This is a genomic window from Alteromonas sp. HB246098 (assembly GCF_054890645.1).
This window is the reverse complement of the sequence record NZ_JBTZUG010000007.1, coordinates 115,344-173,014: the sequence shown is the minus strand read 5'-3', so window position 1 is coordinate 173,014 and position 57,671 is coordinate 115,344. Positions and strand designations below refer to the sequence as shown.

Below are 57,671 nucleotides of genomic sequence, written 5' to 3'. Positions count from 1 at the left end.
CTAATTACTTGAAGCCACTTATGATCACTTAAAAGCATTTAAAGCTGCCTTTAGCCACCTACCGTCACTACTAATGGCAACCTAGCAAAGCAAAAGATTCGCGGCTTTTAATTTAATACCAGTGCGCATAGATAATAACCCATGAAGATATAAAAAAAGGTCGATATTTCATCGACCTTTTCAATTAACGCATGCATTCGAGCACTGGCTTTAACTGGCACCAAGCTCGGCAGCGATGGCATCAGCCTGACGCTTTTCACCCTGCACGAACTGCTTCCACTGCTGTGCCATAGCACGGCTTTTCTGATGCTTTTCAGCTTCAGCTAATTGGTTAAGTGCAAGGGCATATTGCTTTTTATTGTAAAGTGCCATGCCTTTTATCAAGTAGACCAAACCGGGGTTTCTTAACTCACCTTTTTCAACCGCGCGGTCTGCCGCTGCAATTGCATCGTCGAAACGCTCTTCATTAAGAAGAATTTGCGCTAACTGTGCATCTAACTCACCGTCTTCAGACAGTTCAGCCGCTTGCATCATAACGGGAATGGCTTTGTCTTGCTCTTTAGCAAGTGACCAGCTTTGACCTAAGAACTTAAGGTTGCGCAAGTTTTTCTCAAGCACACCGTCGTTCATTGCCTGCTCCATCAACTTAGCACCTTTATAAGGTACACGGTGATAGTAATAAAGCTGTGCCATGTTAAACACGTCAGCTGACGTATTAACAAACCCGCGTTGATAAGCGGTTTCCATGATGGCTAACTGCTTGCGCTCTTCGCCTAGCTCACCGTACATACCGGCTAGCTGGATCCAATATTTAGGCTCGTCAAACAACTTCACCATTTTAATAAGAACGTCTTTAACCTTCTGAGGCTGCTTGAGTTCGTAAAAAATAGCACGTTGAAGAATTAACCAGCCTTCATCAGGAATCATTCCTTCAGCTTCGTGGTCAGCCACCGCTTCAGAAATCCACATTGAGGCTTGCTCGTACTGTTTATTTTGGTAGTACGCCTGGGCCTTTATCACTTTATTTTTAACCGGTACTGGCCCCGTATTCAGACTTTCCCAACGTTCCAAATAAGTGATGGTATCGTCGTAATTACCCTGCATAAGGTTAAGCTGGGCCAAACTGAAAAGTGTAGTCATTTCGAACTTTTCAGGAATAGGCTGTTGCTCTACCACTTTCGCGAACGATTCCAACGCCTTAGCATAGTCTTCGTTGTTGTAATAAATGAAGCCGAAAAAGTTATACATCATGGCTTTTTCGTAGGCGTTCATGGAGTCAGCCTTATCTTCTACTTCTTTCAAAATAGAAATGGCCTCTTCTACATCGCCAGCTTCATCTGCTGCCGTTTGCGCGCGGGCTAGCTGCTCGTAGACTTTGCCGCGCAGCGTAGGCACACGGCGAGTTTTCTTCTCGCTCGCTTTTTGCTCTTGCGCAACAGCCTCACCAGCAACCAACATAGTAGGTACAGATACCGTGGCCGATGCAAATGCAAACGCCAGTGCACTAAGCAAGGTATTCGTTTGTTTTCTCATCATGTTCTGTTACCCGTCAATTTGGAACGAAATACGGTTTTGTACACCAGACACTTCTGTTGCTTCACCGTTAACCACACGAGGCTTATATTTGAATTTCATGGCTGCATCAATAGCCGCTTGTTCAAAAATACCTGAAGGATTCGCTTCAACAACAATTGGGTCGCGTACTGCGCCTTGTTTGGTTACCGTAAATTCAACAATAACGAAACCTTCAATACCCCGCTGAAGAGCACGTCGTGGATAAACTGGCGCTACTTTAACGATAGGCAGATATTCACCGTCACCAGATTCAAGAGCCAAACCGCCTTCTAGCGAGATGTCGTCCCCGACTTCAGCACCGAAGTCCATCGATGTACCTTCTGCATCTGGAGAAGGTGAGTCCATTTGAGGTTGCTCCATTTGCGGTGGCGGCTCTTCAGGCTTAGGTGGCTTTTTCGGCTTACGATCTTTTTTCTCAACCTGTTCATCCTGCTTAACCCTTACGAAGTCAAGCACGCTTCCCTTTGGCGGCTCTGTTAGGGCACTGCCACCCATCTTGATAAGCGATTGCATCAAGAAGAACAGGCCTAACGTGATCGCAAGGGAAATAACAAATGCGATTAAATATCGTGGCATGATTTATTGCTCTTGGGCTGCAATCGAAACATCGTAAACGCCAGCGGCTCGCGACGCGTCCATAACCTTAATCAAGGTTTCTGTTGTAGCCTTCTTGTCGGCCTGAATCACAACAGTACCCTGAGGGTTTTCAGCGTGTAAGCGCTCGATGTTCGCCTGAACTGCGCGAACGTCGATACGACGTTTGTTAATCCAAATTTCGCCTTTATCTGAAATAGCGATAAGGATATTAGCGCGGTCCTTTTTCACAGCAGTGGCTGCTTCAGGACGGTTAACATCGATACCGGCTTCTTTCACAAATGACGCAGTCACGATAAAGAAGATCAACATGATAAATACAACGTCCAGCATGGGCGTCATGTCGATGTTTGCTTCTTCCTCATCGACTAGGTTTTGAAAGTGCTGCTTCATAATAAATACCTTACCTTAACGCTTAGCTAGCATTAACGTTGAATAATCAATGCATCCTCAAGATGCGTGCGTTCTGATTTCACCATACGAGTTAACCAGGTAGCGGCGAATACGCCTGAAAGTGCGCCAACCATGCCCGCCATTGTCGGGATAGTAGCTTTCGATACACCTGATGCCATTGAACGAGCATTACCTGAACCCGCAATCGCCATTACATCGAACACTTCAATCATACCGGTAACCGTTCCCATCAAGCCTAGCAGCGGACAAAGCGCAACCAGTGACTGGATAATTGGGATGCTGCCGTTAAGGCGCATGGTTAACTGTGAAATTGTTTTCTGACGAACCTGCTCTGCGAACCAAGAAGAGCGATCGGAACGTGCTGTCCACATTGCTATCGCTTCTTTCTTGGCTTGCTTGTGCCAAACCATCAGATACATCGCACGCTCGAGGATCAAAAGCCACATAACGAATATCAGCAGACCGATGACCAGGAGAACCTGGCCACCTGTTTCTGTGAAATCGCGAATTGCTTCTAGAAACTCGATCATGATTAGCCTCGCTCAGCGCGCTCTGCAATTACGCCAGACGCCTGTTCTTGTAGGATGTACACAATATTCTTAGAACGTGTGTTTAGCATTGCGTAAAGCAGTGTCATTGGAATCGCTACAACAAGACCTAGTACTGTTGTTACAAGTGCAGTTGAAATACCACCTGCCATTAGTTTCGGGTCACCTGTACCAAACAAGGTAATTGCCTGGAAGGTGTTGATCATACCGGTTACCGTACCTAGTAGACCCATAAGCGGAGCTACAACAGAGATAATCTTAATGATGGTTAGGTTTCGACCTAACTTAGGCACTTCGCCCAAAATCGCTTCAGTAAGGTGAAGCTCAAGCGCTTCTACGTCTGCGTTTGGATATTCATCACGAACTTTAAGTACGCGGCCAAGCGGGTTGTTAGTGTTAACTTCTTTGCTCTTAAGCTGCTTGTTCACTTTCATGCGCGTTAGCGTAAGCGTTACCAAGCGCTCAAGTGCAAGTAGTAGACCGAATGCACCAACGATAAGAATGATATAACCTACAACACCACCCTGCTCTACACGCTCTTTAAGGTTGGGCGCTTGAACAAGAAGCCCAAGAATTGAACCACCTGTTGGGTCGATACCAAACTGAACAAGTTCACCATTTGATGCTTGAAGTTCTGCGGCAGAGTCCATGTAACGATCAGCAGGCTGACGTACTAACTCAGATACTGTACCTGTTACGCCGTTGTAGTCTAAGTATTTGCCATCGGCAACGAGTGCAAATGGACCAACGCGTACTACCGACTTATTCACTTTTTCACCGCCTGCTTCTACAACGTCGGTTGTGAAGGTGGTGACCTTGCCGGCTTCTGTCATTTCGCGCTGCATTTCAAACCAAACGCGCTCAATTTCTTCAATTGATGCAAGCTTAGAGCTTGAACCCATGTCTTGCGCCATTTGATCAAGGAAGTCAGCACGACCTGGAATTTGCGCAGAAATAACTGAGTTATAGAATTTATTTTTGGTGTCGCCAGCGATTTGCTGAAGTACGCCGAATAGCTCTTTTAGTGAACCAAGACGTGTGTCTAGTGCACCGTTTAAGTCAGCCAGTTTAAATTCGTTTTCTTCAAACTGTGTTTCAAGCTGCTCAGATTGTGCAAGCATTTGGTCGCGCTTTTCACGGGTTTCGCGAAGAATGCGATCTTGCTCTGCACGTTGTGATTGGAAGTCACGCTCGCGCTGTTTGTTTTGCTGAGACTGTGCGAACTGACCTTCTTCTAATTGCTTAAGAAGTGCGTCTAAGTCCATAGCACGGTCGCTTTGTGCGAAAGCACCAACGCTGATGCTAAGGGCTGCTAGACCAACAGCGATACGTTTTACTGTGTTAAACATTCTCATCAACCTCTTAGTCTGTAATTGCCACTGGCAGCATTAGCAAGTCTGGTGCAAGTTGCTTCTTCGCCATGCGCAGACCTTTTGTAATTTGTGTACGGTAGCTGCTATCAAGCTCTTCCCACTGACGAGTTTGCTTGTTCCAAACACCCTGCATGCTTGCATCACGTGTTTGATAAATTAGCGCTGTACGACCAAGGCGTAGGAATTCAACGTCACGCTCTTGACCGTTAATTGAATGAATACCGCTGTACGCTTCCATAGTGCGGCCGTAGTCCATTTCTACTTGGTACGCTTCCATTACACGACGGAATTTTTCAGACGCTGCAACGTCAGCTCGGTCCATCATGGCGCGAAGGTCAGCAACGCGATTTGCGCGCTCTTCAGGAAGGAAAGGTACGTCTAAAGCAACAAACTGTTCTAGGCCGTCAATCATGCGCATCATTAGTGGCGTGATTTGACGCTCAACAACAGACACTTCATCGATAGCAGCGTTCAGGTCTGCCATTTCTTGTTCTTGGTTATTGATTTGCTTACGAAGCTGAGTGTTATAAACCTCAAGGCCTTCGATTTCTTTCATCAATGTTTTGAATTGTTGAAGTTTGCTGTCGATTTGGTCGGTAATACCGTTAATCTTTTCTTGCGATTTCGCCGCTGACTCGTTTATTTTCGCTGCCTCATCGACAACGGGTTTTAAGACTTCATCGTCTTGTGCAAGTACGGGTGTCGCTGCTAGCGCACCTGCTACAAGCAAGGCATTGATAAGCTTCATACATTCAAACCTTTAAAGTTAAAAGAAATCGGTTGTATCCGACTATAAATTTCTGCGCGTAGGATAGGATTTTTCTGTGACAGTTTTATTACGGAACTGTCATAAATAGACCAAAAGTGTCATCTTCGTCGCATAAAAAAGGCCGCTGATTAGCGGCCTTTTAAATAAGTAAGGTTTAGAAGTCGTATTTGAATGACAACCTTATACCTGTACCCCTTGTCTCTGACCTAAGCAGCGTATCGTTAAACTCAATTTCACGATCTTCGCCTAGGATATTCTGAACACGTAATGTGACAGTGCTATTAAAGTCTGGGTAGTACTTGTACACCATATCAAGAGAATGGAACGGTTGTTCGAAGTTATCGTCAAAACCGTCGATACCCGGAATTAGAATACGCTCACCAAATACGTTATAGACTAGTGACGCAGAGTGCTCGCCGTTGTCTGAGTCGTAACCCAACTGCATGTTAAGTACATACTGAGAGTGACCCGTCATACGTCGCTCAACATTAGTGATTGCCGCAGAAACACCGGTTTGCTCAACTATATTCTGACGATCTAAAACGATTTCAGAATCACTGATTGTAATGTTACCCGTGGTAAACAAGTTGTCCCAAATACCGTCGCCAATAAACGCTAGGTCTTGTAGGAATTCCACTTCAACCCCGTAAACTTCACCAGACTCAGCGTTAGCAATACGAATAAGCGGAGGGCCATCCTGAGCAGGAGACTGTACTGATTCGATTGGCGCTTCCATGTCTTTGTAGAATAAGCCTACCGATACGTTGTTGCCTGCTTCTCGATACCATTCCCAACGTAAATCATAGTTAATGATATCCGTTGTACTAACACCTGGCGTACCCGCAATTGGGAAGTTAGTTAGTGGGTCTAGGTAAGTCGCTGACGATACTTCACGAAGATCTGGGCGAACTACCGTTTGACCAATACTTGCGCGTAGCTGCATATCGTCTTCTAGGAAGTAAGTCACAGCAAGCGCTGGATAAAAGCCATCTTCTTGGAATGCCAGTTGAGAGCGGTCAGCCTCGTCGCTCAAATCGAACTGATTAGTACGCGGATCTAATGGCGCCACTACCTGACGGAAGTCTTCATAACGTGCACCACCAGTGAAACGCCATTTGTTGTCATAGAAGAAATCAGCTTCTAGATAATACGCATCAATTTTCTGACCCGCTACATAGTCATCACCAGCAATAGTCGTATCACGAATGATAGGTCGGCTAGACAAAGACAGGGTGTCTAAAACGCTGTCGCTGAAGATTTCGCTAAAGTCGTTACCATCTAATATTGAACGGTCTTCAACACCTAACGTATTGATATCGAAACGACGGTTTTCTGCAGTACGAGTTTTGGTTACAAAGCTTGCACCTACTTTGTACTCGGTTTCCCACTTACCCATAGTCATTGGATAAGTTACGTTATAGCCAAAGTTCTCCAAGCGGTCGTGAAGATTTTGGAAAGTATAACGAGCAGCAGTTTGTGCATCAGATAAGAAGATTTCGTTTTCATCGTCAAAAATACCATCTTCATTCACATCTTCCATAACGAAGCGTGCATTGAAGTTACCTGGCGCATAACGTACCGAACGGCCTAATGAGTATGTCCAGTCAATACCCATGAAGTTTAGCTCTGGGATTGTATGCTGGCCTTTAAGCTGATTGGTATATAGCGAGCGTTCTTCGTACTGAACATCAATATCTCTAATACGCAAGCCTTCTGCTTGGTTTAGGTTTTCAGTATTACCGAACATCTCGCGGATTTCGTCGCGTGTATCGTTTAGCACGATAAGGCTGTAATCAATACGATGTTGACGGTTATAATCTACACCTAGTGTTAATAGTGAAGACCAAGTCACCGTTTGCTCAGTACCTTGGATATCATCAAAGAAGCGCACATTGATAATGTCATCGCCGACTAAGTCAGGGTCTTGTAGCTCATATTCTTCAGAAGAGCGGGTTTGGGCTGAATAACGTGAAGTTACCAAAAAGCCAAAGCGCCAGTCTTCATCGTAATCATAGCTGTCACCATAAGTGACATTAACGCGCATGTCAGGATCGGCAGACTCTCTTTCTAGCCCGTATTCTCTATTAACACCTTTGAACAGTTCTAATGCTTCTTCTGGCTCAAGATCGTCTAAGAAGTTTTTTGAATCCCAACGTTCTTGTATCGCGGTAGAAACTGCACGTGTGCCATCGTCTTCCCCCGTCCAGTCACGTCCACCACCTGCATAATCTAATACGTCACCTGAATTTTCTGTGTCAATACCAACGGCGGCCGACACGTTGAAAACGCGCTGTGTAGGTATAGATTTCAATCGGATGTTTACGTTACCACCGCCGAATGCCGCAGGCATAGATGGTGAATACGATTTTTGAACCGCAAGGCTTTCAATAATACTCGACGGAAACAAGTCGAGCGGGATTACGTTACGTGTAGGATCCGGGCTTGGTACGATAGCGCCATTTAACTGTGTTGATGAGTAACGCTCACCAAGACCACGAACGTAGATAAAACGACCATCTACAAGTGTTAGACCAGTTACACGACGAAGTGCTCCCGCAGCATCACTGTCACCGGTACGAGCTATCTGCTCAGCACCCATGATGTCAGCCACGAAAGCTTGATTTTTACGTTCTTCCATTACTGCCGTTGCCGTGCCCTTTAAGCGCGTACCGGTAGCGACAACTTCCTCAATCACTTCGTCTTCGTTTGATTGAGCGAAAGCTATAGACGTTGGGAGCATAATGCTCGCTGCGACGGCTAAGCTGATGGGTTTTAGAAGAAACCTGTTAGCAGGTCTGTTCATGATGAACCTCTTTAGAAAGGAATACTTTCACGAAAATATTTCGTGTCTTACAAACTTAAAAGCAAGTGCGCCACTTTTGCAACGCACTTGCTTGTTTTTAGCTATGCGAACTGGGCCTTATTCAAGACCAACAGTCCAACCCGCAGTCCAGTCGTTATCAGCGTCTTTAACAGCACCGATAAAGTCTACTGAAGAGAAAAAGCTGTCTAGCGTCGACACGTCAGTAGCAGTAGTAGTATCAACTGTGTAGATACCGTTAAGTACTGTCGCAGTGTTGTCTAGTAGCGTGTTACCAGATTGTGCAGTGAACCACGCTTCTTGGTCGAAATCACCAGAGTTGTTGATGTTTTCAGCACACGCTAAAACAGACGTTTCGAAAGTAAGCTGAGGCGTGTTTGTGCCATCCATGTTAGCAAGTAGCGTAGTGTCGCCATCGCTTAGGTCAGCTTCGAAACACTCACCCATTCCCGCAGGACCGGTTACAACAAAGTTGTATAGCTGTGCGTTAGTTTGGTCGCGAAGTAGAACACCTTCAGAGTCAGCGTCAGCGGTATCGAACTCGTTACCAATGATAGTCATGTTAGCAACCATTGGATTTGAGAATGCAGTACCGTCACCGCCGTCACCATCGCCTTCAATAGCTCGGTTAGCGTCTGAGTTGTCGTCAGCATGCTTAACCAATACGAACTGTAGCTTACCTACGTAGCCGTTATCCCAGTCTACAGAGTCATCTTGGATGCTTGTTAGCGTTAGGTACTTAACGTTTACTGCACCACCGAAGAACTCAACACCGTCATCCGCGTTTTTGTGTACTTGTACATATTCAACAGTAGTACCAGAGCCAACACCACCAAAGGTGATACCGTTAAGCTCGTTGTCAGGCGCGATTTCGAAACCACCGTGCATTACGCGAACGTAGCGAAGTGTACCAGAGCTATCTGTATTATCTGTACCGCCGAATACTGCACCTTCTTGTGCACCTTCTACTTGAAGTGAACATGAAGTGCCATCTTGTGGACACTTAGTTGATTCGCCGTTACCTAGGACGATCATGCCGCCCCATTGACCAGCTTCACCTGCTTCAAGACCACCAACAACGTGGTCACGTGAAGTGAATGTAATTGGGTTTTCGGCAGTACCGTTTGCGTTAATCTCTGAGTCACGGCTAATTACTAGGTAATCATTGCCAGATGCGCCGTAAACGGTTACGCCAGGCTCAACAGTAAGGGTTGCGCTGTTTTCCTTGTCGCCACCTACGAATACTGCACCAGAAAGGGCATATAGATTGCCTTCTGTAAGCGTTAGGTCAGATGTGATGGTACCTGACACCTCACACGTAGTAGTTGAACCGTCTACTGGGGTGATTGAAGTAGTACCTGATGGGCAGCCAGAAGCAGATTGTACTAGTTCGATGTTACCACCACCGAAACCGAATGCCCAACCTTGACGCCAGTCATCTTCACCTACAGCACCAATGAAGGTGTTCGCTTCGAAGAAAGTATCAAGCAAGGTTGACGCGTCGCCGCCAGCAGTAAGCAGTTCACTTTCTGCTGTCAATGTACCGTCTTGGTTAAGACCAAGGTTTGCACGGTCTTCAAATGCGATTAGCTGGTTGCCATCTTGGCCAGTGAACCATGCTTCTAGGTCAACCGCACCTTCTGGCGTATTGAACGGCTCAGAACATGCAATCGCTGAGTAAGTCATGGTTAGGTCACCATCAGAAAGGTTAGCTTGAACCGTTTCGTCAGTATCCATCTCCAAGCACTCGCCCATACCTTCTGGACCAGTGATAAGGAAGTTCATTAGGTTAGCGCCAGTTTGGTCGCGAAGTAATAAACCTTCTGAATCCGCGTCAGCTGTGTCGAAGCTATTACCGATCACAGTCATGTTAGCGATCATTGGCTGAGAGAATTCTAGGCCGTCACCACCGTCACCGTCACCTTCGATACCGCGGTTCGCGTCAGAGTTATCAGCTGCGTGTTCCACATATACGTATTGAAGCTTACCTGTGTAACCATTGTCCCAGTCTACTGAGTCATCTTGGTTAGCAGTAAGTACAAGGTGTTTTGCGTTTACCGCACCACCGAAGAATTCAACACCGTCATCAGCGTTGCTGTGAACCTGTACGTAATCAACTTCTGTACCTGAACCAACACCACCAAAAGTAATACCGTTAAGTTCATTGTCTGGTGCAATTTCAAAGCCCGCATACTTAACAACAACGTACTTAAGGATACCAGAGTTGTCTGTATCGTCAGTACCACCGAATACCGCACCTTCTTCTGCACCTTCTACTTGAAGCGCACAGTCAGAACCATCTTGTGGACACTTAGTTGACGTACCGTTACCAAGAATAACCACACCACCCCATTGGCCTGCGCCAACTTCATCACCAACAACATCGTTAAATGATGTCATGATGATAGGAGCAGATGCAGTACCTTCGGCTTCAATTTTTGAGTCACGGCTTACAACCAGATAATCTGCACCAGTACGACCGAAGATGATTGTACCTTCTTCAATAGCAAGCGTTACGCTGTCTGCTTTGTCGTTACCGATAAATACTGGACCTTCAAGTGCCCATACTGTGTCGTTAGTTAGTGTGATTACGCCTTGGTCGTCTGCGTCATCTGCAGTTAAACGACCGGTAAGTACACGAACTTCAACGTCTTGACCGAATGCGTCGCTTACTTCGCCGCTAAGGAAAGTACTTGATTCACCTGGAGCTGTATCATCTGAACCTGTATCGCCACCAGTATCACCACCAGTGTCGCCACCGTTGTTATTAGTTACGCTGTTATCAATATCACCTTCGCTGATATTAATATCGCCACCACAGCCTGCTAGCACAAGCGCTGTAGCAATAGCTGAAGCCTTGAAAAGTTGCTTAAGTTCCATGTGTTTCTCCAAGTACGGTATAATTATGGATTTTGAAAACGCGGAAACTTTAACTGAGGTAGATGACACATTTGTTACATTAAGGCGCTGTAACAAAAGTTTCACAGAAAAAGTTCAATTTTGAGCTAAAAAAAGTTCAATAGATGCAATCAGCCAACAAAAAATTCGCTTTTTTTCTTATTTTACCTCAACTTAATACGCACTCGCTGTTACAAGCTGCTGAAATGCATGTGCTATCAGGGTGTGGGCGGTATGCCTTTCAATTGCAAATAATCAATCGCTCATGGATATTTGACGATCTATTGTGACGTAATTATGACAACCAGCGGGGATGTTCAACCTCAAATAACATAGGGGGTAGCTGCGATTTGAGTAGTATTGATGTGTTTAGCAGTCGCTCAAATTTGGCGTTTATTATTCATTTAGTAATCGGCGCTGGCGTACCAGTACGTCTTCACGAATGGGAAAATATCCGTCTCTTAACACCTGCTGCTGCCCTTCCTGTGACAAGATATAGCGCAAAAACTCTCTTTCCAGAGTAGGTAAAGGCTCACCGGGCTTTTTATTTATAACTAAATAAAGAAATCGGGCAAACGGATACGTTTCGTTGCGTACCGTATCAATTGAAAGAGGGATTAAGCTGTCTAGCGACTCACCTAAAGGTAGAGCGCGAACTCCTGCGGTTTTATAGCCGTAAGCGGCATAGCCAATTGCACCTGTACCGCTGGCCACAGACAATACTACAGAAGCAGAGCCAGGTTGTTCGTTTACTGTGTTTTTGAAATCACCATCACACAGCGCCATCACTTTGAACAAACCATAAGTACCTGATACAGAATTTCGGCCGTACAGCCTGATAGGAGAACGATAGCCTATATCGTCAACACCGAGTTGAGACCAATTGGTAATGGCCTTATTGCTGCCACAAAACTGGGTTTCAGAAAATACAGCATCAACTTGCTCAAGGGTCATCCCCGGCAGCGGATTGCGTCTATCTACAAAAATGGCGATGGCATCCATTGCCACTTTTAATACCGTTGGAGGGTAACCGTGGGTTCGCGTGAAGTCCCGTATTTCACTGGGTTTTAATTCCCGGCTCATAGGGCCAATGGTAGCGGTACCTTCAATAAGTGCGGGCGGAGCGGTGGATGAACCAGACGCCTGTATTTGAAAGCCGACCTGGGGATAAAGGGTTTTGAATTCCTGTGACCAAAAGGTCATTAAGTTTGCCAGTGTGTCTGAGCCCACTGAGGAGATTTTTCCTGCCACACCGGGGTTGCGTTCGTAGGCCGGTACTTGGTAAGTGCTTGAAGAAGAGGAAGCGCTTGGGGCTGTCTGAGGCGTCGCGAATATTTTAAGTGGAAACAACAGGCCTATTGCCAACAGTAAACTTATAACACCGCGGTATAACCCATTCACTATGTTATGACATTTGCTCGCCAAGGTTTACTGCCTCTTAAGGTTACAGCTGCTCTGCAATTAATTCGTTATCCAATACGAAGGAGAAGTTACTGCCCTCGCCCAACGTACTAGTTATTTCTAAACGGGAATTATGATGACTTAGCACGTGTTTTACAATGGATAACCCCAAGCCTGAACCGCCGGTTTTACGTGAACGTGCTTTATCCACACGGTAAAAGCGTTCTGTTAAGCGATTAAGGTGGTTCTGCTCAATGCCATCACCGTTGTCTACTACAGAAAACTGGGCGCCGCTCGTACCGCGACGCCAATATACGTTTATCTCACCACCAGCGGGGGTGTAATGAACGGCATTAAACACCAAATTAGAACAGGCACTTCGCAGTTCGGTTTCGACACCAAAGACATACAGCTCTTCATCAATATGGAACTTGATAGCGTGGTTCTTTTCTTTATTGAGGGCCAGCGCTTCCCTTTCAACTTGAGCAAGCACAGCAGGAATATTCACCACGTTTTCATAAATACGTTCTGAGCTTGCTTCAATACGCGATAGTACTAATAAATCTTCTATCAGGTTTTGCATGCGATGAGTTTGCGATGTCATTTCTTTCATCGCTTTGTGCATAAACGGGTCTGACGCTTCATCAACAGGAAGAATTTCTAAGTATCCATTAATAACCGTAAGCGGCGTACGAAGTTCATGAGATACGTTCGCCACAAAGTCTTTACGCATTTCTTCAAGCTGAGATACTCGCGTTATATCACGAGCAATCAGTAGAAGGTGCTCGTCGCCATAAGGCATTATTCGATATTCGAAGGTTTTATTGGGGTTCGTCGGCGACGGTACTTCAATAGGGTATTTGTAATTACCCGCATGAAAGTACTGAATAAATTCAGGGTGACGCAATAAGTTGTCTATACGCCGGCCTGAGTCTTGAGGCCATTTCAAACCAAGATCTAAACGGGCAAGACGATTACACCAGATAATACATGCCTTTGAGTCAACCACTACCGCTGCATCTGGTAAGGCTTCAGAACCCTCTCTAAAGCGTTTAACTAACTCGCCAAGCTCTTTACGCTTGTTACGGTTTCGACGCTGAAGGTAATAAATACCTTCATAAATATGCTCCCACACGCCTCGTACAGTAGGGGGAGACATTTTGCGACTGTGCCACAGCCAGCGGTTCAGCTTATAAAGGTGCCAATAGTTAAACAGCAGCAACAAAGTCGCACCTATGGCGACAGCGAATAACATATCATCCAGATACCACCCTACTAGCGCAAAAACCACAAGGAATAGCACTAAGCGCAAAGTACTTCTCAACCAAGAGAACGGGTAATACATGAAATAGCTCGCGTTGTTGAAAGTGGAAATAGGCGCACGTTAAGGTGGCGCATAGACGTAAAGGGAATGGCGTCATACCACTCCCTAAACACTGCATCTTATTAAAGCTTAGTAGAAAAACGATAACCCGCACCGCGTACGGTTTGGATCATAGCATCATGTCCGTGGCGAGATATAGCTTTGCGCAAGCGTCGGATATGTACATCTACCGTTCTGTCTTCAACGTAAACATTAGTGCCCCACACATTATCAAGAAGAAGTTCTCGGCTGTATACTCGCTCTGGATGAGTCATGAAAAAGTGCAATAGCTTGAACTCTGTCGGCCCCATATCCAACGGCTCTTCATTAGCCATAACACGATGGGATACAGGCTCAAGTTTAAGTCCGTTAAACTCAATTGGCTCTTCGTTTGACGTAGGCGTGACTCTGCGCATTACCGCTTTAATTCTTGCCACTAGTTCCTTCGGCGAGAAGGGCTTAGTCACATAATCATCAGCACCAGCATCCAGGCCTCGAATTTTATCTTCTTCTTCGCCACGGGCCGTTAGCATGATAACGGGAATGTCACGAGTAAACTCGTGTTGCTTTAAACTTTTAGCCAGCTGTACACCGCTTCCACCCGGTAGCATCCAATCCAGTAGAATTAAATCTGGGTAAGGCTCGCAAATTTTTTCCTGCGCGATGTCGAAATCTTCGGCTTCAATAATGTTAAAACCAGATTGCTCAAGTACAAACTTAAGCATCTCACGGATAGGCGCTTCGTCCTCAACCACCAACACTGTACGAGACATCGTATTATTCCTGCTCATTTATAAACGCCGTTATTATTAATGTGGTCTGTGACAGTTTTATTAAAACGATTACATTAATGTGTCAAGTTTAATACGGTTATAAAACACGCTTCGCCCAAAGTTTATACATACAATCTTGTTTATTCATACAATTGCGCATATTCTTGAATTGTCAAAAATATCTACACGTATGTGATTCTAAATAGTGCTTTCGCCACAAATGGGAGTCTCATAAAAAGTCTGAAGTAACAGGGGTGTGTTTTTCTATGGCTGCGGTCAAGACAGGGTTATCAAGGAAGCTCTTAGCAAGGGTATTATCGGTATACTTTGCGCTTACACTTCTTGTGACAATAGGACAAATTTTTACAGAATACCTCAGCACCAAAAATCACGTTGAAAGCGAGCTTCAAACATTAAAAAACACCTTTTCTTCTAGTCTTACTCGCGCGCTGTGGGAGCTTAACAATGACCAAGTCCGAGCTATCGCAGAAGGGTTAATGTCACTGCCTATCGTAGAAGGCCTGCAAGTTCGTGGGGAAAATGGCAATTACATTGCAGAGTACGGTATTAGGGTCCAGCGCTCACCCGCGCCTGTCGACCAAGAGCTGATAGAGGATCATCCTGGAGGCGTTTTTAGCTATAGCTTTCCACTCGTTTTCAAATTCTCTGGCCGTGAGTCTACCGTTGGCGATGTTACTTTATACTCAAGCTTCGACACTATATTTAGCCGTATTGAAGTAGGTGTTTTCTTTCTTATCGGCAACGCGATAGTGAAGACAACCTTTCTTGTATTCTTATTTATGACAGCCTTTCGCACAATGCTCTCAGAACCCTTACAGTCCATCACTGAGCAAATGGGCAATTTCGACCCTCAGCATCCCGAAGAGAGTAAGTTCAACATCAAATTGGATGATGATAACGAGCTATTGCAACTTAAAGAGTCGTACAACAACGTTATTGATGACCTTATCGTTTCAAATAGCAAGTTGAATAATGCGCAAAGCGAGCTAACGCTAGCCAATAAAAAGTTGGATGATCAAAACCTTATTTTGGAACAGGAAGTGGCAAAAAAGACCGCGTCTTTGTCACAAATTATGCTTGATCTAGAGCAGCAAAAAGACGAGCTTATCGCCCACCAGCGAGAGCTTCGCCAGGAAAACGAAAATCGCCAGTATATAGAAGCAGAGCTTCGCAAACGTAACCAAGAACTTGCAAGCTCAATGGATACCCTTCACCAAGCACAAGAGCAGCTAGTAGAGTCAGAGCGCATGGCGTCGCTTGGCGGCCTTGTTGCTGGTATTGCACACGACGTGAATACGCCGTTAGGCGTAAGCGTTACCGCAGCCAGTTTTCTGCAAGAGCGACTAAACAACCTGAAGACTGATTTTGAAGATAAAAGCCTGACCAGTAAAAATATGGCAAGCTTTATTGACGAAGCTGAGCAAACTGCGCTTTTACTTTTAAGTAACTTAGAGCGCGCATCAGACCTTATCGCCAGCTTTAAGCAAGTAGCTGTTGATCAAACCAGTGAAACCGAACGCGAGTTTGTATTAGGTGACTACATTAACGAGATCATCCAGTCCCTAAAGCCGAGTTTCAAGCAAACCGACCATCAAATTAACGTAACCTGCCCTGACAATTTAGTAGTAACCTGTGCCCCTGGCGCTATTGCACAGATTGTTACAAATATGGTCGTTAACTCGCTTATGCACGGCTTTGAAGGCAAAACCGCTGGCACGGTAACCCTCGATGTAAAAGAAGAAGGTGATAATGTTGTTCTTTACTATAAGGATGACGGCAGGGGCTTAAGTGAAGGAGAACTAAGCCAATTGTTTGATGCTTTCTTTACCACTAAACGAGGGCAAGGTGGCAGCGGTCTGGGCACACATATTATGTATAACCTAGTTACGCAGTCACTGCATGGCCATATTGAAGCTGACAGTACACTCGGCAACGGCTTACAGTACACCATTCGTTTTCCCAAAAAGAGTGTGTAACCCTTTTTACTATTTTCAATTTGGGGCGCGCACTGCAAGCGCCCTTTTATGTGTCTAATAACCCTTTATTGAATTGCACCGCAAGTCTTACGTTGGTACGCTTGCGCCCTATTTTTATTAAGAGAATGCTTACACTATGTGGTTTAAAAATGTAAAAGCCTATCAAATTACTCAGCCGCTATCGCTAGACGAGGGTGATTTAGAGCGAGTCTTAAACGAACATGCTTTTCGCCCGTGCGGCAGCCAAGATTTGGCAACCATGGGGTTTGCCTCTCCGTTTTCTCAGGCTGGTAAGCAAGGCACCATGTTTCATGTTGTTCAACAGCGTTTTTGGATAACCCTAAAGAAACAAGAAAAGATTTTGCCCGGTGCTGTGGTCAATGCCGAGCTTGACGAAATGGTGGCTAAAATTGAAATGGAAACAGGTTCGCCAGTTGGCAAAAAAGCCAAGGCAGATCTTAAGCAAGAAATTCAGACACGCTTGCTGCCACAGGCCTTTACCAAAAACACCTATACCCACGGTTTTATCTCTCTTGCCGACAACTTAGTAGTGGTTGATGCGTCGTCTGACGGTAAAGCCGAAGCCTTCTTGGCCATGGTAAGAAAGGCCATAGGTTCACTTCCAGTGGTGCCGTTTACGCGCAGAAGCCTTCAAAGTGAACTTACGCATTGGGTTACTGAGTCAACACCAGAAGGTGTAGGGCTACTTGAAGAAGCCGAACTTAAATCTACCGACGACACAGGCAGTGTTATTCGCTGTAAGAACCAGCCGCTTGATAGCGAAGAAATCAGTATTCACCTTGATGCCGGTAAGCTGGTTCAAAAAGTCGCGTTTGAATATGCAGAAACCCTAACGGCTATTATGTGTGAAGATGGCGCCATTAAGCGTATTAAGTTCACCGACCGCATTAAAGAAGAAACTGACGACGTACCAAAAGATCAGGTAGAAGCACGCCTTGATGCGGAGTTTGCGCTAATGTCAGCAGAGATTTGTACGCTGCTGAACTTCCTTCGCGGTGCGCTTAACCTTAACGACGATAGTTTGTAAGCGAGCGGCCAGCACAGCACAACCTATTCTCTAATTTCAATTGAACGTTTAATTCAAAGCCTAATCGCTATTATAGTCATTAGGCTTTTCACAAATATCCCCAGAGTCCCCCTTCTAATTAGCTTACTTTTGTAAAAGCGTTTTATATAAAAGCTCGCAAACCGCTAAAAGGAAGTTACTTAATTCCTCTAAACAGGATAGTGAATTACCACAACAAAGCGCGTTTCTCCTGCTTCGTCTCGATAGCCGTGGGGTTGGTCTGCGCGCAATATACATTGCTCTTGCGCCTGATAGCTTTTCCACTGTCCATCTTGCAAAACCCCTAACTTTCCTTGTAGTACGTGAATATGCTCGGTGACGCCAATTTGGTGAGCTGAAGAATGCTGCTCATGCAAGTCTGTTAAGCATAGTTCGAACATTTCAAACTGGGTAGCTGAGTTAAACGGAAATAGCGTTTTTATGGTTACGTTTGGGTCGTTAGCGAACTTGTTATCGGCGTGTTGAGACGAAGGGGCTGTTTCATCACCAGATAAGAAAGAAGAAAATGAACACGCAAGACCTGTGGCTATTTTCCATAAGGTAGCGATGGTTGGGCTAGACTCACCTCGTTCTATTTGCCCAAGCATAGCTTTCGATACTCCCGTCAACTTAGCTGTTTTATCAAGAGAAAGCCCCCTAGCTTTGCGAACAGTCTGCAGGTGCTGTGCAATACTTCTTGAAATAGCAGAAGGCTGCCCATTTGCTTTTGTCATGTAATGAAGGCCTTTTATTTTGTCGCCGATGTTAATAAAGCATTTGTGCGTTATAACGCACAAATGTTATGTTACTTATTGTACGTTATAGCGCACAAATAGGTAGAGTAGCACATTCGATAGACACTAAAAGCGTACTTTTATCGCTCAGTCATTTTTAAAATCGAAATTCCATCACGAGGGTTTTCATGAGTAAATGGAAGTTAAGTCATATCAGCGCAGGGCTTACCGCCGTTACGGTAGGTTACAGTAGTTCTGTAGTTATTATCATTGATGTAGCGCGCAAAGCCGGCGCTAGCGATGACATGGTAATAAGCTGGTTATTCGCGCTTGGTCTAGGTATGGGTATTACCTGTATTCTGTTTTCGTGGCTATCCAAACTGCCCGTTGTTACCGCTTGGTCTACCCCTGGTGCGGCTTTTTTATTAACCAGTATAGGCGATTATAGTTTAAGCGAAGCCATTGGTGCATTTGTAATATGCGCAATGCTTTCACTTGTAACAGCGCAAAGCCGGACTTTACTTAAACAAATTAGTCGCATTCCTCCAGCCATTTCATCTGCACTTTTAGCCGGTATTCTCTTACCTATATGCCTAGCTGTATTTACCGATGTTAACGAAGCGCCGCACCTAGTCGCGTTATTTATTTCCGCTTACCTAATAGGAAGCCGCCTATTTCCCCGCTATCTGATGCTGTTGTTGCTAGTTATGTCGGTGGGTATTAGTTTGTTTATGGGTAGTGCCAGCAGTGTTGTTGCTCTACCAAGTACCTCACAAGGGCTGTCATCAATATTTACCCTGCCCGAGCCAATTTGGGTAACGCCTACTTTTTCTTTCAGCGCCGCCATTGGCTTAGCCTTTCCTCTTTTTCTAATCACCACGCTTTCCCAAAACTTGCCCGGCATAGCTATTCATCACGCACATGGCTTTGCGCCCGACCATAAGCCTATCTTGTCAGGCATTGCCGTTATACAAGGTCTATTAGCACCTTTTGGTGGCTTTACCTTTAACCTAGCTGCTATCACAGCAGCACTGTGCATGGGTGAGCAAGCGGATAGTGAAAAGTCACAGCGCTATAGAGCCGCCATAGCGGCCGGCGTGGCGTATTTATTTATGGGACTTTTAGCGTCTGTGGTCGTTGCGTTATTTGTCAGCATGCCCAGTATCATTATTCACCTACTTGCAGGGCTTGCATTGTTAGCTACGCTGCAAGGGTCGATGGTCCGCGCTATGGAAGTAGAACATCATAGAGCCCCAGCGCTGCTCACCATGCTGTGTACGGCGTCAGGCTTTAGCTTATTTTCTATGACTTCAGCAGTGTGGGGATTGGGGCTAGGTTTACTATTGCTGTATGTTCAAAAGAAACCTGCTAACGCATAGTGTTGCTTATTAAGCGCTATACCTGTAGCTAACTTACATAACAAAAAGGCCGATACGTTTTGAAGATGCACTTCTGTATCGGCCTAACACTACTGTGTAGATCTGGGGGTAGCTTAAAAGCTTAATTGCTTATAAGAAAATTTGCTTCGCGGCGCTTGTTAGCTCTTCGAACTCATCTGAGTGAAGCTCGCCCATATCTTCAACCACACCACGTTGTATAGCTAAGTTCAAAATAGCGTCTTTCTGGCTACCTGCCGCTCCCGAGACTGCCGCACCTACGCGAACAAAGTCAATATAGCTTAGCTCATCAGGAAGATAGCTTAAGTCTTTCCAGTTTTTCGCGACATTAACGAAGCTTTCACCAAAGCCCCATTCTCTCATTATACTTGCACCAATGCGGCCCGCTAATTTATCGATTGCCACTTCAAGGAAAGAAGGATTAGCAAAAACCTCAGGGTGACGTTCAGCTTCCGTCAAAATAGGCAGTACGCCAATATTATGTACCAATGCAGCTAGGGTCATAGTATCCATGCTCATTTCCCGCTTTTTGGTGCGGGCTATATAAAGCTGTAATACCGCCATTGCACTGGCAACTATGTTTACCGTATTCGCCCACTCCTGTTGCAAATAACGAGCAACTACATCGTTTTTAGATACGAACAGCTGCTCCATTGCCAGTGCGGTAGAAATATTCTTAATTTGTCGCAGACCAATACGCGTTACCGCCTGACTAATGGAGGTAACTTTAACACTGCGCCCCATATAAGCACTGTTTGCAATTTTAATCATTCTTGCACTAAGTGATGGGTCTTGCCCGATTACCTCACCCATAGCATTAAGATTGATGTCAGGGTCATCTGCTGCTTTACGGACTTTTAATGCGATAGCAGGAAGTGTTGGAAGGACCAGTGTGTCATTGTTTATTTTTTCAACCAAAATAGTTGAAAGCGCGTTCTGTGTAGACATATTTCTACCCTTAGAAAGTTCCAAATTGCCTTGATAAGGCGATAGTTTGCGTTACCCGTTATCTACTCAGCCAACATCAATTCTGATGCGCCAAATAAATCGAGTATTTGTGCGTTGCATTCCCTGCGCTTATTCACATAGGCCTCTATGATTCACGCTAAAATACAAACCGTTTATTGTTTTATTATGGTATTTCTATCACCATACTATAGTAGCTCTCTAGTTTCGACCAACTAAAAAAGACAGGCTTAAAGCGAATGTTTAGCAACCGCAGTAGCACAAGAGCTCAATCAAAGTATAGACAACAAGCAGCAAACCACTATTGATATTAAGCAAATAATTTTCATACTTTTGTATAAAATCAAAAGCATAGCTATAGTGAGTTACGCAAACACCTCCCCACATACTTAAATCAATACGGGAAAACGACACGGTAAACCTTATGATTAAAAAAACGACTTCAACTTATTCGCCTATTGCTGCTGCAGTAGCAGGGCTATTTATGCTGACCGCCTGCAGCAAAAGCGCCGATACAACGCAAACTCAAACGGCAAAGCCTGAAACCGATACAGCGCAAACCTTACTTGTAGACGAGTCTCGCTTGTCTATTTATCACGGTGTAGATCTTACCAGCGATTTATCACACCTTAGTGACAACCAGCATAAAATGCTTTCGCTTTTGATAGATGCGTCGAAAATTATGGACGACCTGTTTTGGAAGCAGGCATTTTTTGAAGATAAAGATGCTTTTCTTTCCTCGATAAGCGACGAAAAGGTACGCCATTTTGCCGCCATAAACTATGGCCCATGGGATCGACTTAACGGCGACACGCCATTTATCAGCGGCTATGAAGACAAAGCCTTAGGCGCTGAGTTTTATCCTCATGATATGGGAAAGGAAGAGTTTGCTACGGCAGATTTTAACGACAAGCAAGGCTTGTATTCTATGGTGAAGCGCGATGAAGCCGGTAACCTTTATTCTGTGCCTTACTCTGAAGCATTTAAAAGCGAATTGATGAAAGCATCTGACCTACTAAAAAAAGCGTCAGAGCTAGCTGAAGACGAGAGCTTCAAGCAATACCTGCAACTGCGTTCTGAGGCATTGTTGTCTAATGACTATCTTGCGTCTGATATGGCCTGGATGGATATGAAGAGCAACCCTGTTGAGCTGGTTATTGGCCCTATTGAAAGCTACGAAGATCAACTCTTTGGATATCGCGCAGCGTTTGAAGCCTACGTGCTTATTAAGGATTTAGCGTGGAGTGAAAAACTGGCGAAGTACGCGGCTTTCCTACCTGAGCTTCAGCAAGGCCTTCCTGTTGCTGATGCTTACAAAGCTGAGATGCCCGGCTCTGATGCCGACCTTAATGCATATGACGTTATTTATTACGCAGGCCATTCTAATGCTGGCAGTAAAACCATTGCGATTAACCTGCCAAATGACGAGCGCGTTCAGTTAGAAAAGGGAACCCGCCGTCTTCAGCTCAAAAACGCAATGCGCGCTAAGTTCGATACTATTTTAGTGCCTATTGCAGATACGCTAATTGTACCTGAGCAACGTGAGCACATTACGTTCGACGCCTTTTTCGCCAACACCATGTTTCACGAAGTGGCTCACGGTCTTGGCATTAAAAACACCCTGGACGGTTCGGGTACCGTGCGCGGCGCACTTAAAGAACACGCCTCAGCCCTTGAAGAAGGCAAAGCGGATATTTTAGGTTTGTACATGGTACAAAGTCTTCTTGAAAAAGGTGAAATTACCGAAGGTACACTTGAAGACTACTACGTTACCTTTATGGCCGGAATTTTCCGTTCTGTGCGTTTCGGTGCAAGTTCTGCTCACGGCAAGGCGAATATGATTCGTTTTAACTTCTTTGCACAGCAAGGTGCGTTTGAGAAAACAGAAGACGGCATGTATCGCGTAAATATGCAAAAGATGGGTGCCGCAGTAGAGGCACTTTCTGAATTGATCCTGACCCTTCAAGGTGACGGCGATTACGACGGTGTCGCAAAACTTGTGGAAACTATGGGTGTGATCAAGCCTGACCTTGCGTCAGATTTAGCACGCCTAGAAGCAGCCAGCATCCCGGTTGATATTCACTTTAACCAAGGTAAGAAAGTGCTAGGGCTTGCTGAATAAGTCAATCGATTTCACTTATTTACCTCATTTAGCTGCAGCGTAAATAAAAATGCCGCCCTTTGAATAAAGGGCGGCATTTTTTACCTTTAAACGCAAACGTTACTCTACGTGTTGCTTCATATTCTCAGTATACGGAGGCCAGCCCAGCGGTTTACCTGCCAATACGTGAAGGTGAATGTGATATACGGTTTGCCCACCGTATTCGTTACAATTCATGACAGTACGATAGCCTTGGTCGGCAAACCCTTGCTCCTTGGCAATTTTTGCAGCTACATATGACAAGTGCCCCACTACTTCGCGGTCTTCTTCAGCAATATCGTTTACCGTGGCAATTTGCTTTTTCGGAATAACCAGAAAATGGGTCGGAGCCTGAGGGTTTATATCTTTAAACGCCAGCGCTAGTTCGTCTTCGTACAAAATCTCTGCTGGAATTTCCTTGCTGATAATTTTATCAAAAATTGTTTCTGCCATGTCTCACATTCCTTTTTAATCAGGTGTTTAACTATTGCGTTAGCGATCGATGATGGTTCTCTCACCAACGCAATAACAAAGTCTAAACTACAGTGTTTTTACTCGGCTCGATACCTTGTCTTATGCAAAAACAAACCATAGAAGTATTACGCCTAACGCTAAGCGATAGATAACAAAAGGCAGCATGCCTATACGGGATATCCAGCTTAGGAATAAATAAATACAAAGGTAGGCACTTACGAATGAAAATGCTGCGCCATACAGTAATGCATACCAGTCCACAGCTTCATTTGCTTTAAGCAAATCTAAGGTGGCTAGCAACCCTGCACCTAAGATGACAGGTATAGACAGTAAGAAAGAAAAGCGTGCACAGGCTTCGCGTTTTAATCCTAGCATCAAGCCAGCAGTCATCGTTATACCCGAACGAGATGTCCCCGGGATTAACGCTAACACCTGGGCTAAGCCGATATAAATGGCTTGTTTTAGCGTTAGGCCTTCAAGCTCTTGTTCCCGCTTTGCTGTCGAGTCGGCATACCATAAAAGCAAACCGAAAATGATGGTGGTACCTGCGATTACCAATGCTGTACGTGCATTGTCTTCTATCCAGCCTTTCATCAAAAAGCCAATGATGACCGCAGGAATAGTCGCCACAATAACGTACCACGCAAGCTTACTGTCGGTAGACTGCTGCTTGCTGAAGCCTTGAGTCACCCATGCTACTGTCATCTGTCCTATTTCTTGACGAAAATAGATCATAACTGCAAGAAGGCTTCCCACATGTACTGCTACGTCAAACGCCAAACCTTGGCTTACCCAACCGAAAAGCTCAGCGGGTAGCAGCAAGTGCCCAGAACTACTGATTGGAAGAAATTCAGTAACGCCCTGAATAATTGCTAAAATAATGATTTCAAAAAGTGTCATTCCTTTGCTTAACTCCAAGTAAAGTCAATTGGCCATAATTGCTGTTTCTGTTTATCAAAGTTTTGCCACATCTGGGCATAGGTTTCTTGCGTTTCAGGGTGAATGTCGTCGGGAACAAGTTCAGCTAACGGCCAAAGCACAAACGCGTTGTAACAAATCTCTTCGCGAGGCAAAACCACAGGGGATGTGGTTACCTTACTATCATAGGTAAGCAAATCGAGATCAAGGGTTCTAGCGCAGAATTTTTTGTCGGTATGCACTCTTCCATTGTCTTTCTCAATTGCCTTTAGTATTGCACACACCTCTTCAACATTTTTTGATGTTGTCGCCCGTGCGGCAGCATTATAAAAAGGGCTGCCGTTGAAGCCTACAGCTTCGCTTTCATAAACGGAAGACACTGAAACATCTGAGAAGTGCTGTTTTAGGGCAACCAAAGACTGCCTAGTGTAATGCTCACGCTCAATATTGGAACCAATGCTGATTAAAATGATATGTTCAGGCATTAGTTGCGCTCTTTTCGCATTTCAACGGCAACAGTTTGCGCATTAGGAAGAATATTAGGTTTAACGATTTTGAGCGTTATTGTTGAAACCGAGAAGTGAGCAAGTACGGTATCCATAACCTTGCTTCCGAAAGCTTCAAGTAGTTCGAACGTACTCTCTTTACCTACTTCCACGATGCACTCGGCTACTTTGGCATAATCTACCGTATCAGCAACATCATCACTTTGCATCGCCGCGCTTAAGTCAACATCAAGTGTGACATCGAGAAGTAGCTGGGTGGTTCTTACTCGCTCCCAATCATAAACACCAATCAGGGTGTCTACTTCAAGCCCTGTTATATAAATTTTTCCCATGGAATTTTTTCATCTTGTCTGTTTTCACACCAGTTTATTGCCCTACTTTCCGGCTTCAATACTGGTCTTACTACTGCGCTTTCAACCACATATTGCTGCTAAACGGTGGTATATCGCGTTTGGATGGAGTAGCTTTACGCTTGTGTGGCACAACTATACCGCTGTATGACAACTGGGGGCAACCAAGGTTTTGTAATTTAATAGGACACAAGCCTTTAACCTCTTACAAGAGAAGTGAAACCTGACAGAAGGCAGTGCTTCTAAAACGCTTTTGATAATTAGAATGAAAAAATGATTTCGCTAACGCTTTTAATGGCTGCTGTTGCCTACCTCTTCGGTTCACTATCAAGTGCAGTGGTTATAAGCCAATTATTTGGTTTACCGGACCCTAGAACCGCTGGCTCTAAAAACCCTGGAGCAACTAATGTGTACCGCTTGGGTGGCCGTATTCCTGCGCTACTTGTACTTGTTATGGATATTTTGAAAGGCACTATTCCCGTTTACGGCAGCTACTTTTTGGGTATAGAACCAATAATGCTTGGCATAATTGCTATCTTTGCCTGTTTAGGTCATATATTTCCGCTTTATTTTGGTTTTAAAGGCGGTAAAGCCGTCGCTACCGCCTTTGGCGCCATGTTGCCTATTGGGCTCGATTTAGCAGGGCTACTTGTTCTAAGCTGGGTAGTAGTGGTTTTTCTTACCGGCTATTCTTCGCTAGGTGCGCTTATTGCAGTGTCGCTTGCGCCGCTTTTCACGTTTTTAATAAAGCCTTTGTACACTGTGCCGGTAGCAATGCTTTCACTACTTATTATTTTACGCCATAAAGACAACATTGCCCGCCTGTTAGCAGGCAATGAAAGTAAAGTGTGGGATAAAGGCAAAGTTAAAGAGTAAGTGCCTGCTGCAGTACATCCAGCTTTCCATCTATCGGCGTAACAGGCGAAATACCCAATATTTTAGCCAGCGCTGGATAAACCTCTAAATTGCTAAATGTAGGTATAGTGGTGTTCGTTTTAAACGCCGGCCCTACTGCAACAAAGGTCGCTCCCATATCAGGTAACGTATTTACGTAGCCATGGCCACCTTTGCTCACATGCATACTGTTGGCGTTTTTGAAACGGGCTGGTGGCGCAATTTCGATAATGATATCGCCCGTTCGGTTTCCTACTTCCATGTGACGCTGAGCGCGCTGGGTATCATTGAGCACAATGAAGCGGTTTTCGGCTGTATAGGTAAGACGTTCTATTTCTTCGGTGATTTGCTTATCTGACACGCCTTCTCTGGCGTAAAGGTGCACTTGCGCCCCTTCATTTTCAATAATGAAGCTATCAGGAATGGATAAAGACTCAACCTCTATAAGCTGGTTTTCATCAATAGGCGTCATGCCGTGGTCAGACACCACTACCAGATTTACTGGTAAGTCTAATGCATTAATGCGCTTATAAAGTTGACCGATAAGTGCATCTACTTCTTGTACCGCGTCATTGGTTTTATCGGCAAAAGGTCCTTCATCGTGTCCTACCGAATCGGTAAGCGAAAAATAACCCGCAATAAAGCGAGGGCGCGATACCTCAGGCAATTTTAGCCAGTTGATGATTTGATCAATACGCATCTGGTAATCAGCATATTTAGAATAGTGATAGAAATAAGTCGGAGAAGCACCCGATATGCGTGCGTCAGACTCTGGCCAGAAGAAGGTTGCAGCCTTCATACCGTGATATTCCACTAGGTTCCATAGCGGTGTTGCCGTAATCCAAGTGCTATCCATACCGCCATAGCCCAACTGATATTTTGCATAACCCTCTTTTGTAGGACGAGATTTATCATAAAAACGGTTATTCACAATACCGTGGTGTTTGGGAAGCAGCCCTGTGATCAACGAAATATGGTTGGGAAAAGTATTCGACGGATAAACAGGGGTCATTGATGACGCTCTTACGCCTTGCTTTGCAATGGCGCCAAGATGCTCGGCATTGTGCAACTCGATATAGTCGTGGCGAAATCCATCAAGAGAAATCAGCACGACATACTGGTCTTGCTGAGTCTGTTGCTTTTGCTTTAACTCTTTTACTGATTCATTTGAAGGAGTTTTGCTTGAAGCAATTGCATTAGGCGTGGTGAGCGCTGCAAAGAAAATCAAAATAAATAACGACAGCGCTAAAAATAATAGCGATGCATTTTGTTTTGTACCGTCTGTTGCTAAGCGCATGGTTTTTTTACGTCCTTACTCAATGTTCATTTTGGTAAAATAAAAGGCAATGGGACGCGCTCCCATTGCCTTTACTTTTTGTTTGTCTGTTTTGCCTGCTTGTTGTTATGCTTGATATCTGCCTTTTGCACATCCTATGCATACCTTGATAAGCAGTATCAGTTTCACAACATCATTTAAAACCCAGTCGACGTTTTTAAATAGCTGACAAGGTATCAAGGGGCCATCGCGGTTTGGCTTGTGACGATAACGCCAAGGTTTCGCCTGCTTTCAAGCGCTGCATCCCCGCATAGGCAATCATGGCACCATTGTCTGTACAATACGCTAAGCTAGGATAAAACACCTCGCCTTTTAGCTCTTGCATTAGGGCTTTCATCTCACCGCGCAGCATTGTATTTGCGCTTACGCCGCCAGCAATAACCAAACGCTTCATGCCAGTCTGCTTTAATGCTCGCTTACATTTAATGATAAGCGTATCCACTACGGCTTCTTGAAACGCGTAGGCAATATTCGCTTTAATTTGCTCAGCATCATCACCGGTTAAATCAGCATCGCGAATGGTGTTTGCAGCAAAGGTCTTTAAGCCGCTAAAACTGAAGTCTAAGCCTGGTCGGTCGGTCATTGGACGTGGGAATTTGTAGTGTCCCGCTTCGCCCTTTTCAGCCAATTTTGCCAAGAGAGGGCCGCCAGGGTAATCAAGACCAAGTAGTTTAGCGGTTTTATCAAAAGCTTCGCCTGCGGCATCGTCAATTGACTCGCCAAGTACTTCATACTGGCCAATGCCTTCTACTTTAACCAACATCGAGTGACCGCCCGACACCAATAGCGCAACAAAAGGAAATTCTGGCGCATCGTCCTCAAGCATAGGCGCTAGCAAGTGCCCCTCCATATGATGAACACCTACTGCAGGTACGTTCCACGCATATGAGAGCGATCGTCCTACCGATGAACCTACTAACAGTGCCCCTACTAAACCCGGGCCTTGAGTAAAGGCAACGCCGTCGATATCTGATGGTTGGGTATTCGCATCTTCCATGGCTTTTTCAATTAAAGGAATGATTTTTCTTACATGATCCCGTGAAGCAAGCTCGGGCACCACACCGCCATAATCAGCGTGTAGCTTTACTTGGCTGTATAGTTCGTGTGACAACAAGCCTTTTTCATCGTCATAAACGGCGATGCCAGTTTCGTCACAAGATGTTTCTATTCCTAAAATACGCATGGGGAGCAACCCTTTCTACTACTAACTTTAACGCCTAGCTTTTGGATGTATAGCAAAGCTGCTTAACACATGAATTGCTCACTACCGTGCTGTGAACAACACTTAGTAGAGCGAATACCAAAAACTGTGAAAATAATTCTGGCGATCTGGCGGGATCATCTTTATGATCCCGGCGCGATCATAACACTACCCTCGTCAGGATCATTTGCTTTCTACTTTTGATCAAAAAATATATCAGAAGAAACATGAGCAAAAAGCATTCTGAAAAGGGCGCTTATACAAGCCGCGTTAAACAACACGGTGCTTAACGAGCGCAGAGTTTACCTTTTATCCTGCATTCATGGAATGCCAGTGAACAGGTAAATGAACGGTAAATGCACAATATTGGCTATTTTTTGGCAATTCATCCTTTACTTTCTCTGTAGATATGATTAGAATTTCGCACCATTTTTAACCCGGGTGGCCTTTTTAGCGCACAATTTTACCCGGATTTACACAGTAAAAGTTTTGAGGTGAGTGTTTAATGCCTATCGTTAAAGTTAGAGAAAACGAGCCGTTTGATGTGGCGCTGCGTCGTTTTAAGCGTTCTTGTGAAAAAGCAGGTGTTCTTTCTGAAGTTCGTCGTCGTGAATTCTTCGAAAAGCCAACTTGGGAACGCAAGCGCAAGAAAGCTGCCGCTAAGAAGCGTCATCTTAAGAAGCTAGCTCGTGAAAACGCACGTCGCGTAAAACTCTACTAATATAGGGTTAAGTAACGAGTCTGAAAGGTGTTGCAATTGCAGCACCTTTCGCGTTTCTGGGCCTCTGTTTTTTCGGCCTTATTATTAACGACTCCATTTTTTCCTTTTCAAATGGTTGCATTTGATTTTCAACCTGGGGCTTAATAATACCAGTCCGCATAGATCATTATCTTCTGAGTGGGCAATGATCTATGCGGTTTGATATAAGCTCAATCTACTAATAAAAAATCAGGAAACATCATGGCACTAATTGATGATTTAAAAGCAGCGCAAAAAGATGCGATGCGTGCTAAAGAAAAAGTACGTCTTGGTACTATTCGTATGGCTATGGCTGCCATTAAGCAAAAAGAAATCGATGAACAAATCACGCTAGACGATAGCGCAATCTTAGCGGTATTGACCAAAATGGTTAAACAGCGTCAAGACGCGGCAGCGCAATACGACGCAGCCAATCGCGAAGACCTAGCTAGCAAAGAGCGTGAAGAAATAACTTATATTGAAGATTTCTTGCCTCAGCCTTTGACTGACGATGAACTCAATGCCCTTATCGACGAAACTATGGCTGCGACCGGCGCATCGGGTATGCAGGATATGGGTAAAGTCATGGGCGCCTTGAAATCCAAGGTTCAAGGCCGCACCGACATGGGTGCTTTGAGTGCTAAAATAAAGGCACGCTTGAACGCTTAGGCTTTGCCCTTTCGTAAAAGTGAAGCGTTTAGAAGGTGTGCATTGTCACACCTTCATTGTTCTCATTTTAACACTTCCCTGTTACAGTACTTCACTGTTTTTATTACGTTGTAACTTGTCGTCACAAACGCTGTTACGACTTGTACTTTTCTAATTCTTTTTTAACTTACTCTTGTTGAAAGTACCCTCATGGCTGGAAAGATACCTCGCGATTTTATAGACGACCTGCTGTCACGTACTGACGTGGTAGAAGTAGTAGATAGCCGAGTCAAACTCAAAAAAGCAGGTAAGAATTACCAAGCGTGCTGCCCTTTTCATAATGAGAAATCGCCGTCTTTCACCGTTAGCCAAGACAAGCAGTTCTATCACTGTTTCGGATGTGGCGCTCACGGTAATGCTATCTCTTTTATTATGGAATTCGACCGTCTTGAGTTTGTAGAGGCTATTGAAGAGCTAGCGCGTTATCACGGGCTTGAAGTACCTCGAGAAAAAGGCAGTCGGCCTGCCATGAGCGAAGAGAAAAAGCAGCAACAGCAAGACGACTATGCAGTGATGGAACAAGTCACACGCTTTTTCCAGCACCAGTTGCGCCAAAACGGAAATAGTAAAAAAGCCATCGACTATTTAAAAAATCGTGGGCTAAGTGGTGATATCGTCAAGCAATGGGAAATTGGCTACGCCCCTGACAGCTGGGATGCGCTGCTAAATACCTTTGGTAAAGACCCACAGCGCATCAAGCAGCTGGTCGATTTAAAGCTTGTTAATAAAAACGACCAAGGACGTACCTACGACTTCTTCCGCGACCGCATAATGTTTCCTATCAGGGATAAACGAGGTCGCGTTGTCGGCTTTGGTGGTCGTGTTTTAGATGATGGCGGTCCTAAATACTTAAACTCACCAGAAACCCGTATTTTTCATAAAGGCAGCGAGCTTTTCGGGTTTTACTCAGCGCGCCAGAATAATAGAACGCTAGATACGGTTGTTGTTGTTGAAGGCTATATGGATGTTGTGGCATTGAGTCAGTTCGACATTAATATTGCTACCGCAGCCTTAGGTACAGCTACCACGCCTGAACATATTCAAATGCTGGTTCGTGCTACGTCTCATATTGTATGCTGTTATGACGGCGACCGCGCTGGACGCGAAGCTGCATGGCGTGCGCTAGAAAACGCCTTACCGGCGCTAAAAGATGGCGTGCGCATATCGTTTTTATTCCTACCCGACGGTGAAGACCCAGATACTATGGTTCGCCAAGTAGGTAAAGATGCCTTCATGGAAATGCTCGATAACGCTACGCCCTTGTCGCGTTTCTTTTTTGAGAACTTGCTAAAAACCCACAACGTCGGTACGCCAGAAGGTAAAATTGCTCTTAAAAAAGCAGCAATGCCGCTTATTGAAAGCACCTTAGGTGATGACCAAAAGCAAATGTTGCTAGAAGAATTAGCCAAGCACACTGGCGAGTTCGATCGATTTAAACTTCAGCAAGATATTACTAAAGCGAATCAAGGTTCGAAGCAAGCTTATTCACCTAACCGCAATCAAGTAAATAAGCCTAAACTTTCACCCCTTCGTATGCTGATACGCTTACTGCTTGATAAGCCTGAGCTAGCCGCACGTTGCGAAGATGTTCAGATAGATATATTCGCCGGTAGCAATGCTGCCGGTATGGATTTATTGCGCGATATTCACAGCTATTGTGTCACCCACCCTCACGCAAAAACTGCGCAGCTTGTTGAAAATTTCCGCGACCATCCCCATTCTTCTACTATCGCGAAATTATTGTTGCAAGAACACTTAGTCAAAGATGAGGATGCTGAGCGTGTATATAACGACAGCTTCGCTCGCTTACTAGACGGGCATTTCGATAGCCGCATTGAAACCTTAATTTCACGCTCGCGGGTTCAACCGCTGACTCAAGCGGAAAAACAGGAATTGAACCTGCTTATGAGGGAAAGACAGAAGAGTTAACCTGAGGGTAATGAACTTTGGGTTAATCTGTTTTTGCGTAGTAAGCTTTACATTTAGCTCGCTTTCACCTTGCAATTATGGACTATGCAAGTAGTAAAGGCGGAAATGTAAAAAGCACTGGCTAAAAAATCGGCCGTCAATCTGGTAAAACCACCGCTTATTCTGCTATACTGGCTAATTCGCTGCGGGCATGTTTAAACATGGTCCACACTTATAAGTGAACAAAAATGCAGCAACACGAGTAGCAAAGATATAGCCGAACATAACGGGCAGAACCGAACCCGAGCAGATGTGCATCGTAAATATATTGGTTTATACCAGCGTGGCATCTAGCATTAACGGCCTTGATACAAATGCAGTACTACAGCAGAACGGGGAACATACCTAGGCGTATGTTGTCTTTTCTATTGCAAACTAATTGAATGTGAGAAGTGTAGGTTATATGGCGCAAAGCAAGCAGTCTCAGATTAAACTCCTGATTGCAAAAGGTAAAGAGCAAGGTTACTTAACCTTTGCAGAAGTAAACGACCACCTGCCGCAAGATATTGTCGATTCTGATCAAATCGAAGACATAATCCGCATGATTAATGACATGGGAATTCAAGTTTCTGAATCAGCTCCTGATGCAGACGAACTTCTCATGCAAGAAGCGAATGCTGATGAAGACGCTGCAGAAGCAGCAGCTCAAGCACTAGCTACTGTAGAAAGTGAAATTGGCCGTACGACTGACCCAGTTCGCATGTACATGCGTGAAATGGGTACCGTTGAACTTCTTACACGTGAAGGCGAAATTGAAATCGCTAAGCGTATTGAAGACGGTATTAACCAAGTACAGTGTTCGGTTGCTGAATATCCAGAAGCGATCACTTACCTGTTAGATCAGTGGGATTTATACGAAGCCGAAGAAATTCGTCTAAGTGATATTATCTCTGGCTTTGTTGATCCTAACGATGATCAAGATCTCGCGCCAACTGCAACACACGTAGGCTCAGAGTTATCTGAAGAAGAGTTAGATGACGAAGATGACGATGATGACGATGACGACGACGAAGATGAAGACGATAGCGGCGTAGACCCAGAGCTAGCGCGCGAACGCTTCGCAGAACTTCGTGAACAGTACCTAAAAACTCGTGAAGTTATCGAGAAGAAGGGTCGTTCTCATGCCGATTCTCGTACACAAATCAACGCACTAAGCGACGTATTTAAAGAGTTCCGTCTAGTTCCTAAGCAATTTGATCGCATGGTTAAAAACATGCGTGCAATGATGGACAAAGTACGTATCCAAGAACGTCTTGTAATGAAGTTCTGTGTTGTTAATGCAAAAATGCCTAAGAAAGATTTTATAAAAGCTTTCGCGGGTAATGAAACATCTACTGCGTGGTTACACGAAGCAGTTAATTCAGGTGCTCCATACGCCGCTGAACTTGCAGTTAACCAAGAAGAGATTGAGCGCTGCATTAGCAAGATGAATCAAGTTGAGCAAGAAACTGGCTTGGTTATCGCTGATATTAAAGACATCAACCGTCGCATGTCGATTGGTGAAGCGAAAGCGCGTCGTGCGAAAAAAGAAATGGTTGAAGCTAACCTTCGTCTTGTTATCTCAATTGCGAAGAAGTACACCAACCGCGGTCTTCAGTTCCTTGACCTTATCCAAGAAGGTAATATTGGTCTGATGAAGGCGGTAGATAAGTTCGAATACCGTCGTGGTTATAAGTTCTCAACTTATGCAACGTGGTGGATTCGTCAGGCGATTACTCGTTCAATTGCTGACCAGGCGCGTACTATCCGTATTCCTGTGCACATGATTGAAACGATTAACAAGCTAAACCGTATCTCTCGTCAAATGCTTCAGGAAATGGGTCGTGAGCCTACGCCTGAAGAATTGTCAGAGCGCATGTTAATGCCTGAAGACAAGATTCGTAAGGTACTTAAGATTGCTAAAGAGCCAATCTCGATGGAAACACCTATCGGCGATGATGAAGATTCACATCTTGGCGACTTTATCGAGGACAGCACTATTATTCAGCCCCTCGATTCAGCAACTGGCGGTAGCTTAAAAGGCGCAACGCAAGAAGTACTAGCTGGCCTAACGGCTAGAGAAGCGAAAGTACTACGTATGCGTTTCGGTATCGACATGAATACCGATCACACGCTTGAAGAAGTAGGTAAGCAGTTTGACGTTACCCGTGAGCGTATTCGTCAGATTGAAGCTAAAGCGCTTCGCAAACTTCGCCACCCTAGCCGTTCTGAGCAGCTACGCAGCTTCTTAGACGAATAGAAAAATATTACCTTAAATAAAAATCCTCAGCCCTTGCTGGGGATTTTTTTTATCTTAATTTCCCGAACCTTATGTTTCTATAACAAACTAAAACTCATTGTTCTCACATTGCGCTGCGCACATAAAAAAGCCCCCGTCAGGAGGCTTCAATACGCTTTAGAAAAGTTAGGTAGAGCTACACTCTAAACTGCTTAGCGATTGATTCGAGGTGTTGCGCAAGGTCAGCAAGCTCATTACACATAGTCCCCAATTCGCCTGAGCGGCTTGCAGTTTGCTCTGTTCGCACATGAATTTCATCCACGTGACGTACAATATCTACTGCAACAGTGCGCTGGTCTTCAGTATTATGGGCAATCTGTTCATTCATTTGGTTGATGCGACCGATAGTACTGGTAATGGTTTCTAGGCTGCTGCCCGCTTTATTGGCGGTTTCTACGCTATTTGTGGCCTGCTCGGTACCACGAGCCATTACTTCAACCGCTGAATGTGCGGCACTTTGAAGCTGTTCGATTGTGCTTTGAATCTCTTCTGTAGATTGCTGCGTGCGTGAGGCCAAAGTTCTAACTTCGTCGGCAACTACTGCAAAGCCTCGCCCTTGCTCACCCGCTCTCGCTGCTTCAATTGCCGCATTTAAGGCAAGTAGATTGGTTTGCTCTGCGATACCTTTAATGACATCGAGTACCGAGCCAACCTTGTTTGAATCAGATTCTAGGCGACCAATAACGTCGGCTGTTTCGCGCACGTTTTCAGCAAGCTGCTGAATACTAGTCACGGTTTGCTGCACAATTTGACGACCTTCACTTGCCGCTGTAGTCGCTTCGTTGGCATCACTGGCCGCTTGGGCTGCACTGTGTGCAACACCATCAACTGAGCCGCTCATAGTATCTACTGCACTTTTCGCATTAGTAGCAGACTGCTGTTGAACGTCTATGGTGCGCTGCGTTTCCTCTGTAACGCCGCGTAGGTTTTGCGCTAAATTCGATAGCGGTAAACTCGCTTCAACAACATCACGCACTACGCCTTGTAGCTTATCCATAAATTGATTGAACCAGTAAACCAGCTCACCAATTTCATCTTCGCTTTTCGTATCAATACGTACCGTTAGGTCGCCATTTTCTTGCGCAATATCTTTAAGAGAGCGAACAACATCATCAATACTCTGCTTAATACCACGAACAATAGGTACTGCGGTTGCAAACAATAAAATGGTAACAACAATAGCTAAAATAACGCCCGTGCTAATCAGTGATGTATTTGCGCTATCTGTGTTTTCAAATGCTTTTTCAAACGCGGCTTGCTGTGCATCGCGAAATTGTGACATAGCGGCAATAGCACCGTCGTAAGACTGATTCATTTGAGCAGACAGTTCACCTAGGCGACTAAAGTCAGCTGTGCCGTCTACCATGGATTGTGAAACTTCGTAGGCGACGTCAAAGTATTTGTCGAAACCTGAGGATATACGAGAGATATCTGAACGAAACTCAGGGCTGATATTCGCGATTTGATTAAGCCCTTTCTTCGCTTCTTCTGCCAATTCTTGCGCCACAGTAAGGGTATCTTGATCACCTGTTGTTACTGCACTTGCTAAGGTATCACGCACTTTTTGCATGTCGACCAGTGTCGATGCTGAAAGCTGTAACGCCGGGAACTGAACTTTCTGTACTTTTTCAAGTGTTGCGCCATTATTGAGCGCGGTGTAGATAGTGATAAGCAAATAAATAATAAAACTTAGCGCTGCGATCCCCGGTATAAGGAAGATCTTAGTCGCAATTGGCATTTTCTTTAGAAAGTTCATCAACTATCCCACTGTTTTTTATGATTGTGCAACTGCCTTTCACTTAACTTTTCAAAAAGCGCTGCACTTTGTTTGGTCTACCTAATTTATCTACCTATTAGTAAAAAACTTTAACGAAATTATGGCCTCGCACAAGTACAAGGCCATAAATAGGTAGTTAGAACGTATAATTTACGCCAACTTTAAGTAGTGTTGCATCATTCAGATCATTTAGATCGTCTGAGTACCAGGTTACATCGGTTTTAAGTGCAAAGCCTGGCTCCACGTCGTAGCGTAGGCCCACAGTAACTGCTGATACATCTAGCTCTTGTTGAGCTGCAATGCCAGCAGCACCTTGATAGATAGAAGCCCAAGTCGCATCAGTAACCGCGTCTCCAGTAGAGATAGTTGATGGAAGTGCTGCTACAAGGCCAAGCTGAGTACCGTTATCCGCTTCTTCAACTTCATAAGTAATGTGCGGCGTAAACTTGCCGAAGCGCATACCTGCAGTAACGTACCATGCTTTATTATCAGCGATAACAGAACCATCAACCTCTGTCTGCGTAAATTCTGCGCCTACAAACCAGTCATACTTATCGATATCAACCGCTACTTCAAAGAAGGTACCAGTATCATCATTAACACTGAAGCCTTCTGCCGCAGCTGACGCATTTGGTACCGCTGCACCGAACGCCGACATTCCCTCTATGAACGAATCAAAATCTTCGTTTGCAGCACTTGTAGTACCGCGTGCAAGCAAGGTACGAGCGCTGAACCAGTCACGAGTCGCTTCAAAAGAAACCGCTACTACATTTTTTAAATCTAGCGCTGCAGGCGTACCTGAAATAGTCGTATCTGTTTCAACGCGCCCCATAGTAAGCTGTGCGCCGTACTCCCAGTCACCTGAGTAGTTCGTGTAATCAACGCGAACACCATCAATGTTGTTAAAGTCGATACCGTAAATAGCATCCGGTGGTGTTAACCAGTGATAAGAGTAACCAATATCGAGAGATGCTGAGTATTTGAAAAGTGGCATACGTAGGCGACCGGCACTAATGTTGACATTGTTGTTCAACATATAAGTCATGTAAGCCCACTCGAAATCTGCGTCATAGTCTTCACTACCGCGGCCCACTAATTGTGCTGTAGCAGAAAGTTTATCGCTAACGTCACCGCGGACTTGTAGACCAAAAACACTGGCTGGATCGAAGTTAAAATCACTGTCATAGCCATACACCGACTCGTCATCATCCAGTGTCATTCCGCCGATAAGGTTTGCAAAGCCGTTAATTTGAATGTCGGCTAGTGCTGGAGTAGCCAAAAGGCCAGCCATAGATAAGATAGCTAATTTGGTTTTCATGCGTGTTCCTTAAATTCTTTGTATTAACGGTAAGTTAGAAGGTAGCGACTACGCGTACGCTATCGTTAACAGCGCCAGCGTCGACATAACCAATAGCGCCAGGATTACTTGCAACTGCAGAAATAACGTCTGCGTCACTGCCTAAGGACTTTGGAGGTTGACCTTTACCGGTAAAAACAAGTTTTGACCAAAACGCAGTAAGCTGTGCTGCAGTTTTGTTTAATACTTTGCCGTTAAATTCGTCGGTGGCAGACTGACCTTCAGCTAACGCGATAGGTTCTGCTTTTGTACCGCTAGGAAATGCTTTGGCCTTGTTTAAGAAAAGACGGCTTATACTATCTTTATCTAGTGAATCACCGTTGCTAGGATGCACTATGACTGCTACATCAGCAATCGCGACGTTACAGCACAGTCCAGCTGCAAGTATCCATTTTTTCATCATATGTCCTCTGGAGTCTTTGTGAATGCTAGCCCATCGCTCTTCACTTTCTTTGAAGGCGCTAAAAACGACATTTACGTGTTTGAGCGATATGAAGCAAACAGGTGCTTGTGTGTCCAAACATTTACAACGAGATAAGTATTGGTCACAAATGCAATATTCGCCACTTTGAGCTTTAAATATTTATCTTATATAAATTAGTAGCTTATATAAGTACTTGGGAATGGCGCGAAGTGTAGTGTAAGTAGAAAGTTAAACAACTATACGATTGTCTAATACATACTGTTGGCGCTTATAAGTATCAATAAAAAAACTAAATGCACTGCAAAAAAACCAAACTAGTTCATATATATCAGGAACTTAAAAAAATTAAGCATTGTAATAGAAGTGATAGAAATTCATATTAGAGTATGAAAGAAGATACCTGAACTTTTGAACCCGCCCAACTGGCATTGGCGCGGGCCCAAGAGTAAACAATAGTCTATAAGCGAATACCTATGACTCACCTTTCTTGTAAGGAATCGTTTTTTCCAGCGCTTCGATTTCGTTGGTTCGCTGCATAGGAGAGCCTGTTTTCCTTGCAAGCCAGCTATACGCTGTAGGAACAACATAAAGGGTCATAAATGCTGAAACAAGTACGCCTGAGAAGATAACCATACCGATCACCATCCGGCTTTCAGCGCCAGGTCCTGATGCAAGCACCAAAGGTAAAGAGCTAAACACGGTGGTAAACCCTGTCATTACGATAGGGCGCAAACGCTGTGCGGCAGCACGCTTAAGTGCGAGTTCAAACTCCATACCTGCATCGCGAAGTTGATTAGCGAACTCTACTATTAATATGCCATTTTTTGCGGCAAGCCCAATAAGCATAACCAAACCAATTTGGCTGTAGATATTAATCGTCATACCGCTAAAAAACAGCCCGATGTATGCCCCAACTAGAGCTAAGGGCACGGTAAGCATTATTACTAACGGATGCACCCAGCTTTCAAACTGCGCGGCCAATATTAAGTAAGTGACCGCAAGTGCTAGCATAAAGACATAAACAAATGAGTTGCCCGCTTCTTGATAAAGCTGTGATTCACCTTTGTAATCGATAGATACGTTATCGGGCAGTTCAGTAGCCACAATATTTTCTAAGTAGGCAAGTGCCTCACCAAGTGTATAACCATCTGCTAAGTTAGCCGATATAGTAACGGCCCGCATTCTGTTATAGCGGTTTAGTCTTGCCGATGTAGCCTGCTCTTCAAAGGTAAGTAAGTTATCCATAGGGATAAGCTCACCGGTACGAGATGACCTCACGTATAAATTTTCAATGCTGTTAGGGCTTCTAAAGTCTTCTTCTATGCCTTCCATGATGACGTCGTACTCTTCACCTCTATCGAGAAAAGTAGACACCCTACGCTGTCCCAGCATTACTTCTAACGTTCCGCCAATATCACTAATTGATACTCCCAAATCAGCTGCTCTGTCCCGATCGATATTAACCAACAGCTGGGGTGATGTCTCTTTGTAGTCAGAGTCTAGCCGAACTAATCTCGGGTTTTGCGCGGCTTTTTGTAACACTATGTCGCGCCACTCTACAAGGTTCTCATAAGTATCACCTTGTAAGACGAACTGAACAGGACGCCCTAGCCCACCTCCTGATATCCCGCTTCGCATTATGGCAAACGCGCGAACATCAGGTACGCCGTTAAGCTTGCCGCTGATTTCATCCATTAGTGAAAATGTACTGAAATCACGCTCATCCCAATCTGCAGAACCGACGATCGCTATCCCCGCGTTTCCGCCAAAACCAGGTGTTCTCACCAAAAGACGATTAATTTTACCGCTCTCGCGATAGGGCATTAAAATGCTCTCTATTTGCTCTAAGTTTCTTGCGTTGCTTTCAAAGCTCGCCCCTTCCTGAGCATTCATTAAGATGAAAAAGTTACCTCTATCTTCTTTAGGAACGAACTCACTAGGTACTTTCTCTGAGAGTTGAACTAACGCAACAACCGCAATTACAAGCATTAGCAGCATAAGAAAAGGTTGGTGTAAAGTTTTACCCAACGTATTGAAGTAACTGCTTTCAAGCTTTGAAAAACGCTTATCCATCCAGCTTCCGAAGCCTGACGAACGTGGGCGTTTTTTGAGTATTTTTGACGCCATCATGGGCGACAAAGTAAGCGCGGTAAAGCTTGAAAATGCGACCGCTGCAGCAATGGCCAACGCAAACTCAGTGAAAAGTCTGCCTATATTACCTTCAAGGAAAACCAAAGGAACGAACACAGAAATAAGTACCAGTGTGGTGGCAATTACGGCAAACCCGACCTCTTTGGCTCCGCGATAGGCAGCCAAAATAGGCGGCTCTCCCATCTCAATGCGTCGATAGATGTTCTCAAGTACAACAATAGCATCGTCTACCACTAGGCCAATCGCTAATACCATAGCAAGCAGGGTTAGCAGGTTTATCGAAAAGCCCAGCGCATACATCACGATAAAAGCCGCAATTATAGAGACAGGCACGGTAACCGCAGGAATTAGGGTGGCGCGAATATTACCTAGGAAAAGATATATTACGATCACTACCATGAGCATAGCGATCCCCAAGGTCTCATACACCTCGTCAATCGATGCCTCAATGAAAACTGACGAGTCGTAACTTGGTACAATAAAAATGTTATCTGGAAGGGTCGCTTCTATTTTTTCAATCTGCGCTTTAGCTGCACGAGCTACTTCGAGAGTATTGGCTTTAGACTGCTTGATGATGCCTAGGCCTATCATATTGACGCCATCACCCCGAAACTCTGTCTCGTCATCTTCGGCGGTTAGCTCAACGTGGGCTATTTCGCCTAGACGCACCAGATAGCCGTTATCCCCTACTGCAACAGTTAGCGCTGCAAAATCATCCGGCGTTAGAAACGTTCGCGCTACCCGTACTTCAAAGTCTCGATCATTACTTTCTACTTCACCAGCAGGCAACTCTACGTTTTCGGCGCGGATTACTTGCTCAACATCGCTAACTGTTATGCCTCTAGCCGCCATAGCATTGCGGTCTAAAAACACTTTCATGGCGTAGCGTCTTCCTCCACCAATTTGAATTCTAGCCACACCGTCTACAATGGATAGCCTGTCAACCAGCACACGTTCTGCGTAGTCGGTTAACTCCATAGTATTGAGGTTGGTGCTTCGTAGGTTGTACCACACCACGGCACTTTCATCTGAGTTCGCTTTAGATACTTCAGGGGGATCGGCTTGGTCGGGCAAGTTATTTAACGCGCGGCTGACTCGTTCGCGCACATCGTTAGCTGCCGCATCGATGTCTCGAGAAAGTTTAAACTCGATTGTGATGTCTGAACGACCATTACGAGATGTAGAGGTAACGTTCTTTATGCCCTCAATACCCGAAATTCTGTCTTCAAGAAGCTGGGTAATCCGGGTCTCGACTATGTTCGCCGAAGCCCCTGTGTAGTTTGTATTAACCGAGACAATGGGTGGGTCGATGTCGGGGTATTCCCGTAAACTCAACATGGAGAACGCGGCAATACCAAAGATAATCAGCAGTAAATTAAGTACGGTCGCAAAAACTGGGCGCTTTACAGAAACGTCTGACAATAGCATAACTGTATACTCCCTAGCGGTTTAATACATTAACCGGAGATTGGTCACGTACGCGAAGTGTACCTTCGGTTATTACTTCATCTCCCTCACTTAAACCGCTGATAATTTGCACTTGCCCAGGTCGTCGCTCACCAATTTCCACCTCAGTTTGGTGCGCAACATTATCTTTAACCACATAAACAAACTGCTTGTCTTGCACTGGCACCAGTGCCTTTTCTGGCAAGACTAAAGCACTAAGTACACGTTTTTCTACCACAACGGTTAGCAGCATACCTGGGCGTAGACGACTGTCTTGGTTATCAATAGTTGCGCGCACGCGGATGGAGCGGCTAATGGGGTCTAAGCGCGTATCAATATTGGTAATTTTTCCTGTAAACTCTTCTCCAGGATAAGCGACTGACGACGCACTTACCAATTGCCCTTTAGCAACGCTAGCGAGGTGGTTTTCAGCGATACTAAAATCAACTTTGATTTGGCTAATATCATCTAACGTGGTGATAGAGTCGCCTGGCTGAATAAGAGAACCGATACTAATTTCTCGGTTGCCTAGCAGTCCATTAAATGGCGCGCGGACTTGCAAGTCGTTAAGCTGAGCTAACGCGACATCTAACTGAGCTTGTAATGCTTTTACACGGGCTTGCTGCTCATCAAGAAGCTGTTCAGAAGTAGCGTTCGACTGACGCAAGTCGGCTATGCGGGTAAACTGGCGTTTAGCCTCATCAATGTTAGCTTTTAGCTCTTCTACTCTAGCACGCTCTTCAGTGTTGTTAAGCTGCACCAAAAGCTCGCCTTCTACAACTTTATCGCCATCATCGAAATTTATTGTTTTTACCGTATCAGTAACTTGAGCGGTTATATTCACAGATTCGTTAGCGGTAGCTGTGCCGAGCGACTCGATAGTGATAGGAAATGCCTGCGACGAAACGACTGCTGTTTTTACTGGTGTGGCTCTAGCGCCAGCGCTTGCTTTACTCTCTTCTTGTGGCATATTTAAATATGCCACAACACCAGCAAGCAACAACACGCCAAGTACTAAGGGCGATAACGAGAATCGTGAAGACATAACCTTTCCTATTGGTAAAATAGCATTGCGTTGAGCCTGAGCTTTTTTAAAAAACTCAACGAATACTTCAGTACACAAAGTTCGCTTTATGTAAGCGCAAACTTTCCCAAACATCTTTTTGTGTACCGCGTTATTATTGTTAGTTGTGTTATTTTTATTTTTGCGTAGAGTCTGCTTGATAATATTGATTGCTATTACAACAATCGCAAACACCCGCTAGAGTATTTTACCCAAATCAATGGTCATCTTATTTCGCTTATCAGCTATATTCGCTGTTTTAACGCTTTTCGCATGTTCACCGACAACGCCTAGTTCCCCAATGTGCCGTGTTTCAGATGCGCTGTTATCTAAGAATGTTCACGCCGAGATTAACGCTCAATCTTCCCCCGTTGGCGCGGCCTGTTTAATAAAAACTGAAGGGAAAGTGTTACTGGTAAAGCACCGCCTGTCAGGCAAATTAGACTTCCCTGGCGGAGGGCTGGTTGAAGGTGAATCACTTGCCTGCACAGCCCATAGAGAAACGTGGGAGGAAACAGGTTTTAACGTAGAAGTTAAAGAATACCTATCAACGACAGCTAATGGTTTGGTCATATTCGGCTGTCATATAGATGCAGGCATTGAAAAGCTTCCCAACACTTTCGATGCACCACCGTGGGCAAAGATAGAAGTTGTCAGACTCGTTAAGGCAGACCCATTTATGCTCGACCATGATGCATTGCGTTATGCCGATGATCTTATTCCCTTGCGCGATGGCTACACCCAATTCGTTATAAAGCAGCACTGACAAAGCATTGTTCATTGTGTCTGGGATTGGTAAATTGTTCCAACTGAATAAACAGGAGAAGTGGCTTGTTTTCACTGCCAACATTAAGCTTAAAAGGCAAAGTATCTGAACAAGAATGGCAAACCCGTGTAGATTTGGCGGCGTGCTATCGATTAGTAGCAGATATGCGATGGGGCGATCTTATCTATACCCACATTTCCGCCAAGGTACCGGGCACAGACCATTATCTTGTTAATGCCTTTGGGCTTACTTTCGATGAAGTTACGGCTTCTAACTTGGTAAAAGTCGACTTAGACGGCAATATATTGGACGACACACCCTATGGGATTAACCCAGCCGGATTCACTATTCACAGTGCAATTCACGAAGTGCGCCACGACGCTCAATGCGTTATCCACCTCCATACATTAGCTACCATTTCCGTAGCTTCGGTGAAAGGCGGATTGAAGCCGTGGAGTCAGTATTCAATGTTTTCGCTTCCTTCGCTTTCTTATCACAGCTATGAAGGCTTGGCCGTAGACGATAGCGAAAAGAAGCGTTTGCAAGACGACCTTGGCGATACGAACCATATGCTTTTGCCTAACCATGGCGGTTTAACCCTTGGTCCAACCGTTGGCGACGCCTTTATGCGCTTTTACGATTTACAGCGTGCGTGCGAAATTCAGCTTGCATTAATGCAATCTAACGAATCAGTTATCGAAATACCGCAAAGCATTATTGATGGTATATATGCTCAGGCAAATGTTGTTCACAGCGGCGAGACTGGCGGTCAAAAAGCATGGCCTGCTATGTTGCGCAAAGCCTATAAATTAGATCCAAGTTTTTGCGAATAATTGAGCCTATTTAGCTAAACGCCAACTCATTTTAAACAGGAATTGTTTTAACACATGAAAGTCACCAAAGTAGAAATTTTTGATATCGAATGCCCTAAACGCCCACAGTGGAACCCTGTTTTTGTGCGTGTTTACACTGATGAAGGCATTACTGGCGTAGGTGAAGCAGGGCTTGCTTATGACTGGGGCCACAGCGCCGCAGCGCATATGATCAAGGAAATTGCCGAAGCCATGCTAATTGGCTTTAACCCTTTCCACACTGAGCTGCTTTGGTCGAGAATGCTGCGCGAGGGCTTTTGGGGATTAGGCGGCGGACCGGTAATTTATGCCGCGATGAGCGCGATTGATACCGCGCTTTGGGATATTAAAGGCAAAGCACTTGGTTTGCCTGTTTATGAACTACTTGGTGGTAAAACGAATGGCAAACTTCGTAGTTATGCCAGCCAGCTACAGTTTGACTGGGATAAAGAAGTCACCAAACTTAACGACCCAGCAGATTATGCTCGCGCCACTGAAAAAGCGCTGAAAGACGGTTACGACGCCGTAAAAGTTGACCCTATCGTTTACGACAAAGATGGCAACACTCACTTTGACAGAACTAAGCTGTTTACTAAGCCCGAGCTTAAACTTTTCAAAGCTCGCCTTCAGGCAATTAGAGACACCATGGGCGAAGATGGTGACATTATCTTTGAATGTCACAGCTTGTTAGGTGCATCAACGGCCATTCAGCTCGGCGATATCGTAGAAGAAATTGGCTGTTTGTATTACGAAGAGCCGGTTAATTACCTTAACTCTAAACTTCACGACAAAGTGGCGAAGAACGTCAACGTGCCGATTGCGGGCGGTGAACGCTTGTATCACCGCTGGGACGTACGCCCGTACCTTGAAGACCAGTCTCTTGATGTACTTCAACCTGATGTTGGCCTTTGCGGTGGTTTTACAGAAGCGAAGAAGGTATGTGATTATGCGGATATTTACGATGTACGCATTCAGGCTCACGTTTGCGGCGGCCCAGTTGCTACGGCGGCAAGTTTGCATTTAGAAACGGCTATTCCAAACTTTTTAATTCACGAGCATCACACCTATGCCATCAAAGATTGGAACCGTGAGCTTTGTATTCAAGACCCTCAGCCAGTTAACGGCTTTATAGAAGCGCCTGACACGCCGGGAATTGGTATCGACCTAAACGATGAGGTGGTTTACCGCTCGCCACACATGACGGTAACGGAACTTAAATAGCAAACTTACATACCGGCCTCTTGTACGTTTGCACGACCTTTACACAAAGTACCTAGAGAGCTCGACAGCGCCGGAATAAGCTATGAGGCTAGTTACCGGCTGGCGCTTAAGCGATGTCGTACCATTGCTTGGCGTTTATAGACAACAGCGCCGCTTTTTGAGTTTCAGAAAGCGGCGTTATCATATCTGAGAACCCATGCCAAAGCTCAGCATAAGCCATTCGCCACTGGCACAACGGGAAGTTGCTCGCAAACATGATTTGATTTGTGCCAACTGTGTCCAATAAGGTTTCAAAAATATAGTTGGCTCGCTGCCAGTGCCACCTCCGCTCTTGCATTTCTAACCCTGAAAACTTAAACGCAACCTGCCCGGTTTCATTCAAGACTCGAGTATTTTGTCGCCACGTTCTAAACGCCAAGCTGTTTTTATCAAGTGGCGCAAGAGCGGCGTGGTTAATTGCTACTTTCAAAGCTGGGTTTTGTTCTAATACGTTAAGTAATGCAACTACGGCATTACTATCTGCAATATTAAACTGAGCATCAAAAGACAAGCCTTTAGAAGCCATGTGACCAAGCGCCCACTTTACTTTAGGGGCGCGCAAAAGCGTTTCAGCCTCATCATCTAAAATATGGCGAAGGCCTGATACAGAGGAATACAGCCCTAGCTTATCAATATGACTGCCAACGCTGTTTCCAGCTAAATCTATGCAACCAACCGAGCGAAATGGCAGTGTACAATGACGCTCTAGAAAGGCAATTTCTCGCCACGGTCTACTGTTATCGTAGCCTGCTTCAATATGCACAAACCCACAAAGCTGACCTAGAGAAGCCCGATGAAGCATCGTCTCTGTGGTATTTTTGGCAATATTTTTCTTATCAGCCCAAAAAGGCGCATTAGTGGGTTTTAGCCAATTGTACTGACCTTCATCTAACGCAAAAAGATGGATATGAGGGTCTACCCACGTTTGTGAATGCTGAACCATTTTTTATTCTTTAACCCTGCATTTGTGCACTGCGTGTAGCGTTTTTTACATCGCTTATTTGCTGTAGCGCTATTTTGCTCTCACTATTGAGCAGCACTTTCTGTGCCTCTTATTGAGCCACTTCTATTGAGCCGTATAGCCCCCATCCACAGCATACAAACTTCCCGTGATGAAAGACGCCTTATCGCTACATAAAAAATAGGTCAGTTCCGCTACATCCTCTGGCTGACCTAATCGCCCAATGGGCTGGGCTGCAGCTTCTTCGGCTACCACATCGCTTTTAATTGCGCCTGAGCGAGCAACGTAATTGTCAATCGCGTTATGAAATAAAGGGGTTTCAATGGTGCCTGGGCATACCGCGTTAACGCGAATGTTATATGGGGCATAATCAAGTGCCGTGGTTTTTGCGATAGACGCCAGCGCACCTTTACTTACCCCGTAGGCAAAGGAGTTTCGCTTTCCTACAAAAGACTGATCAGATCCCATCACCACAATGGCTCCACTCCCCTGCTTTTTCATCGTAGGCAAGCATGATTTAATTGCGCCATAGGCGCCTTTAACGTTAAGACTAAGCACCTTATCAAGCAAGGCTTCGTCGGTATCCTCAATAGTTGCAGACACGTGGATACCAGCATTACACACTAAAGCGTCTATGCGTTGATAAGCCGTCATAACTTCATCGATTGCAGCCTTAATGTTACTTACCACGCTTACATCACAAGGCTTCCAAATAGCGTTAGGCACAGCTTGCTCAAAGTTTCTTATATCTAAGTTAACCACTTGATAGCCATTTTCGCTAAACAACTTGCATACCGCGAAACCGATACCCAAGCTTCCGCCTGTGACTATACAAACCGGGGCCTGCGCTTCTTTACTACTATGTTCAAGGTTTTTCTTCGCGCTATCTGAATTCATGTCTTTATGTACCGTGTTGCTGGTGCGTATGTGTTGTTTCAATGTAGGCTAAGCATGCCAGTGAGAATGTGAATCGCAAGCGAGCTTAGCATTTGTGTTCGCCATTCTATATCAACAGTGACGTTCAAGGCATCATCACTAGCATTTTCATGGGCTGCTTTCATTGCCACATCATCCAAATTTATTATTAACTTTCCTTTAACGGACTATTCGGACTACGCTTTTTGTGACTATAATAGGCAAAATTAAAACACTTGTTTGAAAAAGGAGTCATCCATGCCTCTGTACCACGCCCCTACAACTGATTTTCAGTTCTTATTAAAAGACTGGCTTGGACTTGATGCTCACTACGAAAAGCTCGGTATCAGCGACTTTGATAGCGAACTGGCCAATGAAATTATTGCGCAAGGCGCAAAGTTTGCTCTAGATGTCGTTGCCCCACTCAATCGTGAAGGTGATGAAGAAGGCTGTAAGCTTGAAGACGGTAAAATTACCACGCCTAAAGGCTTTGCAGATGCTTATCAAGAATACGTTGCGAACGGTTGGAATGCCATGTTAGGCACTGCCGAGTACGACGGGCAAGACTTGCCATACACCATGGCTGTGCCGGTTCACGAAATGTTAAACGCAGCGAATTTAAGCTGGCGCTTAACTACAATGCTTACAGAGAGCGCCACACTTGCGGTTACCAAACACGCCAGTAAAGAATTAAAGGATATTTATCTTGCTAAGCTAATCAGCGGTGAGTGGACAGGTACCATGAACCTGACCGAACCTCACGCGGGAACAGATTTGAGCTTGCTTAGCACCAAAGCTGAGCCACAAGGCGACGGCAGCTATAAAGTAACGGGTAATAAAATCTTCATCACTGCCGGTGATCACGACTGGAGTTCGAACGTTATTCACCTTGTTCTTGCTCGACTACCTGACGCACCAAAAGGTGTTAAGGGCATAAGTCTGTTCTTAGTACCTAAGTTCCTTCCAGATGCTAGCAATGAGCCTGGCGAGGCAAACAGCCTTTCTGTAGGAAGCATTGAACACAAAATGGGGATCAAGGCCAGCCCAACCTGTGTGATGAACTTCGACGGCGCAACAGGTTACCTTGTCGGTGAAGAAAACCAAGGCCTTGCATGCATGTTCACTATGATGAACGACGCCCGCTTCCAGGTAGGTCTTCAGGGCTTAGGTGCGGCAGAAGCATCGTACCAAGGCGCGCTAACCTACGCCCGTGAACGTGTGCAGTCTCGCGCACCTCAGGGTATCCAAAACCCAGACGGCAAAGCAGACCCAATCGTATTTCAACCTGACGTAGCGCGTATGTTACTTACGCAGAAATCATTGATTGAAGGATGCCGTGCACTTTCACTTTTCTACGCTAAATTTATGGATGTAGAAAAGCTTGGTGAGGGCCAAGAAAAAGAAGATGCCGACAAAATACTTCAGTTTTTAACGCCTATCTGTAAAGCTTTTATGACCGATATGGGCCTTGAAACCACCAGCTTGGGTGTTCAGGTTTTCGGTGGTCACGGTTTTATTCGTGAGTGGGGTATGGAGCAACTTATGCGCGATGTGCGCATTGCAATGCTGTACGAAGGAACAAACGGTATACAGGCACTAGACCTTATCGGTCGTAAGCTTACCCGCGATGGCGGACAAATGATGGAAGCTACTTATAAAGCGTTTAGTGCATTAGTTAGCGACATTCAAGACAGTGAAGCGAAAGGCCTAGCACAAGGTATTCTTGATGACTGGCGCGCATCTTCAGCAGACTGTTTAGGGATGGATGCGACAACCGCAGCTTCCGCCGCTTGCGACTATCTCGCTTACAGTGCTTACTCACTTATTGGTGTACTGTGGTACAGCATGGCAGACAAAGCCCAAATCTCGGGCAATGCGGTACTTGCTGCTTCTAAGATGAAGACTCGTGACTTCTATATGGAACGCATTTTAGTACGCCGTGACGCGCATAAAGCCGCTTACAAAGCTGGCCCTGAAAGCACACTCGCTATTTCGGGTAATGAGTTTGATTACCTGTAAGCGACATACGCTTTGTTAGCCCAATAAAGTTGGGCTAACAACACAAAAAAGGTCACTACACGTGACCTTTTTTATTGCCTTTTTAATGGAATGTTTTAATCGTTTGCCGCAACTTGCGTGGAGAACGTATCAGCAAACCAGTCGTTAAGCATGGCCTTCTCGTACGACAATGACTCAGTGCGGTTGTGACGAATATTCGATTCCATAAAGTCCATGTCTTTAAGCTTCACATCTTCACCGCTTAAAATGACCTGACCATCAGAATTAGATAGCGAGTAACTAAACGTCATTCTTGGAATATCAATGCGTTTGATTATTCGCACATCGCTGCCAGCCCCGCTGCCAAAACCTACAAACTGGCTAGGCCAAACTTGACCGGCCAAATCAACGTTTGTCACTGTCATCGATAGAACCTGTGATTCGGGTAAGTCGCTTGCTAATTCCGTAATGTGCTCTTCCAAGTCTTTTAAGGTTCGCTCACGAAAGCGTTTACGAGATTCATTGGCTGGCCTGACGTCACTGTAAGACTCTGGCTCTTCCCATGTTATCTCTACCTCAGCGGCTTGAGTTGGCGCAAAAACAACAAGAGCCCCTACGGCTGCGGCGCAACTTAAACAAGAAAAAGTTCGTAGTTTATTCACTTTCATGCTCCTAAATTCAGTCGTTTAACCTTAAGTTAGCAAGCGTTGGGAAAGTTATTAATCAAAAAAACATTAGAAAAGTTTTAGGTTCAACTTTTTCTTACGTAAAACGCTAATGTCACTTTGAAACTTGCATAACCGGAGACTGCTTAACAATTAGGCACAGTTTTGCGCGTTTAGTTCCCGTAAAGTTAGGGTTTATATCATCGTTTTCACAATAAATGTGATAGAAGCGTTTTACGCTCGCAGCATCGGCAGTAATTTGTTTGACGTAACTTTGCTGATAAGGTTTCAAAGGGCTTAATTCAATATTTATTTTATCTTGCAAACTACGTAATTCTTTTCGCTCTGGAAGCGTAGCAATGGTCACCAGCCAGTCAGAAACAGAGTTTTGGATATCTTCAAATAGATACTGAACAAAAGGAGAGCGCAGCACTATTACCAAAACAATAATTTCCGCAGCGATAATAAAGAACCGTAACATAACTTCTCAGCTAACTTTGATAGGGGTTTACAACGAGTGGCGCCTACTTTGTGCACCTTTCACCAACAATGTACCTAATAAATGCTTTACTAATTTGTATTACAACAAGGTTCACTGTACATGATTTGGATACTTATTGGCCATATAATTGCGCTTCATGGTAGTGTGTTATCTAACTTGCTGTAAACACAATAGTTTATACTAAGGTATAACTTGTATACTTTTTCAACCAACAATTTTTCGGGCCTACCATTTACTCAATTTTCTGCCCGTTAGCTATGTCGCTGTATGTAGAAATTTACAAAATGTCTTAAAGCCAAAGAAAAATAACTACCTACCCATGTTACTTTCTGAACTTTCAGTATTGACTGAAAGTTTAAAAAGGTAGACCATACGCCGCATTATTGATCTATATTAAATATGACGTGTTGAACGCAGTTATACTGCACAGGCAGTTTGTTACGTCACATAAGGTTAAGCTATGAATGAACAAATACCGGTCAAAAACGTTACACCGGTAAAAGTACATAAGCCCAAAGGAGCCACAGAGGGTAAACGACACGATTCCCGTAGCCGTATTTATGTGCGCGCCGTAAAGGGCCCTTTGGAAACGTTTAGACGTTTTTTTGGTCTTTTCTTTTTAGCTCTTTTTGCCATCATTCCGTGGATTCAGTACAACGGCCATCAGGCAGTATTACTTGATATTGGCGAACAGCGTTTCACTATTTTCTCTCTTACTTTATGGCCTCAAGACCTTACCTTACTGGCTTATATATTCATTGTTTCCGCTTTCGCTTTGTTTTTTGTCACTACCTTCGCAGGCAGAGTGTGGTGTGGCTTTATGTGCCCACAAACAACATGGGTATATATATACACTTGGTTTGAAGAAAAGTTCGAAGGCCCACGAAACAAGCGTATAGCCCTTGATGCGCGCAAAATGGATACTGACAAATTTTTGCGTAAAACAGCTAAGCATACTGCTTGGGTTCTGGTAGCACTATTAACTGCGCTAACCTTTGTCGGCTACTTCACCCCTATTGATGCCCTGTTTGTTGACTTCGTGACATTTGACACCAGCTTCTGGGCGGGTTTCTCGGTTATCTTTTTTGCAGTTTGTACTTACGGAAATGCAGGCTATATGCGTGAAATTATGTGCACGCACATCTGTCCTTATGCACGATTCCAATCTGCCATGTTCGACAAAGATACTTTCACCGTATCTTACGATGCAAAACGTGGCGAACAACGCGGTCCGCGCCCTCGAAAGCTCAGTCATGAACAGGTACAGGAAAAAGGTTTAGGTGACTGCATCGACTGTAATTTATGTGTTCAAGTCTGCCCAACTGGAATTGATATTCGCAACGGCCTTCAATACGAATGCATCAACTGCGGTGCTTGTGTTGATGCCTGTAACGGCGTTATGGATAAAATGGGCTATCCAAAAGGATTGATAAGCTTTACCTCAGAAGAAGAGCTTGCGGGCGGCAAGACTCACGTTTTTCGTCCTAAGCTAATTGGTTACTTTGTCGTTCTTTTGGTTATGACGGGTTTGTTGTTTGCCAATATTTGGATGCGCAGTCCAACCGAAGTCGACATCATCCGCGATAGAAACTCACTGTACCGCGAGACCAATGAAGGGCTTATTGAAAACGTATATACCATTAAAGTGCTCAACAAAACCCAGCAAACCCAGTCATACACGATTGCGATAAAAGGATTGCCTGACTACAAATACATTGGTGAGCAAAAGGTAACCGTTAAAGGTGGTGCGGTATACAGCACACCAATTTCAGTTGCAACTGACGCTTATAATCTGGAAGATACGGTTACCGATATCTTTATCAGTGTAACCACCACAATTGATGGGGAAACGGTTACCGTTGATGAACCAACTAAATTCCTTTATCGATGACAGATTTTTCTTTCTCTGGGCTTAGCCCAGACACCATATTAGATGCCCTGGAAAGCCAGGGCATTTTTCTTCAAAGCGGCCTACTAGCGCTTAACAGCTATGAAAACCGCGTGTACCAATTTTTGGCTGAAGATGGCCAGCGCTACGTTGCGAAATTCTATCGTCCCGACCGATGGACAGATGCGCAAATTCTTGAAGAGCACGAGTTTGCCGCAGAACTTATTGAAAGTGAAATCCCGTTGGCCGCGCCTATGGCTCTAAACGGCAGCACACTGCATCATCACACGGTGGCTGAGACTGACTATCGATTTGCGCTATTTCCTTCAGTAGGCGGCAGACAATTCGAGAATGACAACCTTGACCAGCTCGAATGGATGGGGCGTTTCATTGGTCGTATCCACCGCGTTGCCTCAGCTAAAGGGTTTACTCATCGCCCTTCAATTAATATTGAAAGCTACCTGAATGAGCCCAAGCAGGTTCTATTGCAAAGTACGCTGCTACCTGAGCATTTAAAAACGGCGTTCTTCGCCATACTCGAGCCTGTAATAGAGGCAACTAAAAAGGCTTACAGCCCAACATCAAGCATTCGTCTTCACGGCGACTGCCACCCAGGCAATATACTATGGCGCGATGGCCCAACCTTCGTTGACTTAGATGATTGCCGCATGGGGCCTGCGATCCAAGACTTATGGATGATGTTAAGCGGTGACCGTCAGCAACAACTGTTACAGCTTGATACCTTAGTTGAAGCTTACGAAGAATTTAACTCGTTTGATTCAGCACAACTGCCGCTTATCGAACCTCTTCGTGCAATGCGAATGGTGCATTATATGGCATGGCTTTCTCGACGTTGGGAAGACCCGGCATTTCCTCGGGCATTTCCTTGGTTTGCTGAAGATAAATACTGGGAAGGCCAAATACTTGCCCTTAAAGAGCAGCTATCCGCACTACAGGAGCCTCCGCTAAAATTGGGGTACTGAGCCTTCTGCCTTACTGCTGAAAAACGCTTTTTCGATGACCCTAGTTCAATAACCGTATGCAGGTTACGAAAAAGCGTAAGGTATAAGAAACCGTATTCGCTATCACTTTTTAAGTTCTATATAATCGCGCTGTGTAGGTGCTTTTGTCGCGCTTTAAAACAACCTAAGTGACAAGAGTTAAACGGGAAATCAGTGAAAATCTGATGCTGCCCCCGCAACGGTAAACTCAACGCATTGTCGTTTTCTTTTCATTCGCCACTGTCTTTTATACGTTAACGCGCTACAGCGCAATTAGACGCCACTAGATGGGAAGGCAAAAGAGCCATTACTTTATCGGTATTGGTGAGTAAGCCCGGATACCGGCCTGTACTTCATGGTGTCGTATGCTTGCTCACATCCATAATTAAGCAAGAACGTGCACTTTCCCTAATCATGTGCTCGGGTGGAGCGCATCAAAGAAAACATAAAAACCATGCGTACACATTTTACTAAAGCAGCCCTTAGCGCTGCAGTTATTTCGTGCTTAAGCACACCTGCCTTTGCTCAAACTTCTGATCAAGATATTGAAACCTTAACGGTAACAGGCACGCGTTTACCTATTTCATTGACCAAGCTTCCTGCTTCAGTATCGGTACTAACTGAAAGCGATATTAAAGCTTCGGGCGCGCTTCAAATTACTGATTTAGTTCGCGGCTTACCTGGCGTTAGCTTGTCTCAGTCAGGTAGCCCTGGTGGTTTAACCGAACTGCGCGTGCGCGGCGGTGAAACTAACCATCTACTCGTTTTAATTGACGGTGTTATTGCCAATGATATAGGCCAAGGGAGCCTTGTTGACCTTGCTCACCTAACTAGCGCCAACGTAGTGCGCATTGAGCTACTTCGCGGCCCGCAAAGTGCGAGGTGGGGTAGCGGCGCAATCGGTGGTGTACTAAGCATTACCACTAAATCTGGCCAGTTTTCCGACAATGTTTCTCACGTAGATTTTTCTGCTGGCGTAGGCACTCAAGGCACCCTTCAGGGTAGCATGAATGCGCGCTCACAAAGCGATAACGTGGGTGTGTCTGCCTACGCGAGCTATATTCGAACTGACGGCGATAATGTGTCTCGCGTTGGTAACGAAGATGATGGCTATGACAATATGACTGCCGGCATAAACCTCAATTACACCGCCACTACCGAGCACACCTTCATCGCGAATTTACGTACTGTTCAATATGAAAATGATTATGACGGTACTGACTTTGTAATAACCGGTCTTCCCGCTGATACAGATAACGTAACAGATGGCTCACAAATAAGCGCGAAGCTAAGATGGGAATTTGCCCCTGAAAATACAGGCTACCGCTCGGCATTAAGTGCACACTATCGTAAAGATGAAAACGATAATACCGAATCGGGTACGGATACAGGCGGCACCACTGGCGAGCGCATTGAGTTAAACTGGACCAGTTTTTACACGATCGACAATTGGGATTTTGCAGGCGGTGTCGAATATCTTCAGCGTCTCTTTGATCAGCGCGGTCCTATTGTATTTGGCGATCCTAATCAAAAACGAAACGACACCACCTACAGCGTATTTGCAGAAGCAAACAGCGAGTTAACTGAATCGTTAACGGCAACATTAAGCGCAAGGTTCGACAACAATAGTGAGTTCGACAATGCCGTAAGTTATCGCGGCGGTTTGACATGGCAACTTAACGACCACTACGCTGTTTTCACAAGCTATGGTAGAGCCGTAAAAACACCAACATTTACTGAACGCTTTGGTTATTACCCAGCAAGCTTCATCGGAAACCCTAACCTAGAGCCCGAAACCAGTGAAGAGTGGGAAGTAGGTGTTAAAGCCAACTGGCAATCGCTTTCCGGTCAAATCAGTACCTATACCACCGATCTTGAAGACGAAATTAACGGCTTTGTATTTGTACCTGACTTGGGTGCGTCCAGTGCTGATAATATCGACGGAGAAAGTTCACGAGAAGGGATTGATGTAGAGCTAAATTGGGACAGTGGCTATGGTGACCTTACCGCCGCCTATAGCTATTTAGACGCTGAACAAACTGACAGTGGTATCACAAGTACCGAGTTACGTCGCGCTCGCCATCAAGGCTCGATAACTTATACCACTGACTTTGGTACAGAAAAGTTCAGCTTTTACACCAAGCTGGCCTATACCGGAAGCCGTTACGACACGTTCTTCCCACCATACCCTGAGCCGTCACAAACGTTAGCGCTTTCAGCTTATACCCTTGCAACCGTTAACGTAGGTTATCAAATTGATAGCCAATGGCAGGTCTCGTTGAAAGTCGACAATGCATTCGATACCGACTATGAAGACATTGTAGGTTATGCGGGGCAAGAACGACGAGCCCTGCTTTCTGTTAACTACACCATGTAGCTAACATAAGTAAGACTTACCTCTTTACATAAAGGTTGGTCTATATTCAACAAATTGAAGGGTTACATTTATTTGTAACCCTTATCTTATGCTTTCTTAAACTTGGTTTATTTACAGCGGTACTTTTCAGTATTACTTCTGATATGGTCCAAAGCATTTACCTACCCTCTGCTACGCTCTCACGTACATTCACACTTCGTAAAATTCATATTCTGTTCATGGTTGAGCATTTATACTGTATCAGTCGTTCGCATTATAGAAGACAGAGTTATCATGCTATTTTTTGCTTTCTATGTAAGAACAATGTTTTTTCGCGATAAAACGTAAACCTTGTCGTTGAATCCCGTTTTTTAGTGAGCTTATCGCGTACTAAGACTTTGAAGTAAAACAGGTCCTAGTTAAGCGAATAAGGCTGTGATAATCTCAACCTCGAAAGATTGTTTTTTAATACAGGATCATAATCCATGAAAAAGTTTGCAGTAATGTTTGTCATGGCAATGCTTTTGCCATTAACAGCTTGCGCTCAAGAGCCAGCGTCTAAATGGAAAGAAGGCACACACTATAAAGTGCTTGATAAAGAAGCCACAGATAAACCAGTAATTACTGAGTACTTCTCATTTTGGTGCCCGCACTGCTTCCAATTTGAGCCAATCGTTGCACAAATTAAAGAAAAGAAAAGCGACGGTACTAAGTTCAATAAAGTACACGTAAACTTTATGCGCTTTACCGGCCCCGAAGTTCAAGACGATGCTACTAAAGCCATGCTTATTGCACGTGCAATGAAGCAAGAAGATGCAATGAACGGTGCTATCTTTAACTATATTCATAAGCAGCGCGCGTCTATCACAGGGCTGAAAGACCTTCGCAATATCTTCGTGGTTAACGGCGTTGACGGTGCAGAATTTGATAAAATGGCTAAGAGCTTCGGCGTTAATAGCATGGTGCGCAAAAACCAACAGCAAATTGATGAGTACCGTGAGCACCTAACAGGTGTGCCTAGCTTTATTATTAACGGTAAATATCAGCCAACGTTTACCGCTGATATGTCATACGATGACATCGCTGATCTGATTGTGTGGTTGTCAGAACAGAAGTAATTTAGTTTAACAACCAATTACATCTTTAATTACGAAATGGGCGCTCTTGCGCCCATTTTTACGCCTAGGAGCCCCCAAATGCATGCAGTAAGTGACTTTGCCGAATTCATTTGTGAACTTGATCAACTCAAAGCGGTTAAGCGTCAGATTACGCTTCCAAGTGATAACTATCGCCAAGAAAACTCAGCAGAGCACAGCTGGCACGTCGCATTAATGGCAAACATGTTAAGTGAATATGCAGCCAAGCCAATTGATATCACACGAGTTATTCGCATGATCCTTATACACGATATCGTAGAGATTGACGCTGGCGATATGTTTGCGTTTAACCAGCAAGCCGACCATGATGCACAAGCTGAAAAGGAACTTGCGGCCGCTAAGCGCATTTTTGGCTTATTGCCAAGCCCACTTGATAGCGAACTGCTCAATTTATGGCTTGAGTTTGAAGCTGCAGAAACCGCTGATGCAGAGTTTGCTAAAGCCATGGACCGAGTACTTCCTGTATTTCAAAATATGAAAGACAATGGAGGAAGCTGGAAGCGTCACGGTATTGCAAGAGAGAAAATTGAGGCGCGAAATGCACATTTAAAATCGTGTGCGCCAGCACTGTGGGACTATGTTATGCAGCAGCTAGATATAGCCGTTGAAAAAGGCTGGCTAAGTCAGTAACGACTTAGCCAATCAAAGATTGGTGAAGCTGTAACGCTATGCTAGGTCTGAGAGTTACTTTGCATAGCAATTAAAAACGTGTACCAACCCACATCCAAAAGCGGTTAGCATCTACTTTTATATCGCCCGCGTCGTAAGTACCGTACTTGATGCCGAAATTATACTTACCAGCAAACTTCTTGGTGTATTGAACATTGAATTCGCTACCTAAATCATCAACGCCATTGCTGCTGTCGTCAGCGCTGAAGTCATGATAGGCCAAAAGCCACTTACCACCGGCTAGGCCACCAGAAAGTGAAAAT

At 44.8% G+C, this 57,671-nt stretch carries 49 protein-coding genes and 1 riboswitch (2 of these 50 cut by a window edge); of the genes, 19 read left to right on the top strand and 30 right to left on the bottom strand.

Annotated elements, in window-relative coordinates; all coding sequences use genetic code 11:
• Nucleotides 1-4 carry the final stretch of a response regulator gene (locus ACYTPF_RS15320; protein WP_179982393.1) on the top strand. 1,076 nt of this gene lie to the left of the window's left edge, so only the last 4 of its 1,080 coding nucleotides appear in the window; its start codon lies beyond the left edge, outside the window; its stop codon occupies nucleotides 2-4.
• Nucleotides 5-210: 206 nt separating this feature from the next.
• Here ACYTPF_RS15320 and ACYTPF_RS15315 read toward each other — a convergent pair whose 3' ends face one another.
• The 11 genes from ACYTPF_RS15315 to phoB form a co-directional block, all read right to left on the bottom strand.
• Nucleotides 211-1,536 (bottom strand): tetratricopeptide repeat protein, encoded by a 1,326-nt coding sequence (locus ACYTPF_RS15315; protein WP_461852821.1) that lies wholly within the window; start codon nucleotides 1,534-1,536, stop codon nucleotides 211-213.
• A 6-nt stretch (nucleotides 1,537-1,542) separates the two neighbouring features.
• Complete coding sequence (locus ACYTPF_RS15310; RefSeq protein WP_039234966.1) at nucleotides 1,543-2,151, bottom strand: energy transducer TonB; 609 nt, start codon at nucleotides 2,149-2,151, stop codon at nucleotides 1,543-1,545.
• Nucleotides 2,152-2,154: 3 nt separating this feature from the next.
• Nucleotides 2,155-2,562, bottom strand: a complete 408-nt coding sequence (locus tag ACYTPF_RS15305) for an ExbD/TolR family protein (protein ID WP_012517280.1) — start codon at nucleotides 2,560-2,562, stop codon at nucleotides 2,155-2,157.
• 32 nt (nucleotides 2,563-2,594) lie between these two features.
• Nucleotides 2,595-3,113, bottom strand: coding sequence for a MotA/TolQ/ExbB proton channel family protein (locus ACYTPF_RS15300; RefSeq protein WP_338853020.1), 519 nt, complete (start codon nucleotides 3,111-3,113; stop codon nucleotides 2,595-2,597).
• A 2-nt stretch (nucleotides 3,114-3,115) separates the two neighbouring features.
• Complete coding sequence (locus ACYTPF_RS15295; RefSeq protein WP_461852820.1) at nucleotides 3,116-4,480, bottom strand: MotA/TolQ/ExbB proton channel family protein; 1,365 nt, start codon at nucleotides 4,478-4,480, stop codon at nucleotides 3,116-3,118.
• Between the two features lie 13 nt (nucleotides 4,481-4,493).
• Nucleotides 4,494-5,252, bottom strand: coding sequence for a DUF3450 domain-containing protein (locus ACYTPF_RS15290; protein ID WP_014948287.1), 759 nt, complete (start codon nucleotides 5,250-5,252; stop codon nucleotides 4,494-4,496).
• A 175-nt stretch (nucleotides 5,253-5,427) separates the two neighbouring features.
• On the bottom strand, nucleotides 5,428-8,076 hold the full coding sequence (locus ACYTPF_RS15285) for a TonB-dependent receptor domain-containing protein (protein WP_461852819.1): 2,649 nt from the start codon (nucleotides 8,074-8,076) through the stop codon (nucleotides 5,428-5,430).
• 117 nt (nucleotides 8,077-8,193) lie between these two features.
• Nucleotides 8,194-10,974, bottom strand: coding sequence for a hypothetical protein (locus tag ACYTPF_RS15280; protein WP_461852818.1), 2,781 nt, complete (start codon nucleotides 10,972-10,974; stop codon nucleotides 8,194-8,196).
• A 414-nt stretch (nucleotides 10,975-11,388) separates the two neighbouring features.
• Nucleotides 11,389-12,360: a PstS family phosphate ABC transporter substrate-binding protein gene (locus tag ACYTPF_RS15275; protein ID WP_461852866.1), complete on the bottom strand. Its 972-nt coding sequence runs from the start codon at nucleotides 12,358-12,360 to the stop codon at nucleotides 11,389-11,391.
• Nucleotides 12,361-12,436: 76 nt separating this feature from the next.
• Nucleotides 12,437-13,738, bottom strand: coding sequence for a phosphate regulon sensor histidine kinase PhoR (gene phoR / locus ACYTPF_RS15270; RefSeq protein WP_179982386.1), 1,302 nt, complete (start codon nucleotides 13,736-13,738; stop codon nucleotides 12,437-12,439).
• A gap of 101 nt (nucleotides 13,739-13,839) precedes the next feature.
• Nucleotides 13,840-14,529, bottom strand: a complete 690-nt coding sequence (gene phoB / locus ACYTPF_RS15265; RefSeq protein WP_118490259.1) for a phosphate regulon transcriptional regulator PhoB — start codon at nucleotides 14,527-14,529, stop codon at nucleotides 13,840-13,842.
• A gap of 266 nt (nucleotides 14,530-14,795) precedes the next feature.
• Between phoB and ACYTPF_RS15260 the strand changes: the two genes are divergently transcribed.
• Both ACYTPF_RS15260 and rdgC read left to right on the top strand, forming a co-directional pair.
• The gene (locus ACYTPF_RS15260; RefSeq protein ID WP_461852817.1) at nucleotides 14,796-16,526 is read left to right on the top strand and encodes a sensor histidine kinase; all 1,731 of its coding nucleotides are present in this window, start codon (nucleotides 14,796-14,798) and stop codon (nucleotides 16,524-16,526) included.
• Nucleotides 16,527-16,662: 136 nt separating this feature from the next.
• Complete coding sequence (gene rdgC, locus ACYTPF_RS15255) at nucleotides 16,663-17,574, top strand: recombination-associated protein RdgC (protein ID WP_025256534.1); 912 nt, start codon at nucleotides 16,663-16,665, stop codon at nucleotides 17,572-17,574.
• Between the two features lie 188 nt (nucleotides 17,575-17,762).
• Here the strand turns inward: rdgC and ACYTPF_RS15250 are convergent, their stop codons facing one another.
• A complete protein-coding gene (locus ACYTPF_RS15250) occupies nucleotides 17,763-18,326 on the bottom strand; it encodes a helix-turn-helix domain-containing protein (RefSeq protein WP_179982384.1) in 564 nt (187 codons plus the stop codon).
• A gap of 188 nt (nucleotides 18,327-18,514) precedes the next feature.
• Between ACYTPF_RS15250 and ACYTPF_RS15245 the strand changes: the two genes are divergently transcribed.
• On the top strand, nucleotides 18,515-19,705 hold the full coding sequence (locus ACYTPF_RS15245) for a benzoate/H(+) symporter BenE family transporter (RefSeq protein WP_461852816.1): 1,191 nt from the start codon (nucleotides 18,515-18,517) through the stop codon (nucleotides 19,703-19,705).
• Between the two features lie 129 nt (nucleotides 19,706-19,834).
• On the opposite strand, the gene ACYTPF_RS15240 is transcribed toward ACYTPF_RS15245, so the two are convergent.
• A complete protein-coding gene (locus tag ACYTPF_RS15240) occupies nucleotides 19,835-20,671 on the bottom strand; it encodes an HDOD domain-containing protein (protein WP_179982382.1) in 837 nt (278 codons plus the stop codon).
• 445 nt (nucleotides 20,672-21,116) lie between these two features.
• Here ACYTPF_RS15240 and ACYTPF_RS15235 point away from each other — a divergent pair, with 445 nt between their 5' ends.
• The gene (locus tag ACYTPF_RS15235; RefSeq protein WP_461852865.1) at nucleotides 21,117-22,811 is read left to right on the top strand and encodes a dipeptidyl-peptidase 3 family protein; all 1,695 of its coding nucleotides are present in this window, start codon (nucleotides 21,117-21,119) and stop codon (nucleotides 22,809-22,811) included.
• Nucleotides 22,812-22,910: 99 nt separating this feature from the next.
• Here the strand turns inward: ACYTPF_RS15235 and ACYTPF_RS15230 are convergent, their stop codons facing one another.
• The 4 genes from ACYTPF_RS15230 to folB all read right to left on the bottom strand — a co-directional run bounded on the left by ACYTPF_RS15230 (nucleotide 22,911) and on the right by folB (nucleotide 25,059).
• Nucleotides 22,911-23,282, bottom strand: a complete 372-nt coding sequence (locus ACYTPF_RS15230) for a histidine triad nucleotide-binding protein (RefSeq protein WP_179982381.1) — start codon at nucleotides 23,280-23,282, stop codon at nucleotides 22,911-22,913.
• A 120-nt stretch (nucleotides 23,283-23,402) separates the two neighbouring features.
• The gene (locus ACYTPF_RS15225) at nucleotides 23,403-24,203 is read right to left on the bottom strand and encodes an undecaprenyl-diphosphate phosphatase (protein WP_118490266.1); all 801 of its coding nucleotides are present in this window, start codon (nucleotides 24,201-24,203) and stop codon (nucleotides 23,403-23,405) included.
• A gap of 8 nt (nucleotides 24,204-24,211) precedes the next feature.
• On the bottom strand, nucleotides 24,212-24,706 hold the full coding sequence (folK, locus tag ACYTPF_RS15220) for a 2-amino-4-hydroxy-6-hydroxymethyldihydropteridine diphosphokinase (RefSeq protein WP_461852815.1): 495 nt from the start codon (nucleotides 24,704-24,706) through the stop codon (nucleotides 24,212-24,214).
• Nucleotides 24,706-25,059, bottom strand: coding sequence for a dihydroneopterin aldolase (gene folB, locus ACYTPF_RS15215; protein WP_179982379.1), 354 nt, complete (start codon nucleotides 25,057-25,059; stop codon nucleotides 24,706-24,708). The genes folK and folB overlap by 1 nt, the downstream gene beginning before the upstream one ends.
• 291 nt (nucleotides 25,060-25,350) lie before the next feature.
• On the opposite strand from folB, the gene plsY reads away from it, so the two are divergent.
• Nucleotides 25,351-25,953, top strand: coding sequence for a glycerol-3-phosphate 1-O-acyltransferase PlsY (gene plsY / locus ACYTPF_RS15210; protein WP_179982378.1), 603 nt, complete (start codon nucleotides 25,351-25,353; stop codon nucleotides 25,951-25,953).
• Here the strand turns inward: plsY and ACYTPF_RS15205 are convergent.
• Both ACYTPF_RS15205 and tsaD read right to left on the bottom strand, forming a co-directional pair.
• A complete protein-coding gene (locus tag ACYTPF_RS15205) occupies nucleotides 25,943-27,268 on the bottom strand; it encodes an alkaline phosphatase family protein (protein ID WP_461852814.1) in 1,326 nt (441 codons plus the stop codon). The genes plsY and ACYTPF_RS15205 overlap by 11 nt on opposite strands.
• A gap of 196 nt (nucleotides 27,269-27,464) precedes the next feature.
• On the bottom strand, nucleotides 27,465-28,490 hold the full coding sequence (gene tsaD, locus ACYTPF_RS15200) for a tRNA (adenosine(37)-N6)-threonylcarbamoyltransferase complex transferase subunit TsaD (RefSeq protein WP_179982376.1): 1,026 nt from the start codon (nucleotides 28,488-28,490) through the stop codon (nucleotides 27,465-27,467).
• Nucleotides 28,491-29,013: 523 nt separating this feature from the next.
• Between tsaD and rpsU the strand changes: the two genes are divergently transcribed.
• From rpsU to rpoD, 4 genes are all read left to right on the top strand, one after another.
• Complete coding sequence (gene rpsU, locus ACYTPF_RS15195) at nucleotides 29,014-29,229, top strand: 30S ribosomal protein S21 (protein ID WP_012517258.1); 216 nt, start codon at nucleotides 29,014-29,016, stop codon at nucleotides 29,227-29,229.
• Nucleotides 29,230-29,469: 240 nt separating this feature from the next.
• On the top strand, nucleotides 29,470-29,916 hold the full coding sequence (locus tag ACYTPF_RS15190; RefSeq protein WP_461852813.1) for a GatB/YqeY domain-containing protein: 447 nt from the start codon (nucleotides 29,470-29,472) through the stop codon (nucleotides 29,914-29,916).
• Nucleotides 29,917-30,105: 189 nt separating this feature from the next.
• Nucleotides 30,106-31,884: a DNA primase gene (gene dnaG, locus ACYTPF_RS15185; RefSeq protein ID WP_461852812.1), complete on the top strand. Its 1,779-nt coding sequence runs from the start codon at nucleotides 30,106-30,108 to the stop codon at nucleotides 31,882-31,884.
• 442 nt (nucleotides 31,885-32,326) lie between these two features.
• Nucleotides 32,327-34,162, top strand: a complete 1,836-nt coding sequence (rpoD, locus tag ACYTPF_RS15180; RefSeq protein WP_179982374.1) for an RNA polymerase sigma factor RpoD — start codon at nucleotides 32,327-32,329, stop codon at nucleotides 34,160-34,162.
• Between the two features lie 175 nt (nucleotides 34,163-34,337).
• Here rpoD and ACYTPF_RS15175 read toward each other — a convergent pair whose 3' ends face one another.
• From ACYTPF_RS15175 to ACYTPF_RS15155, 5 genes are all read right to left on the bottom strand, one after another.
• The gene (locus tag ACYTPF_RS15175) at nucleotides 34,338-35,957 is read right to left on the bottom strand and encodes a methyl-accepting chemotaxis protein (RefSeq protein ID WP_461852811.1); all 1,620 of its coding nucleotides are present in this window, start codon (nucleotides 35,955-35,957) and stop codon (nucleotides 34,338-34,340) included.
• Between the two features lie 157 nt (nucleotides 35,958-36,114).
• Nucleotides 36,115-37,296: a topoisomerase IV gene (locus ACYTPF_RS15170; RefSeq protein ID WP_461852810.1), complete on the bottom strand. Its 1,182-nt coding sequence runs from the start codon at nucleotides 37,294-37,296 to the stop codon at nucleotides 36,115-36,117.
• 34 nt (nucleotides 37,297-37,330) lie between these two features.
• Nucleotides 37,331-37,735 carry a type 2 periplasmic-binding domain-containing protein gene (locus tag ACYTPF_RS15165; protein ID WP_179985139.1) on the bottom strand — a complete coding sequence of 135 codons (405 nt, stop codon included), beginning with the start codon at nucleotides 37,733-37,735 and terminating at the stop codon, nucleotides 37,331-37,333.
• A gap of 495 nt (nucleotides 37,736-38,230) precedes the next feature.
• Nucleotides 38,231-41,338, bottom strand: coding sequence for an efflux RND transporter permease subunit (locus ACYTPF_RS15160; RefSeq protein ID WP_461852809.1), 3,108 nt, complete (start codon nucleotides 41,336-41,338; stop codon nucleotides 38,231-38,233).
• 13 nt (nucleotides 41,339-41,351) lie between these two features.
• Nucleotides 41,352-42,401 carry an efflux RND transporter periplasmic adaptor subunit gene (locus tag ACYTPF_RS15155; RefSeq protein WP_179982370.1) on the bottom strand — a complete coding sequence of 350 codons (1,050 nt, stop codon included), beginning with the start codon at nucleotides 42,399-42,401 and terminating at the stop codon, nucleotides 41,352-41,354.
• Between the two features lie 319 nt (nucleotides 42,402-42,720).
• On the opposite strand from ACYTPF_RS15155, the gene ACYTPF_RS15150 reads away from it, so the two are divergent.
• The 3 genes from ACYTPF_RS15150 to ACYTPF_RS15140 all read left to right on the top strand — a co-directional run bounded on the left by ACYTPF_RS15150 (nucleotide 42,721) and on the right by ACYTPF_RS15140 (nucleotide 45,257).
• Complete coding sequence (locus ACYTPF_RS15150) at nucleotides 42,721-43,185, top strand: NUDIX hydrolase (RefSeq protein ID WP_461852808.1); 465 nt, start codon at nucleotides 42,721-42,723, stop codon at nucleotides 43,183-43,185.
• 65 nt (nucleotides 43,186-43,250) lie between these two features.
• Entirely contained in the window at nucleotides 43,251-44,018 is a 768-nt protein-coding gene (locus ACYTPF_RS15145; protein WP_179982368.1) for a class II aldolase/adducin family protein, read from the top strand.
• 54 nt (nucleotides 44,019-44,072) lie between these two features.
• Complete coding sequence (locus ACYTPF_RS15140; RefSeq protein WP_179982367.1) at nucleotides 44,073-45,257, top strand: mandelate racemase/muconate lactonizing enzyme family protein; 1,185 nt, start codon at nucleotides 44,073-44,075, stop codon at nucleotides 45,255-45,257.
• 106 nt (nucleotides 45,258-45,363) lie between these two features.
• On the opposite strand, the gene ACYTPF_RS15135 is transcribed toward ACYTPF_RS15140, so the two are convergent.
• The 3 genes from ACYTPF_RS15135 to ACYTPF_RS15125 all read right to left on the bottom strand — a co-directional run bounded on the left by ACYTPF_RS15135 (nucleotide 45,364) and on the right by ACYTPF_RS15125 (nucleotide 47,318).
• Complete coding sequence (locus ACYTPF_RS15135) at nucleotides 45,364-46,239, bottom strand: amidohydrolase family protein (RefSeq protein WP_461852807.1); 876 nt, start codon at nucleotides 46,237-46,239, stop codon at nucleotides 45,364-45,366.
• A 123-nt stretch (nucleotides 46,240-46,362) separates the two neighbouring features.
• Nucleotides 46,363-47,154, bottom strand: coding sequence for an SDR family NAD(P)-dependent oxidoreductase (locus ACYTPF_RS15130; RefSeq protein WP_461852806.1), 792 nt, complete (start codon nucleotides 47,152-47,154; stop codon nucleotides 46,363-46,365).
• A 38-nt stretch (nucleotides 47,155-47,192) separates the two neighbouring features.
• Nucleotides 47,193-47,318: a hypothetical protein gene (locus ACYTPF_RS15125; RefSeq protein WP_461852805.1), complete on the bottom strand. Its 126-nt coding sequence runs from the start codon at nucleotides 47,316-47,318 to the stop codon at nucleotides 47,193-47,195.
• Nucleotides 47,319-47,430: 112 nt separating this feature from the next.
• On the opposite strand from ACYTPF_RS15125, the gene ACYTPF_RS15120 reads away from it, so the two are divergent.
• Nucleotides 47,431-49,191: an acyl-CoA dehydrogenase family protein gene (locus tag ACYTPF_RS15120; RefSeq protein WP_179982364.1), complete on the top strand. Its 1,761-nt coding sequence runs from the start codon at nucleotides 47,431-47,433 to the stop codon at nucleotides 49,189-49,191.
• Between the two features lie 95 nt (nucleotides 49,192-49,286).
• Here ACYTPF_RS15120 and ACYTPF_RS15115 read toward each other — a convergent pair whose 3' ends face one another.
• Both ACYTPF_RS15115 and ACYTPF_RS15110 read right to left on the bottom strand, forming a co-directional pair.
• The gene (locus ACYTPF_RS15115) at nucleotides 49,287-49,832 is read right to left on the bottom strand and encodes a DUF3016 domain-containing protein (protein WP_179982362.1); all 546 of its coding nucleotides are present in this window, start codon (nucleotides 49,830-49,832) and stop codon (nucleotides 49,287-49,289) included.
• Nucleotides 49,833-49,950: 118 nt separating this feature from the next.
• Entirely contained in the window at nucleotides 49,951-50,316 is a 366-nt protein-coding gene (locus ACYTPF_RS15110; protein ID WP_461852804.1) for a hypothetical protein, read from the bottom strand.
• A gap of 481 nt (nucleotides 50,317-50,797) precedes the next feature.
• Between ACYTPF_RS15110 and ccoG the strand changes: the two genes are divergently transcribed.
• From ccoG to ACYTPF_RS15085, 5 genes are all read left to right on the top strand, one after another.
• Entirely contained in the window at nucleotides 50,798-52,228 is a 1,431-nt protein-coding gene (gene ccoG, locus ACYTPF_RS15105) for a cytochrome c oxidase accessory protein CcoG (RefSeq protein ID WP_461852803.1), read from the top strand.
• A complete protein-coding gene (locus tag ACYTPF_RS15100) occupies nucleotides 52,225-53,208 on the top strand; it encodes a serine/threonine protein kinase (RefSeq protein ID WP_461852802.1) in 984 nt (327 codons plus the stop codon). Before ccoG ends, ACYTPF_RS15100 begins: the two co-directional genes overlap by 4 nt.
• 118 nt (nucleotides 53,209-53,326) lie before the next feature.
• Nucleotides 53,327-53,590: riboswitch (cobalamin riboswitch) on the top strand.
• A 90-nt stretch (nucleotides 53,591-53,680) separates the two neighbouring features.
• The gene (locus ACYTPF_RS15095) at nucleotides 53,681-55,603 is read left to right on the top strand and encodes a TonB-dependent receptor plug domain-containing protein (RefSeq protein ID WP_461852801.1); all 1,923 of its coding nucleotides are present in this window, start codon (nucleotides 53,681-53,683) and stop codon (nucleotides 55,601-55,603) included.
• Nucleotides 55,604-56,067: 464 nt separating this feature from the next.
• Nucleotides 56,068-56,700 carry a thiol:disulfide interchange protein DsbA/DsbL gene (locus ACYTPF_RS15090; RefSeq protein ID WP_179982357.1) on the top strand — a complete coding sequence of 211 codons (633 nt, stop codon included), beginning with the start codon at nucleotides 56,068-56,070 and terminating at the stop codon, nucleotides 56,698-56,700.
• 78 nt (nucleotides 56,701-56,778) lie between these two features.
• Nucleotides 56,779-57,369 (top strand): HD domain-containing protein, encoded by a 591-nt coding sequence (locus ACYTPF_RS15085; RefSeq protein ID WP_461852800.1) that lies wholly within the window; start codon nucleotides 56,779-56,781, stop codon nucleotides 57,367-57,369.
• A 70-nt stretch (nucleotides 57,370-57,439) separates the two neighbouring features.
• Here the strand turns inward: ACYTPF_RS15085 and ACYTPF_RS15080 are convergent, their stop codons facing one another.
• Nucleotides 57,440-57,671 carry the 3' portion of an alginate export family protein gene (locus tag ACYTPF_RS15080; protein ID WP_461852799.1) on the bottom strand. It continues 989 nt past the right edge of the window, so 232 of the gene's 1,221 nt are visible here — the last part of the coding sequence; the start codon falls outside the window, past its right edge; the stop codon is at nucleotides 57,440-57,442.

Excerpts from the sequence above, each read along its gene's own strand:
- ACYTPF_RS15315 (WP_461852821.1), bottom strand. The coding sequence starts at position 1,536 with ATGATGAGAAAACAAACGAATACCTTGCTTAGTGCACTGGCGTTTGCA.
- ACYTPF_RS15310 (WP_039234966.1), bottom strand. The coding sequence starts at position 2,151 with ATGCCACGATATTTAATCGCATTTGTTATTTCCCTTGCGATCACGTTA.
- ACYTPF_RS15305 (WP_012517280.1), bottom strand. The coding sequence starts at position 2,562 with ATGAAGCAGCACTTTCAAAACCTAGTCGATGAGGAAGAAGCAAACATC.
- ACYTPF_RS15300 (WP_338853020.1), bottom strand. The coding sequence starts at position 3,113 with ATGATCGAGTTTCTAGAAGCAATTCGCGATTTCACAGAAACAGGTGGC.
- ACYTPF_RS15295 (WP_461852820.1), bottom strand. The coding sequence starts at position 4,480 with ATGTTTAACACAGTAAAACGTATCGCTGTTGGTCTAGCAGCCCTTAGC.
- ACYTPF_RS15290 (WP_014948287.1), bottom strand. The coding sequence starts at position 5,252 with ATGAAGCTTATCAATGCCTTGCTTGTAGCAGGTGCGCTAGCAGCGACA.
- ACYTPF_RS15285 (WP_461852819.1), bottom strand. The coding sequence starts at position 8,076 with ATGAACAGACCTGCTAACAGGTTTCTTCTAAAACCCATCAGCTTAGCC.
- ACYTPF_RS15280 (WP_461852818.1), bottom strand. The coding sequence starts at position 10,974 with ATGGAACTTAAGCAACTTTTCAAGGCTTCAGCTATTGCTACAGCGCTT.
- phoR (WP_179982386.1), bottom strand. The coding sequence starts at position 13,738 with ATGTATTACCCGTTCTCTTGGTTGAGAAGTACTTTGCGCTTAGTGCTA.
- phoB (WP_118490259.1), bottom strand. The coding sequence starts at position 14,529 with ATGTCTCGTACAGTGTTGGTGGTTGAGGACGAAGCGCCTATCCGTGAG.
- ACYTPF_RS15260 (WP_461852817.1), top strand. The coding sequence starts at position 14,796 with ATGGCTGCGGTCAAGACAGGGTTATCAAGGAAGCTCTTAGCAAGGGTA.
- rdgC (WP_025256534.1), top strand. The coding sequence starts at position 16,663 with ATGTGGTTTAAAAATGTAAAAGCCTATCAAATTACTCAGCCGCTATCG.
- ACYTPF_RS15250 (WP_179982384.1), bottom strand. The coding sequence starts at position 18,326 with ATGACAAAAGCAAATGGGCAGCCTTCTGCTATTTCAAGAAGTATTGCA.
- ACYTPF_RS15245 (WP_461852816.1), top strand. The coding sequence starts at position 18,515 with ATGAGTAAATGGAAGTTAAGTCATATCAGCGCAGGGCTTACCGCCGTT.
- ACYTPF_RS15240 (WP_179982382.1), bottom strand. The coding sequence starts at position 20,671 with ATGTCTACACAGAACGCGCTTTCAACTATTTTGGTTGAAAAAATAAAC.
- ACYTPF_RS15230 (WP_179982381.1), bottom strand. The coding sequence starts at position 23,282 with ATGGCAGAAACAATTTTTGATAAAATTATCAGCAAGGAAATTCCAGCA.
- ACYTPF_RS15225 (WP_118490266.1), bottom strand. The coding sequence starts at position 24,203 with ATGACACTTTTTGAAATCATTATTTTAGCAATTATTCAGGGCGTTACT.
- folK (WP_461852815.1), bottom strand. The coding sequence starts at position 24,706 with ATGCCTGAACATATCATTTTAATCAGCATTGGTTCCAATATTGAGCGT.
- folB (WP_179982379.1), bottom strand. The coding sequence starts at position 25,059 with ATGGGAAAAATTTATATAACAGGGCTTGAAGTAGACACCCTGATTGGT.
- plsY (WP_179982378.1), top strand. The coding sequence starts at position 25,351 with ATGATTTCGCTAACGCTTTTAATGGCTGCTGTTGCCTACCTCTTCGGT.
- ACYTPF_RS15205 (WP_461852814.1), bottom strand. The coding sequence starts at position 27,268 with ATGCGCTTAGCAACAGACGGTACAAAACAAAATGCATCGCTATTATTT.
- tsaD (WP_179982376.1), bottom strand. The coding sequence starts at position 28,490 with ATGCGTATTTTAGGAATAGAAACATCTTGTGACGAAACTGGCATCGCC.
- rpsU (WP_012517258.1), top strand. The coding sequence starts at position 29,014 with ATGCCTATCGTTAAAGTTAGAGAAAACGAGCCGTTTGATGTGGCGCTG.
- ACYTPF_RS15190 (WP_461852813.1), top strand. The coding sequence starts at position 29,470 with ATGGCACTAATTGATGATTTAAAAGCAGCGCAAAAAGATGCGATGCGT.
- dnaG (WP_461852812.1), top strand. The coding sequence starts at position 30,106 with ATGGCTGGAAAGATACCTCGCGATTTTATAGACGACCTGCTGTCACGT.
- rpoD (WP_179982374.1), top strand. The coding sequence starts at position 32,327 with ATGGCGCAAAGCAAGCAGTCTCAGATTAAACTCCTGATTGCAAAAGGT.
- ACYTPF_RS15175 (WP_461852811.1), bottom strand. The coding sequence starts at position 35,957 with ATGAACTTTCTAAAGAAAATGCCAATTGCGACTAAGATCTTCCTTATA.
- ACYTPF_RS15170 (WP_461852810.1), bottom strand. The coding sequence starts at position 37,296 with ATGAAAACCAAATTAGCTATCTTATCTATGGCTGGCCTTTTGGCTACT.
- ACYTPF_RS15165 (WP_179985139.1), bottom strand. The coding sequence starts at position 37,735 with ATGAAAAAATGGATACTTGCAGCTGGACTGTGCTGTAACGTCGCGATT.
- ACYTPF_RS15160 (WP_461852809.1), bottom strand. The coding sequence starts at position 41,338 with ATGCTATTGTCAGACGTTTCTGTAAAGCGCCCAGTTTTTGCGACCGTA.
- ACYTPF_RS15155 (WP_179982370.1), bottom strand. The coding sequence starts at position 42,401 with ATGTCTTCACGATTCTCGTTATCGCCCTTAGTACTTGGCGTGTTGTTG.
- ACYTPF_RS15150 (WP_461852808.1), top strand. The coding sequence starts at position 42,721 with ATGTGCCGTGTTTCAGATGCGCTGTTATCTAAGAATGTTCACGCCGAG.
- ACYTPF_RS15140 (WP_179982367.1), top strand. The coding sequence starts at position 44,073 with ATGAAAGTCACCAAAGTAGAAATTTTTGATATCGAATGCCCTAAACGC.
- ACYTPF_RS15135 (WP_461852807.1), bottom strand. The coding sequence starts at position 46,239 with ATGGTTCAGCATTCACAAACGTGGGTAGACCCTCATATCCATCTTTTT.
- ACYTPF_RS15130 (WP_461852806.1), bottom strand. The coding sequence starts at position 47,154 with ATGAATTCAGATAGCGCGAAGAAAAACCTTGAACATAGTAGTAAAGAA.
- ACYTPF_RS15125 (WP_461852805.1), bottom strand. The coding sequence starts at position 47,318 with ATGAAAGCAGCCCATGAAAATGCTAGTGATGATGCCTTGAACGTCACT.
- ACYTPF_RS15120 (WP_179982364.1), top strand. The coding sequence starts at position 47,431 with ATGCCTCTGTACCACGCCCCTACAACTGATTTTCAGTTCTTATTAAAA.
- ACYTPF_RS15110 (WP_461852804.1), bottom strand. The coding sequence starts at position 50,316 with ATGTTACGGTTCTTTATTATCGCTGCGGAAATTATTGTTTTGGTAATA.
- ccoG (WP_461852803.1), top strand. The coding sequence starts at position 50,798 with ATGAATGAACAAATACCGGTCAAAAACGTTACACCGGTAAAAGTACAT.
- ACYTPF_RS15100 (WP_461852802.1), top strand. The coding sequence starts at position 52,225 with ATGACAGATTTTTCTTTCTCTGGGCTTAGCCCAGACACCATATTAGAT.
- ACYTPF_RS15095 (WP_461852801.1), top strand. The coding sequence starts at position 53,681 with ATGCGTACACATTTTACTAAAGCAGCCCTTAGCGCTGCAGTTATTTCG.
- ACYTPF_RS15090 (WP_179982357.1), top strand. The coding sequence starts at position 56,068 with ATGAAAAAGTTTGCAGTAATGTTTGTCATGGCAATGCTTTTGCCATTA.
- ACYTPF_RS15085 (WP_461852800.1), top strand. The coding sequence starts at position 56,779 with ATGCATGCAGTAAGTGACTTTGCCGAATTCATTTGTGAACTTGATCAA.